At 70.2% G+C, this 57,671-nt stretch carries 27 protein-coding genes and 12 pseudogenes (1 of these 39 running past the window's edge); 24 read left to right on the top strand and 15 right to left on the bottom strand.

The genetic code is table 11. The annotated features are described in order from the left end of the window. From ABZ567_RS18840 to ddaH, 13 genes and pseudogenes are all read left to right on the top strand, one after another. Positions 1-2,545: the 3' portion of an amino acid adenylation domain-containing protein gene (locus tag ABZ567_RS18840; RefSeq protein WP_360791018.1), read on the top strand. It extends 6,746 nt beyond the left edge of the window; 2,545 of the gene's 9,291 nt are visible here — the last part of the coding sequence; its start codon lies beyond the left edge, outside the window; the stop codon is at positions 2,543-2,545. Positions 2,546-2,699: 154 nt separating this feature from the next. Then, entirely contained in the window at positions 2,700-3,797 is a 1,098-nt protein-coding gene (locus ABZ567_RS18835; protein WP_360791015.1) for a TauD/TfdA family dioxygenase, read from the top strand. After that, positions 3,794-6,952, top strand: a complete 3,159-nt coding sequence (locus ABZ567_RS18830) for an amino acid adenylation domain-containing protein (protein WP_360791012.1) — start codon at positions 3,794-3,796, stop codon at positions 6,950-6,952. The genes ABZ567_RS18835 and ABZ567_RS18830 overlap by 4 nt, the downstream gene beginning before the upstream one ends. After that, on the top strand, positions 6,949-13,455 hold the full coding sequence (locus ABZ567_RS18825) for an amino acid adenylation domain-containing protein (RefSeq protein ID WP_360791009.1): 6,507 nt from the start codon (positions 6,949-6,951) through the stop codon (positions 13,453-13,455). Before ABZ567_RS18830 ends, ABZ567_RS18825 begins: the two co-directional genes overlap by 4 nt. Continuing rightward, positions 13,452-15,080, top strand: coding sequence for a cyclic peptide export ABC transporter (locus tag ABZ567_RS18820; RefSeq protein ID WP_360791006.1), 1,629 nt, complete (start codon positions 13,452-13,454; stop codon positions 15,078-15,080). The genes ABZ567_RS18825 and ABZ567_RS18820 overlap by 4 nt, the downstream gene beginning before the upstream one ends. Positions 15,081-15,168: 88 nt before the next feature. Continuing rightward, entirely contained in the window at positions 15,169-15,369 is a 201-nt protein-coding gene (locus ABZ567_RS18815; RefSeq protein ID WP_360791003.1) for an MbtH family NRPS accessory protein, read from the top strand. Between the two features lie 44 nt (positions 15,370-15,413). Beyond that, on the top strand, positions 15,414-16,742 hold the full coding sequence (lat, locus tag ABZ567_RS18810; protein WP_360791000.1) for an L-lysine 6-transaminase: 1,329 nt from the start codon (positions 15,414-15,416) through the stop codon (positions 16,740-16,742). Further along, positions 16,739-17,488 (top strand): alpha/beta fold hydrolase, encoded by a 750-nt coding sequence (locus tag ABZ567_RS18805; RefSeq protein ID WP_360790996.1) that lies wholly within the window; start codon positions 16,739-16,741, stop codon positions 17,486-17,488. The genes lat and ABZ567_RS18805 overlap by 4 nt, the downstream gene beginning before the upstream one ends. 92 nt (positions 17,489-17,580) lie before the next feature. After that, positions 17,581-17,889: pseudogene (locus tag ABZ567_RS18800) on the top strand (FAD-dependent oxidoreductase); the annotation flags it as partial. A 70-nt stretch (positions 17,890-17,959) separates the two neighbouring features. Beyond that, positions 17,960-18,892, top strand: a complete 933-nt coding sequence (locus ABZ567_RS18795) for a trypsin-like peptidase domain-containing protein (RefSeq protein WP_360790993.1) — start codon at positions 17,960-17,962, stop codon at positions 18,890-18,892. A gap of 798 nt (positions 18,893-19,690) precedes the next feature. Next, entirely contained in the window at positions 19,691-20,176 is a 486-nt protein-coding gene (locus ABZ567_RS18790) for a phospholipase (protein ID WP_360790990.1), read from the top strand. A gap of 276 nt (positions 20,177-20,452) precedes the next feature. After that, positions 20,453-20,590 (top strand): annotated as a pseudogene (locus ABZ567_RS18785) (methionyl-tRNA formyltransferase); the annotation flags it as partial. 17 nt (positions 20,591-20,607) lie between these two features. Continuing rightward, the gene (gene ddaH, locus ABZ567_RS18780) at positions 20,608-21,423 is read left to right on the top strand and encodes a dimethylargininase (protein ID WP_360790987.1); all 816 of its coding nucleotides are present in this window, start codon (positions 20,608-20,610) and stop codon (positions 21,421-21,423) included. Between the two features lie 49 nt (positions 21,424-21,472). On the opposite strand, the pseudogene ABZ567_RS18775 reads toward ddaH, so the two are convergent. The 3 genes and pseudogenes from ABZ567_RS18775 to ABZ567_RS18765 all read right to left on the bottom strand — a co-directional run. Further along, positions 21,473-21,728 (bottom strand): annotated as a pseudogene (locus ABZ567_RS18775) (ABC transporter ATP-binding protein); the annotation flags it as partial. A 12-nt stretch (positions 21,729-21,740) separates the two neighbouring features. After that, positions 21,741-21,854, bottom strand: coding sequence for a twin-arginine translocase TatA/TatE family subunit (locus ABZ567_RS18770; protein ID WP_360791680.1), 114 nt, complete (start codon positions 21,852-21,854; stop codon positions 21,741-21,743). Between the two features lie 95 nt (positions 21,855-21,949). Continuing rightward, positions 21,950-22,525: a TerD family protein gene (locus tag ABZ567_RS18765; RefSeq protein WP_360790984.1), complete on the bottom strand. Its 576-nt coding sequence runs from the start codon at positions 22,523-22,525 to the stop codon at positions 21,950-21,952. 265 nt (positions 22,526-22,790) lie between these two features. On the opposite strand from ABZ567_RS18765, the gene ABZ567_RS18760 reads away from it, so the two are divergent. Further along, positions 22,791-23,195 carry a BlaI/MecI/CopY family transcriptional regulator gene (locus ABZ567_RS18760; RefSeq protein ID WP_360790981.1) on the top strand — a complete coding sequence of 135 codons (405 nt, stop codon included), beginning with the start codon at positions 22,791-22,793 and terminating at the stop codon, positions 23,193-23,195. A gap of 4 nt (positions 23,196-23,199) precedes the next feature. Further along, positions 23,200-24,128 (top strand): annotated as a pseudogene (locus ABZ567_RS18755) (M56 family metallopeptidase). A gap of 46 nt (positions 24,129-24,174) precedes the next feature. On the opposite strand, the pseudogene ABZ567_RS18750 reads toward ABZ567_RS18755, so the two are convergent. Both ABZ567_RS18750 and ABZ567_RS18745 read right to left on the bottom strand, forming a co-directional pair. Further along, positions 24,175-24,436, bottom strand: a pseudogene (locus ABZ567_RS18750) (GlsB/YeaQ/YmgE family stress response membrane protein). Positions 24,437-24,463: 27 nt separating this feature from the next. Then, complete coding sequence (locus ABZ567_RS18745) at positions 24,464-24,919, bottom strand: TerB family tellurite resistance protein (RefSeq protein WP_360790979.1); 456 nt, start codon at positions 24,917-24,919, stop codon at positions 24,464-24,466. Between the two features lie 539 nt (positions 24,920-25,458). Between ABZ567_RS18745 and ABZ567_RS18740 the strand changes: the two are divergent. Further along, positions 25,459-25,707, top strand: a pseudogene (locus ABZ567_RS18740) (CNNM domain-containing protein); the annotation flags it as partial. A gap of 338 nt (positions 25,708-26,045) precedes the next feature. On the opposite strand, the gene ABZ567_RS18735 reads toward ABZ567_RS18740, so the two are convergent. Next, positions 26,046-33,107, bottom strand: a complete 7,062-nt coding sequence (locus tag ABZ567_RS18735) for a ricin-type beta-trefoil lectin domain protein (RefSeq protein ID WP_360790976.1) — start codon at positions 33,105-33,107, stop codon at positions 26,046-26,048. A 578-nt stretch (positions 33,108-33,685) separates the two neighbouring features. Between ABZ567_RS18735 and ABZ567_RS18730 the strand changes: the two genes are divergently transcribed. Then, positions 33,686-37,813, top strand: coding sequence for a ricin-type beta-trefoil lectin domain protein (locus tag ABZ567_RS18730; protein WP_360790973.1), 4,128 nt, complete (start codon positions 33,686-33,688; stop codon positions 37,811-37,813). A 456-nt stretch (positions 37,814-38,269) separates the two neighbouring features. On the opposite strand, the gene ABZ567_RS18725 is transcribed toward ABZ567_RS18730, so the two are convergent. From ABZ567_RS18725 to ABZ567_RS18715, 3 genes are all read right to left on the bottom strand, one after another. Then, positions 38,270-39,472, bottom strand: coding sequence for a DUF6545 domain-containing protein (locus ABZ567_RS18725; protein ID WP_360790970.1), 1,203 nt, complete (start codon positions 39,470-39,472; stop codon positions 38,270-38,272). A gap of 13 nt (positions 39,473-39,485) precedes the next feature. Continuing rightward, complete coding sequence (locus ABZ567_RS18720) at positions 39,486-40,016, bottom strand: toxin-antitoxin system, toxin component (RefSeq protein WP_360790968.1); 531 nt, start codon at positions 40,014-40,016, stop codon at positions 39,486-39,488. A gap of 93 nt (positions 40,017-40,109) precedes the next feature. Beyond that, positions 40,110-40,781, bottom strand: a complete 672-nt coding sequence (locus ABZ567_RS18715; protein WP_360790966.1) for a hypothetical protein — start codon at positions 40,779-40,781, stop codon at positions 40,110-40,112. Between the two features lie 312 nt (positions 40,782-41,093). Between ABZ567_RS18715 and ABZ567_RS18710 the strand changes: the two genes are divergently transcribed. Then, a complete protein-coding gene (locus ABZ567_RS18710; protein WP_360790963.1) occupies positions 41,094-41,225 on the top strand; it encodes a hypothetical protein in 132 nt (43 codons plus the stop codon). Between the two features lie 529 nt (positions 41,226-41,754). After that, positions 41,755-42,585 (top strand): annotated as a pseudogene (locus tag ABZ567_RS18705) (glycosyltransferase family 2 protein); the annotation flags it as partial. 969 nt (positions 42,586-43,554) lie between these two features. On the opposite strand, the gene ABZ567_RS18700 reads toward ABZ567_RS18705, so the two are convergent. From ABZ567_RS18700 to ABZ567_RS18690, 3 genes and pseudogenes are all read right to left on the bottom strand, one after another. Further along, positions 43,555-45,660, bottom strand: a complete 2,106-nt coding sequence (locus ABZ567_RS18700) for a SpoIIE family protein phosphatase (protein WP_360790960.1) — start codon at positions 45,658-45,660, stop codon at positions 43,555-43,557. Between the two features lie 287 nt (positions 45,661-45,947). Beyond that, a pseudogene (locus tag ABZ567_RS18695) lies at positions 45,948-46,122 on the bottom strand (SPFH/Band 7/PHB domain protein); the annotation flags it as partial. Between the two features lie 3 nt (positions 46,123-46,125). Further along, positions 46,126-46,435 (bottom strand): annotated as a pseudogene (locus ABZ567_RS18690) (NfeD family protein); the annotation flags it as partial. Positions 46,436-46,737: 302 nt separating this feature from the next. On the opposite strand from ABZ567_RS18690, the gene ABZ567_RS18685 reads away from it, so the two are divergent. From ABZ567_RS18685 to ABZ567_RS18670, 4 genes and pseudogenes are all read left to right on the top strand, one after another. Then, the gene (locus tag ABZ567_RS18685) at positions 46,738-47,505 is read left to right on the top strand and encodes a hypothetical protein (RefSeq protein WP_360790957.1); all 768 of its coding nucleotides are present in this window, start codon (positions 46,738-46,740) and stop codon (positions 47,503-47,505) included. 14 nt (positions 47,506-47,519) lie between these two features. After that, positions 47,520-48,152: a class F sortase gene (locus tag ABZ567_RS18680; protein ID WP_360790954.1), complete on the top strand. Its 633-nt coding sequence runs from the start codon at positions 47,520-47,522 to the stop codon at positions 48,150-48,152. 153 nt (positions 48,153-48,305) lie between these two features. Further along, the gene (locus ABZ567_RS18675; protein ID WP_360790951.1) at positions 48,306-49,160 is read left to right on the top strand and encodes a DUF4394 domain-containing protein; all 855 of its coding nucleotides are present in this window, start codon (positions 48,306-48,308) and stop codon (positions 49,158-49,160) included. Between the two features lie 250 nt (positions 49,161-49,410). Beyond that, positions 49,411-49,612 (top strand): annotated as a pseudogene (locus ABZ567_RS18670) (IS5/IS1182 family transposase); the annotation flags it as partial. A gap of 114 nt (positions 49,613-49,726) precedes the next feature. Here the strand turns inward: ABZ567_RS18670 and ABZ567_RS18665 are convergent. Then, positions 49,727-50,443, bottom strand: a pseudogene (locus ABZ567_RS18665) (substrate-binding domain-containing protein); the annotation flags it as partial. On the opposite strand from ABZ567_RS18665, the pseudogene ABZ567_RS18660 reads away from it, so the two are divergent. Beyond that, positions 50,433-50,924 (top strand): annotated as a pseudogene (locus tag ABZ567_RS18660) (AbfB domain-containing protein); the annotation flags it as partial. The pseudogenes ABZ567_RS18665 and ABZ567_RS18660 sit on opposite strands and share 11 nt — an antisense overlap. Positions 50,925-51,229: 305 nt before the next feature. Here the strand turns inward: ABZ567_RS18660 and ABZ567_RS18655 are convergent. Beyond that, on the bottom strand, positions 51,230-53,725 hold the full coding sequence (locus tag ABZ567_RS18655) for an alpha-amylase family glycosyl hydrolase (RefSeq protein WP_360790948.1): 2,496 nt from the start codon (positions 53,723-53,725) through the stop codon (positions 51,230-51,232). 495 nt (positions 53,726-54,220) lie between these two features. After that, positions 54,221-57,361 carry a pullulanase-type alpha-1,6-glucosidase gene (gene pulA / locus ABZ567_RS18650; protein WP_360790945.1) on the bottom strand — a complete coding sequence of 1,047 codons (3,141 nt, stop codon included), beginning with the start codon at positions 57,359-57,361 and terminating at the stop codon, positions 54,221-54,223. Positions 57,362-57,671: the final 310 nt, after the last annotated feature.

Raw genomic sequence — 57,671 nt, 5'->3', positions numbered from 1 at the left:
GGCCGAGCAGCGGCTGCGCGAGCTGGCCGACGAACTGCAAACCCGGCTCGACACCGCACGCGGCCCGCTCCTGCGGGCGCACCTGACCGACCTGGGTCCGACGGTCCCGCAACGGCTGCTGCTCGTCGCCCACCACCTGGTCATGGACGCGGTCTCCTGGCGGATCGTCCTGGAGGACCTGGAGTTCGCGCTCGACGCCGTACGGAACGGCCGTGCCCCCGCGCTCCAGCCCGAAGGCACCACGCACCGGCAGTGGACCGCCGAGCTGCGCCGCCGGGCCCTCGACCCGCAGATCCTCGGCCGGGTCCGCGCGGACCTCGTCGAACTCGCCGAACTCACCGGCCCCTCTGGGCCGGGGACGGCCGGCGCCGCACCCGGGACCGAGGGTGCCTCGTGCCGGGCCCGCCGGGAGCTGACAGCCGAGCAGACCGAGGAGCTCCAGCGGGCCCTCGTGTATCGGCTCGGCGGCACCCTCGAAGAGGGGCTCATCACTGCGGCGGCCCGAGCCCAGTCCCGGGTGGCCGGGCTCGCCACGGTCGTCGTGGAGCTGGAGAGCCACGGTCGCGAGGGCCTGCACCCGGACATCGACCTGTCGCGCACGGTCGGCTGGTTCACCACCCTGGCCCCCTTCCCCGTGGCCGTCGCCCAGGACGGCCCGCTCGGAACCCTGTGGGATGTCCGCGGCCGGCTGCGGGAGCTGGTGTACCGCGGCATCGACCACGGCGTGGTCCGGCACATGGCCCACGACGAGGAGCTGGCACGACGCCTGGAGGCGATGCCCGAACCCCACCTCAGCTTCAACTACCTGGGCCGGGTCAGCACCCTCTCCGACCCGGATGCCTCGCTCGAACTCCGCCAGCCCGGCTTCGGCCAGGTCCGCGACCCGCAGGGGACACGTCCGTCCGCGATCCTGGTGGAGAGCCTCGTCACCGACGGCCGCCTCGCCGTCGAGGTCGAGCACACCGGGCAGGCCGCTGCCGACGCGCTCGTGGACGCCGTCCTGGACGAGCTGCGCTCGCTGACCGCGGAGCCGGACGTGCCCGCGCTCACCTCCGGGCTGCGACACGGCACCGCCCCGGTCCACGTCGTACGCGACTGGGCCGCACGCTGGGGCGACCTGACGGCGGTGTGGCCGCTCACGCCGACGCAGGAGGGCATGCTCTTCCGCAGCCTGGCCGAGGACAGTTCGGCGGGCAGCGGGGTCTACGTGGAGCAGCTCGTCTGCGTGCTCGAAGGCGACTTGGACCAGGAGGCGTTCGCGCGTGCCTGGCAGGCTGCCGTCGACCGGCACGCCGTGCTGCGCGGCGTGTGCGTGTGGCAGGACGTGCCGCGTCCGCTCCTGGTGGTGCCCGCCTCCCGTGAACTGCCCGTAGCCTTGCTGGACTTCACGGCGGACGGCACGTACACGGAAGGAGGTGTGGACACCGGGGGCCCGTGCGGTTCGGCAGACCCGGAGGCACGGCTCGACGCCTTCGTGCACGAGGACCGGCACGCCGGCTTCGACCTGCGCGAGGGTCCGCTCGTACGGCTCGCCGTGATCCGGCTCGCGGACGGCCGCTGGGCCTTCGTGTGGACCAATCACCACGTGCTGTTCGACGGCTGGTCGCTGCCCATCCTCCTGGGCGAGGTGCTCGAGCACTACACCGCGAGCCGCAAGGGAGAGACCCAGAGGCTCGACCGCGCCCCCGACTTCGGCTCCTTCGCCCGGTGGGTGGCACGTCAGGACCCGGACGCTTCAAGGGATTTCTGGACCCGTGCCCTGGCCGGCTTCACCCCGACGCCGCTCGCCCCGCAGGCGGACGCTCCCGCGATCCACCGGGACCACGTGGTGCGGCTGTCGGCCGCCGACACCGCGCGGCTGCGGGAGACCGCAGGGCGCTTCGGCGTCACTCTCGGCGGCGCGGTGCACGCGGCGTGGGCACTCACCCTCGCCGCCGAGACCGACACCGACGACGTGGTGTTCGGCAGTGTCGGCTCAGGGCGGCCCACGGAGCTCGAGGACGTGGACCGCATGGTCGGGATGTTCATCAACACCGTTCCGCTACGTACCCGGCTGCCCGCCGCCCTGCCGGTCGGAACCTGGGCCAGGGACGTGCAGCAGTCCCTGAACCAGGCCCAGGACCACATTCACACGCCCCTCGCCCGGATCGCCGTCTGGAGCGGGCGGACCAGCTCGGCCGGGCTCTTCGACACCTCCGTGATCGTGGCCAACTTCCCCTTCGCCGACCTGGGCGAGGGACTTCCCGGCCTGGCCGTGGCGCGTTCCGAAGCACTGGAGCAGACCGAACTTCCCGTCACCGTCTCCGCCGCCCCCGAAGGGGACCGGCTCGTCATCGCGCTGAACCACGACACCGTCCGCGTACCCACCGACCGGGCCGCCGGCATCGCCGACCGACTCTGTCTCGCTCTGACGGCACTCGCGGACGGCACCGCGACCGTCGGCGAGATCCGTGCCGGGCTGCGGGAACGGGCCCGGAGCGAGCGTGCCGCGAGCCGCGCCCGCCGGGCCGCGCGCCTCGGCCCGTCCGCCCGCTCGCGCGGCTGAGCCCGCCCTCAACCCGTATCGATTCTTCGCGCCACCCCGGGGCGCTCCCACCCGCCACCGGATCGGTGGCAACGGTTCCGTGTGGCTGGTCCGACTCCACCTGCCCGGATGCCGAGCAAGCCCTCGCGGGCCACCGACAACTTTCGGAGAAGACATGTCCCTGCGTACGTCCCGCATGCCTCGAGAGCCGCTCAGGCGGCGGTCCCTGACCGACGCGTCGGCCGTCACCTTCGGCTCCCTGGAGCCCGTGGCGCTGCCCGTCCTCGCCACGCCGCAGCGTCCCGGCGTCCCGCTGACCATGTGGGTGCGGAGCAACGGGGACCTCGTGCGCGAGCAGCTGCACCAGCACGGCGCGGTGCTCTTCAGAGGCTTCGACGAGGGCGCCGACGCACTGCGCCCGGTGGTGGAGGCCGTCGGAGGGGACGACGCCCTCGCCTACCAGGACGGCGCCACGCCGCGCAGCGAGCTGGGCGACGGCATCTACTCCTCCACCGAGTACCCCGCCGATCAGACCATCGAGATGCACAACGAGTCCTGCTACAGCTGGAGTTGGCCGCGTATACTCGGCTTCGCCTGCGCGCTGCCCTCGGAGACCGGCGGGCAGACCCCGCTGGCCGACTCCCGCAAGGTGCTGCGGCGGTTGCCCGCCGACCTGGTCGCCCGTCTGGAGCGGCACGGGGTGAGCTACGTGCGCAACTACTCGCCGAGCGTCGGCATCCCGTGGCGGGACGCGCTGGGTTGTGACGAGAGCGGCCTGGACGCGTACGCCGAGCGCACCAGGGTGCGGGTGGAGCGCATCGCGGAAGACCACCTGCGCACCGAGGCCGTGCGACCCGCCGTCGTGCGGCACCCCGACACCGGCGAGTGGGTCTGGTTCAACCAGGCCACCAGCTTCCACTTGAGCACCATCGGAAACGAGTTAGCCACGGAACTGCTCGGTCAGGTGGGGCCGGCACGGGTGCCCAAGACCAGCAGGGCCGGCGACGGCAGCGAGTTCACCCAGGCCGAACTCGACGCGATCCGCAGCGCTTTCGCCGAGGAGTCGACGGCCTTCGACTGGCAGCTCGGCGACGTGCTGGTCGTCGACAACCTGCTGGCGTCGCACGGCAGAGCGCCCTTCACCGGAAAGCGGGAGATCCGCGTGGCCATGGCTGCCGCTGCGGACTGGCAGGACGTGGAGGCCCGGCCCGCACAGGCCGCCACCCACGCGCAGGACAGCACCATCACACAGACGAACGGGGAGAGACGGTGAACACGGCTACCTCCACAGCGGCCGCATCGACGGCGTCCGCTCCCGCGACGGAGACCTTCCGCGCGGGACCGCACCAGCATGACGCCACCCAGGACGACACGGTGACGACACTCGTGCTCGAAGCCCCGGCCACGGTGCCGGGAGCACTGCTCGCCGTCGCGGTCGAGACCGTCACGCGGCGGCACGAGGTGCTGCGCACCGAGCTCGTGCCGTCCCCGGCGGGCGGATCGCCCACTCAGCGCGTCTTTGCCGGCCCGCTGCCCGAAGGTCTGGAGGGCATGGAGAAGCCCTGGACCGCCACCCCGACCACCGACGGCCACGTCGAACTCACTGCGTCGGCCCGGATCCTGGACGCGGAGGGTCTGGTGCTGCTCGCGGCCGAGCTGGAACGCGAGCTGGACCGCGGGCCGGCCGATGCGGGCGGTCCGGTCGCGGGACCGGACGAGGAGGCTCCCCTCCAGTACGCCGATGTCGCCGAGTGGCTGCACGACGTGCTGGCCGAGCCCGACGCGGTGGGTGCCCGCGCGAGCCAGGAGAAGGCGCACAGCGGATTCGACGACGCCGACGAGACGGTGGCGCGGGTGCGGTCGCTGGCCCCCGCACAGTCGGCGGCGAGCGCCGGTGCCACGGCGGATGTGGTACGGAAGGTCGCACTCGCGGGCCCGTACGAGGCTGCCGACACCGAGGCCGTGCTTCTCGCCGCGTGGCTGGTGGTCCTGCACCGGTTCGGCGGTGCGCAGGCACTCGCCGTCCGGGTGAGCACCGGACTGCGCGAGGTCCCGCAACTCGCTGCTTCTCTCGCACCGTTGACCACCTGGCCTGCGGTCAGGCTGGAATTCGACGCGGCACGGACTCTCGACGACGTGGTGTCCGAGGTGCGGGCGGCGCGAGCCGCGCAGCGCGAGGGTGTCGAACTGATCAGCGATCTGTCCGCGGTGAGTGCGCCGCTCGCCTTCTCGTACCTGGAGGTGCCGGAGCGTGTGGGCGGCTGGTCCGTCCTGTCGCTCTCGGCGCGGGGCACCGGGCCAGGGTTCCGCCTCGCTGCCATGCGTCGCGGCGACCTGATCGAACTCCGCCTCGACGGCTCCTACCAGGCGGGGCTCGGCACGGAAGTGACGGGCCGGATCCTGGATGCCCTCGCCGCGGTCCTGGAGCAGGGAATGCGGGAGCCCACGACGCGGATCGGCCAGGTGGGTCTCGGTGACCCCGCCGCGCCGCCGACCGCACCCGCGACCGCCACGGCCGTCGGCTGGGGGGACGCCACCCTGACCGAACTGATCGCCCGCGCCGCCGAGCGTGCTCCGGAGGCGACCGCGGTGCGCTGCGCGGAGCGGGAGCTGTCGTACAGGCAATTCCTCTCCAAAGCCGACCGCCTGGCGGGAAGGCTCGGCACGGATCCTGAAGGCATCGTCGCGGTCGTCGTGCCGGACCCGGTCGGCCGTCTGGTCGCCCAGCTGGCCGCGCTGCGCGCCGGAGCCGCCTATCTGGTGATCGACCCGGACGACCCGGCCGAACGGATCGCCGCCCTGCTGGCCGACGCTTCCGCCCGTGTCTGCGTGGTCACGGCGGACACGGCGCCCCTGCTGGAAGGCAGTGGCACCAGCCTGGTCCTCGTCACGGAGGAGGGCGACGGCGAGCAGGACGGAGGGGACGGCCCCGCATCCGGTCAGGCCGGACAGGGCCACGAGGACGGTGCGTCCTGCGGCCCGGACGACCTCGCCTACCTGCTCTTCACGTCCGGCTCCACGGGCCGCCCCAAGCCCGTCGCCGTCACCCACCGCAACGTGGTCAACTACCTCGGCTGGCTGGCCGACGCCGGCCTGATCGGGCCGGACACGGTGCTGCCCGCGACCGCCGCGCCGGTCTTCGACGCCTCCGTCAAGCAGTTGTGGGGGCCACTGGTCCTCGGCGGCACGGTCGTGCTGCCGCCAGCCGGAGAGCGGCCCGCCGAGACCCTTGCCGCGGCACTCACCGGCACAGGGGCGGGCGCCGCTGTCACCACCGTCAACACCGTCCCCCGGCTGTGGGACGAGACGCTGCGGACCCTGGAGGCCGCCGACGACGCGACCGGCCCGCGCGAGCGGAGCCTGGACGTGCTGCTCGGTGGCGAGGCCCTGACCGCCGACCTGGTGGAGCGCACCCACCGGCTTCTGCCGGGAGCGCGTCTGTGGAACCTGTACGGGCCCTCCGAGACCACCGCCAACGCCAGCGCGGGGATCGTCACCGGCGACCGCATCAGCCTCGGCGGCCCCGTCGGCGCCACCACACTCCACGTACTGGACGAGGCGATGACACCCGTGCCGCACGGCGTGATCGGCGAGCTGTACGTCGGCGGCGCCGGGGTCGCTCGTGGATACGCGGGCCGGGGCGGGCTGACCGCCGAGCGGTTCGTGCCCGACCCGTTCTCCGGCACGAGCGGCGCCCGCCTCTACCGCACGGGCGACCTCGTCCGCATCGGCACCGACGGCCTGCCGGAGTTCTGCGGGCGGGCCGACGGTCAGCTGAAGGTGCGCGGCTACCGCGTCGAGCCCGGCGAGATCGAGGCCGTCCTGCTGCGGCACCCCGCTGTGTCCGCCGCCGTCGTCGACGCGCGCGACGACCGCCTGGCCGCCTGGCTGGTGCCGGGCTCGGACGGGCCGCCCACAGTGGCGGAGCTGCGCGAGCACTGCGCCGTCCTGCCCTCGTACCTGGTCCCGGCGATATTCGTCGCCCTGGATCGGATACCGCTGACGGCGCAGGGCAAGACCGACCGGCGCATGCTGCCGGACCCGGCGGACGGGCACCTGGAGCAGGGCGGCGAGTTCACCGCCCCGCGCACCCCGGTGGAGATGGTCGTCGCCGAGATCTGGCGCACGGTCCTCGGCGCCACCCGGGTAGGGGCCCACGACAGCTTCTTCGCGCTGGGCGGCGACTCGATCCGCGCCATGCACACCGTCGCCCGCATTCGCGAACTGATGGGAGCCGAAATCCCCCTGGGGGAGCTGCTCGGCGCGCCCACCGTCGCGGATCAGGCGAATCTGCTGCTCGCACACGACCGGGACGGCTCGGTCCGCGACTTCGCCGAGGCGTTCGCCGCCCTCGACGACACGGCCGACGAGGCCGACGCGGCCACCACCGCCGGCTCCACTGACGACGCCACCGAGGAACAGATATGAGCGATTCCGAACGTCTCGAACGAGCTCGGCGCGCCCTGGCGGCCCGCCGCCCTCAGCAGCAGTCCGAAACCTCCCGTGTGCCCCGGCGGCCGGACCCCGCACAGGTCGTCCTCTCGGAGAGCCAGCTCCAGCTGCGGACGGCACACGCCCTCGACCCCACCGGCAGCGCCTACACGGTGCCGGCCGCCCTCGACATCGAAGGCCCCCTGGACGCCGACGCGCTGTCCCGGGCCTTCGACTGGATGCTCGCCCGGCACGAAGGGCTGCGCCTGGTCACCGATGACGTACGTGGCAAGGTGCACGCCCGGCTGCTGTCCGAGGTACCCCCGCTGCGCCGCGTCGACCTGACGGGCACTCATGACGCCGACGTAGCCGCCGCCGAGCGGCGCCGGGACGAGCTGACCGAGTCCGAGTTGCGTACCCCCTTCGACCTGGACGGCGGCGGTCCGCTGGCGCGCGGCCTGCTGATCGCTCTGGCACCCGACCGCCACCGCCTCGTCGTCGCCTTCCACCACCTCGTCGTCGACGGCCTGTCGGTGAGCGTCCTCATCCAGGAACTCACCGCCGCCTACGAGGCGCTCCGCGTCGGCGGCACTCCGCCGGCCGCGCCCGACGGCCCCTCGTACACCGACTATGCCTGGTGGGAGCGGCACGGCGGGGACGCACCCGCCCGGGAGGCGTCGCTGGCCTACTGGCGGACTCAGCTCGAGGGCGCTCCGCGCGGCCTGAGCCTGCCCTTCGACCATCCGCGCCCGGACACCCCCGGTCATCTGGGCCGCCACCTGGTGCGCAGCACCGGGCCCGTTCTGCGCGTCCGCGTCGAGAAGTTCGCCGCGGGCTGCGGTGTGTCCGTCTTCGCCGTCCTGTACGGCGCCTGGCGTGCGATGCTGCACCGTGCCGCACTCACCGACGACCTGGTGATCGGTGTCCCGGTGGCCAACCGGGTACGACCCGAACTCCGCGGCACCGTCGGTCCCTTCATCAACACGCTGCCGCTGCGTAGCCGGCTGCGGGACGGCGCGACGCTGCGCGAACTGGCCCAGGAGTCGGCGAGCGCGATCGCGGACTCCCTCGATCACCAGCACGTGCTCACCACGGAGGTGACCGCGGCGGTCGGCGGCAGCACCGGATCCCCGCTGTTCGGCGCGATGTTCGCCTACCTCGGCGAGGACCGCTCCCGGCTGCGCCTGGGCGCGGCAGCCATGACGCCGGTGACCACCGAGACCGCCTCCTCCAAGACCGACGTCACGCTCAGCGTGGTCAGCCGCGGCGACGACTTCGAGTTGATGCTGGAGTACGACACCGAGGTGCTGCGCGAGTCCACCGCGGCCTCCCTGCTCGGCGCCTACATACGGCTGCTCACCGAGGGGCTCGCCGCCCCCGACCGCGACGTGCGGCTGCTGCCCGTCGCCGAACCCGGCGCACTGTCAGGGCCACTGACCGAGCCCGTGGTCGAGCACGCCCTCGACCGGGCGTTCCTGCGCTCGGCTGCCCGCCATCCCGAGCGCACCGCCCTGCACTGGCAGGGCGAGGTCATCACGTACGCGTCGCTGGCGGACCGTGTCGAAACTCTGGCGCGGCACCTGGTGGCGAACGGTGTGCGGCCGGGCGAGCGCGTGCCGCTGTACCTGGAGCGCGGGCCCGCCCAAGTGGTGGCGATCCTCGCGGTCCTGCGGGCGGGCGCTGCCTACGTTCCGCTCGACCTGCGCAACCCCGCGGACCGCATCCGGCACGTCCTGGACGACAGCGGCGGCCGCATCGTGGTCTGCGGCGAGCAGGGCGCGGCCGGCCTCGGCGATGGCCTGCGGCAGGTTTCCGTCGACGAGCACGGCCGCCCCCGCACCGACCTGGACACCACCGGGACCGAGCTGCCCGAGCGGCACCCCGGGGATGTCGCCTACGTGATCTACACCTCGGGATCCACCGGCAGCCCCAAGGGCGTCGAGGTCGCCGACTCCCAGGTCGTGCGGCTGTTCTCGTCGACCGCGCGGCGCTTCGGCTTCGGTGCCGACGACGTGTGGAGCTTCTTCCACTCGTACGCCTTCGACGTGTCCGTCTGGGAGCTGTGGGGCGCGCTGCTGCACGGCGGCAAGCTGGCCCTGGTGCCGGACGACACCGCCAGGTCACCGCAGGACCTACTCGCCTTCGTGGAGCGGCTCGGCGTCACCGTGTTCAGCCAGACGCCGACGGCGTTCAAGGGTGTGGTGGCCGCCGACACCGCCGAGGGCTCCACCCGCGAACTCGCCCTGCGGCACATCGTCTTCGGCGGCGAGCGGCTGGACGTGAACACCCTGCGGCCCTGGATCGAGGCACGCGGCGACCGCGCCCCCGTCCTGGTGAACATGTACGGCATCACCGAGACCACCGTGCACTCCACGTTCCGCGTCATCACCGCCGACGACCTGGGTGACCGCACCGGCAGCCCCATCGGTGTGCCGATCGACGACCTGTCCCTGTACGTCCTCGACGAGGGCCTCAACCCAGTTCCCCCCGGCCTGGTCGGCGAACTCCATGTCGGAGGGGCGGGTGTCACCCTCGGTTACTCCGGCAGCGGGGGGCGCACCGCCCAGCGGTTCGTGCCCGACCCGTTCTCCGGCACCCCGGGCTCTCGTCTGTACCGCAGCGGGGACCTGGCCAGGGTCACGGAGGGCGGCGAGTTCGAGTACTGGGGCCGCGCCGACGCCCAGGTGAAGATCCGCGGCTTCCGGATCGAACTGGGCGAGGTGGAAGTCGCCCTCGCCGCCCACCCGGGCGTCACGGCCGCGGTCGCCGACGTACGCGGCGAACAGCTCGTGGTGTGGCTGGTGCCGGCCGCGGGCCGGGAGCTGCCCTCGGTGCCCGAACTGCGCGAGCACGCAGCCGGACTCCTTCCGACCTACATGGTGCCCGCTGTCTTCACCGCGCTGGACAAGGTGCCCCTGACCGTCAACGGCAAGGCGGACCGGCGCGCGCTGCCCGACCCGGCGCAGGCCAGGCTCGACGCCGGGACCGAGTACACGGCGCCGCGCATCCCGCTGGAGGAGACCGTCGCCGGTGTGTGGGCCGACGTCCTCGACGTCTCGCGGGTGGGCGTGCATGACAACTTCTTCGTGCTGGGCGGCGACTCGATCCGCGCGGTGGAGATCACCGGCGCACTGCGCGCCCTCGGCCACGAGACCCGCGTGCACTCCGTGTTCCGACACCAGACCGTCGCCGAGTTCGCGGCCCACCTCGCGGAGGGAAGGTCCGAGTCCTTCGACCGGGCCGAGCCGTTCGAGATGATCAGCGCCGACGACCACGCCGCGCTGCCCGCCGACGCGGAGGACGCCTACCCGCTGACCGCCACCCAGGCGGGCATGCTCTACCACCTGCATCTGCACCCGGAAGCGGGCATCTACCACAACACCGTCAGCGTGCGGATGCGCGGCCGCCTCGACGCGGAACTGCTGCGCCGGGCCATCGCCGACACCATGGCCCGGCATCCCATCCTTCGCACCAGCATCTCCATGGACGGCTACTCCGAACCGCTGCAGATCGTGCACCGTGACGTGGAGCCGCGTATGGCCTGCTTCGACCTGTCGGGCCTCGACGCGGACGGACAGCTCGCTGAGATCGACGCGTTCGTCGCCCGCGAGCGCGTCGAGCACCTCGAACTGGAGTCCGCCCCACTGCAGCGGCTCGCCGTCCACCTGGTCGGCGACGGCGAGTTCCAGCTGACGGTCAGTGAGAACCACGCCATTCTCGACGGCTGGAGCTGGACCTCCACCCTCGCGGAGATCCTCAGCCGCCAGAGCGCGCTCCTGGACGCTGCCCCGGACTACGACAGCCGTTGGCCAGAACTTCCTCTGGCCTACGCCGACTTCGTGAAGACGGAACGTGCTGCGGCCGGTGGAACGGACACCGCCGCGGTGTGGCGGGAGCGGCTCGCCGACGCCGAGCCGCGGGCCATCGAGGACCTGCGCCCGGTCGGCACGCCCCAGGTGCGCCGCATCGAGGTCGACATCGATGCGGAGACCTCCCAGAGTCTGGCTCAGCTCGCCAAGGAGGAGGGCCTGCCCCTCAAGAGCCTCGCCGTGGGCGTGCACTTCAAGGTGCTCTCCGAGATCCTCGCCGTGACCGACCCGGTCACCGGCATGGTGATGCACGGCCGCCCCGACCTGCCCGGCGCCAAGGACCTGCGCGGCCTGTTCATCAACATGCTGCCGACCTCGGTGACGGTGCCCGGCGGCAGCTGGCGCGACCTCGCGCGGCGCGCGTTCGACGAGGAGCGCTCCCTCCTGGAGCACCGGCACACTCCGCTGATCAGCGTGCAGCAGGCACTCGGCAACGACCCCCTGTTCGACGTGGGCGTGAACTTCGTGCGCTTCCACGCGCTCGGCGAGGTCCTCGACACCGGCGTCGTCGAGCTCGTCGGCCACCATCCGGCATCCGCCGAGGACACCAACTACGCGGTGATGGCGACCTACTCGGTGCACCCGCCCGCGAACGAGCTGGGCCTGATCCTCGCCTACGACAGCGACCGGGTCTCCGACGAGCGGGCCGCCGACCTGGCGGTGATGTACGCGCAGGCGCTGCGCCGCTTCGCCGCGGACGCCGACGCCTCGCACGACGCGGCGAGCCTGCTGCCGTACGACGCCGAGGCCACGGCCCGCAGGGCCGACGGCGGCGCGCTCGACGTGCCGGCCGGAACGCTGGACGAGGCCATCGCCGCCGTCGCCCGTGCACGCCCCGGCGCGGTGGCGGTCACCGGCCCCGGTGGTGCCCTCACCTACCGCGAACTGATCGAGCGGGCCACGGCAGCAGCCGCCGGACTCGCCGCCGACGGCGTGCGCCGCGGCGATCTGGTCGCGGTGGTCGCCCGGCGCGGCGTCGACCTCGTCACCGGACTGCTGGCCGCGATGGCGGCGGGCGCCGCGTACGTGCCCGTCGATCCGGAGCTGCCCCTTGAGCGGATCGCTCACCTGATCCGCGACTCGGGCTGCCGGACCGCGCTGGCGGCGCACCTCACCGACGACGACGCCCCGGTGCTCGCGCTCCTCGCCGAGGAGAACGTCACCGTGCGCACCGTCGCCGACGCCGCCGCCACCACAGGCGCCGCTCCGCAGCGGGCTGACGGCGACGATCTCGCCTACCTGATCTACACCTCCGGGTCCACCGGCACCCCCAAGGGCGTCGGCGTCACCCACCGCAACGTCCTCGCCTACCTGCGGGCCTCCGCCACCGTGGTCGAGCCCACCGGGGAGGACGTGATCGCGGTCCGTTCCACCTTCACCTTCGACCTGTCGGTCTGGGAGCTGTTCGCGGGCCTGGTGGCCGGCGCCCGCATCGACCTCGTGCCGGGCGACGTGGCGGCCGACGCGCAGCAGCTCCACGCACACCTGCGTGCCCAGGGCGTCACCATGCTCGCCACCACGCCGACGATCGCGCAGGAGCTGGCCGCGGTGGACGGAACCCCCGACACGAATGGCGCCCCGATCGGAGTGCGGGCGCTGCTCCTCGCCGGCGAGGAGGTGGTGCCGGCCCGGTTCGCCGACTGGTTCGAGGGACCTTCCGCACGCGACTGCCGGGTCCTGAACTGGTACGGGCCAACCGAGGCCACCGTCCTGATGACCGTCGCCGAACTCACCGTCGAGGTCACCCGCAGGCAGCGCGCGCCCATCGGCGGCCCGGTGCCCGGCTCCACGATTTGGGTCCTTGACGAGCAGATGCGGCCGGTGCCGCCCGGCGCCGCCGGCGAGCTGTTCATCGGCGGCGCCCAAGTGGCGCGGGGCTACTGGCAGCGCCCCGGTCTCACCGCCGAGCGCTTCGTGCCGGACCCGTTCTCCGGCGTGCCAGGGGCGCGTCTCTACAGGACCGGCGACCGCGCCCGTCACCGGGCCGACGGTCAGCTGGAGTTCCTCGGCCGTTTCGACAACCAGATCAAACTCCGCGGCCACCGCATCGAACTCGGCGAGGTCGAGTCCGTGCTGCTCGACCACCCGGGCGTGGCCGACTGCATCGTCGTGGTGCACGGCGCCGCGGGAGCCTCGCCCCGCCTGGTCGCCTACGTGGTGCCCGAGGGGCCGGGGCTCGATCGCACGGAGCTGCGCACCCGGGCGGCCGGACGGCTGCCGAGGTACGCGCTGCCCGCGGCGATCCGCGTGATCGAACAGATCCCGCAGACCGCCAGCGGCAAGCTGGACCGGCGCCGCCTGCCCGCTCCCACGGCCGACGACTTCCTGGGCACGTCGGGCAGCACGCAGTCGGCCAGGGACGACACCGAACGGGAGCTGCTCGCGCTCTGGCACGAGCTGCTCGGCCTGGAGGGTCTCGGCATCCGCGACCACTTCTACGAGGCCGGCGGCCACTCGCTGCTCGCCACCCGGCTGCTGCTGCGCATCCGACGCCAGTTCGGGGTGTCGCTGCGGGTGCAGCAGGCCATGGCGGACTTCACCGTGGCGGGTCTTGCCGACCTGATCAGGGAGGCGTCGCCGGAGCAGGCCACGACCCCCGCCACCTCGACCCCGGAAGAAGGGCGGCGATGAAGTTCCTCGCACTCCTCGTGAGCCGTTCACGGGCGACGGTGATCGCGGCGCTGGTCGCGGGACTGGTGTCCGGCGCCGCCACCGTGGGCCTGATCGCTGTGCTCCAGCGGGTCCTGGAGCGGCTCGACGACCCGGGTGTGCGGTTGATCGCCGCCTTCGCCGCGGCGGCGCTCACGGTCCTGCTCGCCGGGGCGGTCTCCTCCGTCCTGCTGATCCGGCTGGCGCAACGCTCCATCCAGGAACTGCGGATGGAGCTGTGCCGCCGGATCCTGGACAGCGGGATGCGGCGGATCGAGAGCATCGGGCCCGCCCGGCTCCAGTCCGCCCTCACCGACGACGTACAAGTGATCACCGGCGCGGTCAGCAGCGTGCCCCTGCTGTCGATGAACGGCGCGATCGTGATCGGCGCCTTCGTCTACATCGGGGTGCTCTCGCTCAAGATGCTGCTCGGCATGGTTGTTGTGCTCGCCGTCGGCCTGGTGCTCTACCAGCTCCCGGTGCGCCGGGCAGGTGCCCATCTGCGCCGTGCCCGCGAGCACCAGGACGTCATGCACGCCCACTTGGAAAGTGTCACCCGCGGCGCCAAGGAGCTGAAGCTGGACCGCGAGCGCCGCTCCGCGGTCCTCGACGGCGGGGTCGGTGCCACCGGCAGGCTCCTGGTGCGGGATACCACCCGGGGCGTTTCCCTGTACACCGTCGCGGGCTCCTGGGGGCAGTTGCTCTTTCTCGCCTGCATCGGCATCATGCTGTTCGCCGGTCCCCGCTTCGACATCCCTGCGGACGACCTGACCGGATTCACCCTGGCCGTCATCTACATCAACACGCCGCTGGTCACCGTGCTCAACCTGATCCCGGCGATCGGCCGGGCAGGAACGGCGCTGCGCTCGCTCAACGCCCTCGACCTGGGCGACGAGAGCGGCCTGCGGGTACCCGAACCGAGTGGTGGCGAGCGGGCCGCCGGTGCGGAAGTGCGGCTGCGCGGCACGGTCTTCCACTACGACTCCGGCTCCGACGACACCGACTTCAGGGTCGGCCCGATCGACGCCGACTTCGCACCGGGCACCATCACCTGCCTGGTCGGCGGCAACGGCAGCGGCAAGACCACGCTGGCCAAGATGATCTGCGGGCTCTACCCGCCCAGCGGCGGCGAGATCAGCCTCAACGGCACGCCGGTGGTGGGGGACCGGGTCGGGGAGCTGCGGCAGAGCGTCGCCGGGGTCTTCTCCGACGTCCACCTCTTCCGCACCCTGCCGGCCCACCCGGACGCCGACGGCGAGGCCAACCGTCTGCTCGCCCAGCTCGGCATGGCGGGCAAGGTGACCGTGCGCGACGGGGAGTTCTCCACCACCGCGCTCTCCACCGGCCAGCGCAAACGCCTCGCGCTGGTCTGCGCCCTGCTCTCCGAGCGGCCCGTGCTGCTCTTCGACGAGTGGGCCGCCGACCAGGACCCGGAGTTCCGGGAGTTCTTCTACACCGAAGTCCTGCCCGCCCTGCGCAAGCAGGGCAAGACAGTCATCGCCATCACCCACGACGACCGGTTCTTCGACATCGCCGACCAGATTCTCAAGCTCGACCGGGGCAAGATCGTCGACCCGGCGGCCGTGGCGGCACCCGCCGCCTCCTGAACCCCCACAGCACCTCCCGCAGAACCTCTCACCACCGTGCGACCAGCACCTGTCCGACCCATGTCCGTACATCTTGAGGAGCACAACCATGTCCGAGGCAACCCTCTACGACGTCGTCCGCAACGACGAGGAGCAGTACTCCCTGTGGGACGCCGAGCGTGAACTCCCCGCCGGCTGGCACCGGGAGGGAACCCGCGGCACCCGTGAGGAGTGCGTCGCGCACATCGACCGGATCTGGACGGACATCCGCCCGCTCAGCGTCCGCGAGCGCCACGCCCAGCACGCATGACATCCCGGCCTGCCACCCGACCCCGCACCCTTGAGGAGAGCCCCGTGAGCCAATCCACGCTCGACTTTCTCCGCACCCATGTCACCGGCGACTTCGCCGACATCCTCGTGGACGTCCGTGCCAGCAACGGCTGCTGGCTGGTGGACGAGCGGGACGGTTCCCGCTACCTCGACATGTCGATGTTCTACGCGTCGGCTCCACTGGGCCACAACCATCCCGGTCTGCACGGCGATTCGGAGCTCGACGAGGCCCTGCTCGCCGCCTCCCGCATGAAGCCGGCCAACCCTGACTTCGGCACTGGCGAGCAGATCAGGTTCGTCACCGCGTTCATGAAGGCCCTCGCCGCAGACGACATGCCGTACGTCTTCTTCATCGACGGCGGCGCGCTCGCCGTTGAGAACGCCCTGAAGGTCGCCTTCGACTGGAAGACCCAGCACAACGCGGCGCGCGGCATCGCGGTGCGCGGATCGCGCGCCCTGCACCTGCAGCACGCCTTCCACGGCCGCACCGGCTACACCATGTCGCTGACCAATACCGACCCGTCCAAGACCCGGGACTTCCCGGTCTTCGACTGGCCGCGCATCCCGAGCCCGGCCGTGAACGACATGGACCGCTGGGACGAGCCGGACCTCCTTGACGAGGAGTTGCAGGCGCTGGCCGCCGCCGGGGCCGCCTTCCGCCGCTACCCCGACGAGATCGCCTGCTTCGTCTTCGAGCCCATCCAGGGCGAGGGGGGCGACCGTCATCTGCGCCCGCAGTTCCTGACCGCCATGGCCGAGCTGTGCCGCACCCACGACGCGCTCTTCGTCGCGGACGAGGTGCAGTCCGGCTTCGGCCTCACCGGGGACCGCTGGGCCTGCGACACCCTGGGCCTGCGGCCCGACCTGATCGCCTTCGGCAAGAAGACCCAGGTGTGCGGCGTCCTCGGCGGCCGGCGTGTCCTGGAGGTCGAGAACAACGCCTTCCGCGCATCGAGCCGCCTCAGCTCCACCTGGGGCGGCAACCTGACCGACATGGTCAGGGCCACCCGGATCCTGGAAGTCGTCGAGCGCGAGGGGCTCTTCACCGCATCCCGCACCACCGGCGCGTATCTCCTCAAGGGGTTGCGCGAACTCGCCGCCGACATTCCGGAACTCGTCAGCGCCCCGCGCGGTCGCGGCCTGATGTGCGCCATCACCCTGCCGGACCAGGAGGTGCGCAACCGGGTCCTCGCGCGGGCCTTCGACAAGCACGGGGTGATCTTCCTCGGGTCCGGTGAGCGTGAACTGCGTCTGCGGCCACCGCTGTCGGTAACGGAGGTCGAACTCGCCACCGCCCTCGAGGCGTTGCGCGATGTACTCAAGGAAGAGTCCGCAGCTGAGGAGCGATCATGAACCGAATAACCCGGCCGCACCCGCGCCCCTGGGCATCCCGTCGCCTGATCTGCCTCAGCTTCGCGGGTGGCGGCACCGTCGGATTCCGTCCCTGGGCCCGGCAGCTGCCGGTCGACATCGAGCTGCGCGCCCTGTGCTACCCGGGACGTGAATCCCGCTTCGGCGACCCGATCATCGGCGGCTGGCAGGGCCTGGTCGACGACTGCGTGACGGCTCTCCAGAACGAGGTGCGCGGACCCTACGTGCTTTATGGGCACAGCATGGGTGCGTTGGTCGCCTACGAGGCTGCCCGCGCGCTCCAGGCCCGGGGCGCTGTAGGGCCGGAGAGCCTGGTCCTTTCCGGGCACATCGCCCCGCAGCACTGGACCGGCACCCGCTCGGCCGCCCTGGCCGCCGCTCCGGACGAGGACCTGGCGTCCTGGCTCGAGGCCACGGGTGGCGCCCCGCGCGCCGTGCTCGCCGACCCGGATCTGCGGTCCCTTGCCGTCGATCTGCTGCGCATGGACATGGCTGCCTACTCCTCCTACCGGTACGAGCCGGGGGAACGGCTGCGTGCCGCCATCCACCTCTTGGTGGGGGAGGCCGAGCTGAGCCCGCTGCATGAGGGCTGGGCGGACCTGACGGACGGGCTGTACTCGCAGGAGGTCCTGCCCGGCGGGCACTTCTTCACGCCGCGTGTTTGGGGCGCGCTGCCACGCCATATGCCCGTCTTCGCCTCCGGCACTGCCGCAGGGCTGGCCAGCTGATGAGGGTGGGAGAGCCGGCACCGGAGCTCCCACCCGCCGCGGAAGTGGTGGTCGTCGGCGGTGGCGTCGTGGGCAGCAGCATCGCCTTCCACCTCACGGAGGCCATGTCCGTCCGAGCCCCACGGCTCCTTGATGCGGACATCGCGACGGGTTGGGCCGGACTCGACGAAGTCACCCCCGACCACAACGCTCTCATCGGCGCTCTCATCGGCGAGGCTCCGGGGACGGGGCGATTCCTGTACACGACCGGTTTCTCCGGTCACGGCTTCCTCCAGGGACCGGCGGCGGGCGAAGTAGTCCGCGATCTCTACCTGGGGCGCCGGCCGTTCGTCGACGTCTCGGGACTGTCGGCCGAGCGGTTCGTCCACGACACGCCACGAAGGGAACTCAATTGTGTCTGAGGATCACAGCAGTGCCCGGCCCCGGACGGGCCCCGGGCGAAGAACTCGCCTGAGAGCTCTGCTGGCTTCCTTGGCCGTCGCCGCCTCCGGGCTCGTGTTCGGCTCGTCGGCCCAGGCGTCGGCACCCGGCGAGCCCGACGTCGTCAGCCGTGCCGCTGTGATCGACGTACCCGGCGCGGAGGGCGGCACCGCCGCGCAGAAGCAGCAGGCCTTGCTCGACCACTGGACGCCGGAGCGGGTGCGCCGCGCCATCGGCGAGGAGAAGGGCGGACCGAAGGAGGCGGCCACCGGCGAGGGCACCGATCCGCGCATCACCGCCCTCGTGGACGGGCCGTACTCCACCGCCGTCGGCAAGCTCGTCTTCGAGCATGCCGACGGGAGGCCGGACCACTGCACCGCGACTGCCGTCAACAGCCATTCCGAGCTCCTCGTGCTGACGGCCGCTCACTGCCTCCACGAAGGGCCAGGCGGCACGTGGACGAAGAACGTCGTCTTCATTCCGGCGCGCCATGACGGCGACGAGCCGTTCGGCAAATTCACGGCCTGGAACGTCGCCACGTCGTCACTGTGGAGCAGCGGCACCAAGCCGGACTGGGAGCACGACTACGGCTTGGTCATCACCAACGACAACGCCAAGGGCCAGACGGTGGTCGAGGCGGTGGGCGGATACCAGATCGTGCCTGACGCCCGCACCGGCGAGAAGGTGTCGATCATGGGCTACTCAGGCCCGCCCTACGACGGAGAACACCAGGAGTTCTGCGAGGACTTGATCGAACCCACCGCGCCACCACTGAACATGTGGCAGGTGGAGTGCGCCAACATGACGCCGGGTTCCAGTGGTTCGCCCTGGCTGCTCGATTACGACTACACCACCGGATCCGGATACATCGGCGGTCTCAACAGCATCTCTGACACCCAGGGCTTCATGGCATCCCCGCGCTTCGACGCCAGGACGGGTGAGTTCGTCGCACTCGTGGAGCAGATAGCCGCCGCCCGACCTTGATTCCACGGCACACCTGGAGGTGCGACGCCATGGACGAGAGTGGATTCCGGTTGCCGTCCACCAACCCCGACGGCGGCTGGGCGCGAGCGCATACCCCGCTGCCCGCGCCCGCGCTCGACCTCAGGGCCCCGCCACCTGCGGTGAGCCGGCCTATCACCACGGTCGAGCTGCGCACCCAACGGCTCGGTTCGCTCCCGGCCGGGCGGGAGCGGGACAGCCGCGCCGGCCTGCGGCTGCTGCTGTCCGGGGTCCTGGGGGCCGCCGAGCCGGAATGCGTCGTGATCGACGACGGACCGTGCCCGTACTGCGGTGTCGTCCATGGCTGCACAGCAGCCGCAGTGGGCGGCCAAGAAACTCCCGTGCACTTCGCGTCCGTCGTGCACGGCGACCTCGCAGTCCACGCGGTGGCGGAGACCCCGGTAGGCCTTGGCCTCGCGGTTCCTGCGGGGCATGGCCGCGAGGCGCTGCTACGGGCCCGCAAGCCGGCCCGGCTGGCGGCGGGCGCCGGGTCTGTCGCCCGCGGTCCATGCGCAGAGCCGCGAACGGCCGGTGTGGCACGGGTTGTTCGGTACGTCGACACGCCCTGGCGGCCGGAGTGTGTCGTGTCTGTCGTGTGGCAAGAACACAACTGTCCTTGAGTATCCCGAACTCGCCTATTTCCCAGGAGAGTTCACAACTCCCACTCCTTGCCCGTGCGGTCGCCGATCAGTGGCCCCGCTGAAACCTGCGGCGCCGTCCATCCCGTACGGCCCGCATGCACATCACGACTGTCCGTGTCACTCCCACAGGAGGAACCTCATGCGTCGTCGACTCTCCGCTCTCGCTGTGAGCGCCGCTTCCCTCACCCTCGCGATCGGAGTTGCTGCCGCACCGGCGTCCGCCGTACCGGCCGACAAAGCGACCGTGCTCAGCAACTGGACCCAGACAAGCGCGAGCAGCTACAACGCCTGGGTCGCGGCCCGTGCCAACCAGGGTGCGTGGAGCGCGTACCAGTTCAATTGGTCCACCGACTACTGCTCCACGTCCCCCGACAACCCCTTCGGCTTCCCCTTCCAGACGTCCTGCGCACGGCACGACTTCGGCTACCGCAACTACAAGGAGGCGGGCACCTTCGACGCGAACAAAGCGCGCGTCGACAACGCCTTCTACGCGGACCTGAAGAGGGTGTGCGCGGCATACAGCAGCGCGAAGAAGACGGCGTGCGATGCGACAGCCTGGACGTACTACCAGGCGGTGGACAAGCTCGGCCGCTCCGCCGCCGTGGACAACGGGCTCGCCGCCTGATCCCTCGCGAACGTAGCGGCACATCACATCCCGCACGCGGGCGGCGGGTGACCCGACTCGGGCCACCCGCCGCCCGCGGAGCGGAGCGCCTGACAGCCGTGCCGCGGTCAGGGCGGCCCGGACCTCCGGCTCGTGTGAGCCCGCCGCGACCCGTGCCCCCGCCACCACAGAGAGAAGCGCTTCCAGGGCGAGACCTCGGCAGCCACCCCGTCGGCGAGCAGGTCGCTACCGCAAGAGGCGGTCGAGTTCACACGCCGCGTCGCGAGCGGGGCCTTCATCGTTGCCGGAGCCGGCGCGCGGACGGGCAGCGACCACGGCCTTGTCGTCACCCGCGCACGCACGGACGACGGCCGCGAGTGGGCCGCCGCCGAGTACTTCACCTCCATGGGCGGCTACCTCACCAGCCGCCCCTGACCACAAGGAATCCCATCATGCGCACCGCCAGGCCCCGGCACTACCTCATGTGCCGGCCCACCTACTTCGACGTGGTCTACTCCATCAACCCCTGGATGGACCCGGCGAAGCCCGTCGACACCCGACTGGCCATCACCCAGTGGGAGAAGCTCCGCGAGGTCTATCTGAGCCTCGGGCACACCGTCGACACGATCGACCCCCTCCCCGGCCTCCCCGACATGGTCTTCGCCGCCAACGGCGCCACGGTGATCGACGGCCGGGCGCTCGTGGCGAGGTTCCGCGACGCCCAGCGCATCGCGGAGGGCCCGGCCTACCACGACTGGCTGCGCGACAACGGATTCCCCGACCTCCGCACCGCTGCCGTGGTCAACGAGGGCGAGGGCGACTACCTGTTGGCCGGCGACTGGCTGCTCGGCGGTACGGGCTTCCGCAGCGATCCGCGCTCGCACGACGAGGCCCAGGAGTTCTTCGGCCGCCCCGTCGTCGGACTGACGCTCGTGGACCCTGACTACTACCATCTCGACACCGCGCTGACGGTGCTCGACGAGCGGACGATCGCGTACTACCCGGCAGCCTTCTCGCCGGGCAGCCTCGCCGTGCTGCGGCGGCTGTTCCCCGACGCCGTCATCGCCACGGCCGAGGACGCGGCGGTCTTCGGGCTCAACGCGACATCGGACGGCCGCAACGTGGTGCTGCCGCACAACGCCACAGGCCTGGCGAGGCAGTTGCGCTCCCGGGGCTTCCACCCCATCGGGGTGGACCTCTCGGAACTCCTCAAGGCTGGCGGCAGCGTCAAGTGCTGCACGCTGGAGCTGCGCACGGCCACCACGTAGCCCTGGCGTGCCCCGGACGGGCCCGGGGCACGCCCAGAATCGACCCTGTTCACGAGCCCTCCTGCAGCTTGAGCAACTCGTAGAACGTGGAGCTGCCACCACGCTGCACAAGCTCGTCGTAGGTGCCGGTCTCGATGATGCGGCCTGCCTCGAGGACGACGCTGCGGTCGGCGAGGCGGGCGTTGGCGAGGCGGTGCGCGATGAAGGGGGTGGCCCCGCCCAGCGGAAAGGTTCTTGAGGCGGGTGAAGATGCGGTGTTCAGCGCGGGCGTCGAGGGCAGCGGTGGGTTCGTCCATGACGAGGATCTGGTACGTGGCCTACTGCTCGGTGGCGGCGCCGTCGGCCTTCATCGCCTTGGTCTCGCTCGTGAGGATGCGTGCCGCCTTGCCTGCGTTGCGGGCGAGCTCGGGGGGCTTCTTGGCGCCGAGCAGGACTACGGCGACGATCAGCGTGATCGCGATCTCGCTGATTCCGAACGCTGCTCTCCGCTTTCTCGCCGAGCTTCTTCAGCGGGCTGGGGCCGGCGTCAGATGTTGACGCCGAAGTCGGCCGCGATGCCGGCGAGCCCGGAGGCGTATCCCTGGCCCACCGCCCTGAACTTCCACTCGGCGCCGTGCCGGTAGAGCTCGCCGAAGACCATGGCGGTCTCGGACGCGGCGTCCTCGGAGAGGTCGTAGCGGGCGAGTTCCGCTCCGCCGGCCTGGTTGACGACGCGGATGAAGGCGTTGCGGACCTGGCCGAAGCTCTGGCCACGGTTGGCCGCGTCATGGATGGAGACGGGGAAGACGATCCTCGTCACGTGGGCCGGGACCGAGGCGAGGTCGACCTTGATGGCCTCGTCGTCGCCGTCGCCCTCGCCGGTGAGGTTGTCACCGGTGTGCTCGACCGAACCGTCAGGGCTGGTCAGGTTGTTGTAGAAGACGAAGTCACGGTCGGAGTCGACCTTGCCGCCCTGGTCGAGCAGCAGGGCGCTGGCGTCCAGGTCGTAGTCGCTGCCGGTCGTCGTGCGCACGTCCCAGCCCAGGCCGACCAGGACTGCCGTCAGTCCCGGCGCTTCCTTGGTCAGCGAGACGTTGCCACCCTTGGCGAGGCTCACACCCATGTCGAATCCCTTCCGCGCCGCGCGTCGGACGCCCGCACCGAACTGTGCAGTATGGGCGCCTGTAAATCTACAATGATGTAGAAGATGCTGGAAGGGAGGACCTTGCCAGGGATATGCCGACGCCGTGTCGGTCGGCCCCTCCAGGCGGTCTCGCACGGACAGCCAAGGCGCCAACACTGCGGAAACGGAGCCGGACGCATGCGTGACGACTCAGTACGATGAACCGCCTCGCACCGGGCAGGCGAGCGGGCGGGAGAGTGATGACATGGCGGACCAGAGCAGGAGCGGGCGTAACCCGTCGGCTCAGCGACGCGGTCAGGGGGAGCTGGAGGCTCAGGTGCTGGCCGCGCTGAGGGACGCTCCCAGCGCGGTGAACGCGGGCTGGGTGCAGGAACGCCTCGGCGGTGACCTCGCCTACACCACCGTGATCACCATCCTCACCCGGCTGCACGCCAAGGGAGCGGTGTCCCGGGAACGTGCCGGCCGCTCATTCGAGTGGACCGCGGTCGCCGACGAGGCCGGTCTCGCGGCCCTGCGCATGAGGAAGGTCCTGGATTCCGAATCGGACCGTGCGGCCGTACTCGCGAGCTTCGTGACCGCCCTCTCTCCGAACGACGAGCAGGTCCTGCGGGACCTGCTGGCCCACGACTCCTGGGAGGGGGAGGACTGAAGCCATGGGGGTCTTCGTCTTCCTGCCACTCGTCCTGCCGCTTACGGCCTGGCCCATCGCCCGCCTCGCCGAACAGCATCTCCATCCCCGGACCGCGACCCGGCTGCTCTCGGCGGTCGCGGGGGTCCTCGCGGTGTGCAGCACGCTGTGCCTGGGGCTGCTCATGATCGTCGGCACGGCGCAGCTGCCCGGGAATCCGCTGCCAGACGGCTGGTCGGACCCCGAGGTACGCGCGGCAGTCCCGTACGACGAGGTGGCCGGCCGGGCGGCCATTCCCGTACTGCTCGCGGTGGTCGCCTCCTGCGGGTGGGCCGCCTGGCGACAGCTGCGCGTGCGCCGGCGGGCCGCGGGGGCACTCGCGGGCCTGCCGCGCGCTCGGTCGTTGTACTGCCCGACCCCACCCCGTACGCGTACGCCCTGGCGGGCCGCCGCGGGCGGGTCGTGGCCAGCACGGGCATGCTCGCCGGGCTGAACTCCGCCGAGCGGCGGGCCCTATTCGCCCACGAGCGGGCCCACCTGGCGGGTCGTCACCACCGCCACCTGCTTACGGTGCATATCGCTGCCCGGGCCAACCCGTTCCTGCGCCCGCTGCGCACCGCGGTCACGTACACCGCGGAGCGCTGGGCGGACGAGGCGGCGGCCACGGTGGTCGGCAACCGCCGCGCCGTTGCCCGGGCCATCGGCAAGGCCGCCCTCATCGCCCCGACCATGCCCGCGGCGCTGCTGCCCTCACTGACGGGCGCCGGTCCCGTGCCTCGACGGGTCGCCGCTCTGATGCGACCGGCCCCGGTGGGCCGTGCCTGGCCGCCGGTCTTCACGGCCGTGGGTTTCGCGGCGTGGAGTGCCGCCGTCGGCACGACGGTGTCGGCGCTGTCCTCGGCGAACTCCGCCGTGACGCTGTTCCTCATCCTTCACGTGGCCACACCGATGTGACCGGCCGGCGGGCCGCACGGCTGCGTGCCCGCCGCGGTCGTACCGGTCAGCTCCGGATCTTGAACCACTCCAGGGCGGTCACACCGACGGCCGCGAGGGCGATCTGCAGGGTCCACTCGATCCAGTCGACTTCCCTGGTGTCCGCCACTCCGAGGCCGGCGGCGAGTGCCGTGCCGGCCAGGGCCGCCACGATGCCACCGCGATCGTCCACAGCATGCCGATGCGCTGCCGTCCGGCAGGGGGAGCCGGCCGGGCGTGCCGATGACGACGCCGATCGCCATCGCGCCGAGGACGCCCGAGATCTCCATGCCGTCGCCCGGCTGTGACTGGTGCTCTCAGAGATCGAACTCGTGGGGCGGCAGATCGAGGGTGAAGCAGGCCTCGCGGACCAAGGCCTGCTCCGTCTTGTCGAAGTCGCCGTCGGCGCCGCCGATGACGATGCCGATCTGGATGACCGCGCGGGCTTCGGCCGGCTTCTTCTTCGCCTTCGCGATCTCCTGGAGCACGCTGACCTTCCCGAAGTCGAAGTCGGCGGTCAGCTTGTTCAGGTTGTCGTCGAAGCGGCGCTGGAGGTCGGTCGCGTCGAAGTTCTGCAACACCTCGTTGGTCGAGATGAGCTGTGCGACCCGGCGGCGCTCGGCGGGGTCGATGGTCCCGTCGGCGGCGGCGACGAGCGCACACATCGCCATGCTCGCGTCCCGGAAGGCGCCGCTCTTCAGGTCGTTCTTCTTCGCCATCAGCTGGGTCTGCATCGTCGATGCGGATTCCTTGAAGCGGTCCCACAGAGCCATCAGTACTCCAGACGTCGACTACTTCTACGTATTTGTAGAACGTAGCAGCGGACGGAGAGGTTCCTGTGGTGCGTACCGGATGTGGCGGTCAGGTTTCCAGAGAGCTGGCGGACGCCCCGGCCGGGAGGGGCCGCCGACGACGCCCACCTGTGGTTCGGATGCCGGCGGCGCCCCGGGTGGGTGGAGGGTGCCGACGGCGGCATAGAGGCCTCCCGGTGAAGTAGGGCCGCGCGACGGCGTGTTCGGGGAGAAAGAGTCCGGAAACAGTCTCCGTTCGACCCTGGACGCCACGGCGGGAGGCTCGATCGTGCAGGCCGGACGCACCCGGCGGCCGACCCTTGAGGGCGCGATCTGTGAGTGGGTGAAGAGTGGACACCAGACCTGGTTCCTTTACAGTGGGTGTAGAAGTACGGGGAGGGGCGTGACTCTCTCCCCACGTCGTTCATGAGAAGGAGCCACGGGCCCGCGATGGAGCCTCCGAGTACCGGCCGTGCCGTATCCTGCCTGCTGACTTTCGGTGAGCGAGCGGGGGTGGCACAGTGACCGAGGTCCTCCTGTTGCTGCTCGCACTCGGGCTCACCCTGGCCTGCGCCGTCTTCGTCGTTGCCGAGTTCTCCCTGACGACTGTCGAGCGTGGTGAGCTGGAGCGGGCCGTCGAAGCGAAGGAGCGCGGCGCCGAGGGCGCGCTGCGTGCCGTCCGCCGGCTGACCGTGCAGCTCTCCGGTGCCCAGTTCGGCATCACCGTCACCTCGCTGGTGATCGGCATGCTCGCGGAGCCGTCCCTCGCGGCTCCAGCTCCGTGGCCATCTGTGCGGCCGACATGCCCTGCGCGACGAGCGGGACGATGTCGCGCTGTTCGCGTGGCAGGAAAAGCGTTTCGGGGTCCAGGAGCGGTGGCTTGTCGATCGCCTCGGTGACATAACCGACGGCGACCGCGGCGGCGGTCTCGTTTGGCTGCCCCTCACTGGTGTATCGAGGCCGGGGGTGGATGACGCGGGGGCTGCGGCTGAGGGAGTCGGGGTGGGTGGTGGACAGGGCGGCGCCCAGTAGCCGGGCGGGGGAAGCCCCCGGCCTCAGATGCGGCCGGGGGCTTCCCCCGTTCAGGTTTGTATCCGTTCTGTCCGGCTCAGTGCTTCCTCGCCTTGTCCATGTACTTCCCGAAGTGGGGATTCATAAGCTCCAGAGCGGGGTCACGGGGCATGATCCTCGGGTCGAAGCGGTCGATGAGATCATCGCCGATGATCAGCCTCTGGAGGTTGAACGTCTGGTCCCTCCATTCCTCCCTGGCCATCCCCATTGCCACTCCCAGGCGCGGGATGGCCTTGGCTCCGGTCGTCATGGCGTCCTGCCTCAGGTACAGGTCCTCACCCTTTTGCTCGACCGTGAAGGTGATGGTCGAACCGCGGTCGTCGAAGTATCCCTCTTCGATCACCTCGAAGGTGAAGCTGGTGTCCGCGGTCGTCACCAGGACCACACCAGGGCCTCCGAGTAGGGTTGGGCTGATGCCGTGGGCACTGGCCCCGGGGTACAGGGTGCAGACATCCCCGCCGACGAATTCGTCGCAACCCTTCACCGGGAATGGGAAGACCTCCCCGGGGTTTTCCTTGAACGCCGCCATGACGGACTCCGGCGAACCCAGGATCGATGCCTGTCCCAGGTAGTTCTTGTACGAGTAGGAGTACGAGAATTTGTAGTTGCTGACCGGCTTGGGGTTGCTTTCGCGGCCCTTCGGCGTCCTGTTGTACGTGCCCTTCTTCCGCGCCTGCTGCGTCATGGCGTCCGCCGCCGCGCGGCAGGAGTCGCGGTTGCAGTTGTCGGAGTAGTCGCCGACCACTCCGTCGGTGTCGCCCTCGACACCGGCGCAGATGCCGTCGCGGCCTCCGCCCGGCGAGCCGTGCAGGCACATGCGGCCGTCGGGGTCGGTGTTGCCGACCGGGTCGTTGTTCGCGTAGGCGTAGCCGTTCCACTGCTGCGGGTCCATCGGTGACAACAGCGGGTCGGGGCTGATGAAGCGGCCCGTCGTCGGCTGGTACAGGCGGACGCCGAGGCTGGTGAGCCCGGTCGTGTCGTCCTTCTGGCCGCCGACGAATCCCTTGTTCCCGGTCCAGGCCGTGGGCGCGGTGCCCCGGACGTTGCCGAAGGCGTCGGTACGGCTGCGGGTGGGTGCCAACGTCGACAGGTCGATGCTCAGGTTGTTCGTGCCGTGGTGGTCGGCGATCTGGACGGTGAACGCCCCGGCCGCGGTTCCCGCACCGGTGCGCACGATGGTCATGCCGCCGGGGATGGGGTAGTAGCGGGTGCCGGTGCGGGCCTGGGTGGCCGTGTTCACCGTCAGCTCGTCATTGCCGAGCGTCAGCGTGGCCGTCGCGGGGTTGCGACGGATCAGCAGCTTGCCGTCCGCGTCGTACAGGTACGTCGTGGTGCTGTTGGGGATGGTCCACTTCTGCCCGGCGGGCACCGTGGCGCCGCAGTCGCCCAGCACCAGGTTCGTGCTGTCGGTGTTGACGTCACCCGGCACTGTGAGGCAGCGGCCGGAGGCGGGGTTGTGGAGAGCGCCGTCGGCGCGGGCGATCCAGGTCTGGTCGGCGCCGCCGTCGCAGTCCTGGAACGTGATCGGCGATCCGGCCGCGGTGCCCATGGACTGGACGCACCGGTTGCCGCTGGAGAGCGTGCTGTTCGCGGTGGAGTACCTCTGTCCCGCGCCTGTGTTGCACGTGTAGATCTGCAGCGGGCTGCCGACCCCGGTCGAACCGCCCTCCGCATCGAGGCACTTGCCGCCGATGCCCTTGATCTGGGCGGCCAGGGTCAGCGAGGCCAGCTTGCCCTCACTGTTCCACGTCAGGCTGCTCGTGCCGGCCCTGCCGGCCCGGTAGGAGGTGGTGGCGCCGTTCTCGTCGTACTGGAACTTGTCGTTGTTGGTGCTCGTACCCGTCTTCGTCGTGGAGAGCAGGAGCCCGTGCGGACCACCCGTGCCGCCGCCGGTGGCGGGAGCGGAGGTCGGGGCGTTCTGTTGCCCGGCGAGACCGAACGTCTGGGTGGTCGTGGTGTCCTTGGTCGTGTCTCCCGCCGGGTCGTGGCGCACCATCTTGGTGCGGTTGCCCGTCAGGTCGTAGGCGTACTCCTGCCAGTAGGGAGCCGGTCCGCCGACGGTGGTCTTCGCCGGGGCGACGGCGCCGCTGGTCGGCGTGGTGTTCGTGCACGTGCCCTGGTCGGCGGTCTGGTGCGTGAGCGGATCGGGCCTCTTGATGCCGCCGGTGTCCGTCCACGCCGTCGTCAGCCGGCCGAGGTGGTCGTAGGCGAAGCACTGACGGTCGGTCTGCGCGGGGGTGTTGTCCGCGATGTTGGTGAGCGAGGTGATTCGGCCGGTCTGGTCGTAGGTGTAGCCGGTCTGCTGCACCGCGCCCGTCGTGGAGGTCTGCTTGTCGATGAACTGGTCCCGGAGCCGCCCGGTGGCCTGGTCGTACACCGTGGTGGAGACGACCTGGGAGGCCCACGGGTTGACGGTGGACCGGATCACGCGACCGAAGGCGTCGTACTCGGTCTGCGTGTCGTAGGTGGTGGCACCGGCGTACTTGTACATCTGGCCGTAGTCGTTGTACGAGTAGGCGATGTCGTCCAGCGGCAGACCGGCGAGCGCCGGCAGGACCGTGCCCTTGGGGTTGCCGGTGAGTGGGTCATAGGTGGTGCTGACGCTGTACGTGAAGGTGCCGGAGGCCAGCCCTGCGTCCGTACCGGGCATGGTTATCGTCGTGCCCGTGATCCGGGCCCCGTCGTCGTAGCCGGTCACGGCGCTTGTGTATGCCTTGCCGGCGGAGCCGCCGACGTAGCGCGTGGAGGTGGCGGGCTTGCCGTTTCCGCCGGCGGCCGTGTCGAACGTCCAGCCGGCCAACTGCTTGGCGGCGCTCACGGTGCCGTCGTACACGCCGGTCTTCCGCCCGAGAAGGTCGTACGTGTAGACGAGCGTCTGGTTCTTGGCGTTGGTGATGGTGGAGAGACGCGAAGCACCGTCGTACGTCTGCGTGGTCGTGCCCGTGTCCGGGTCACTTGCGCTGACCTGGCGGCCCCGCTGGTCATAGGCGTACGACCAGACGTTGCCGACCGCGTCCTTGCGGGTCAGGGGCTGGCCGTCGAGGGTCGAGGTGAGGCGGGTGACGGCCGCGTCCGAGGCCTGCCCGGTGGGAGCGGGCGTGGAGTACTGCCACAACTCGGTAGTGTGGCCCAGGGCGTTCGTGAACACCGATGTCGGCGCGCTGCCCTTCGGCGGCAGGACATCGGTGCGGTCAGCACCCGGATAGCCGGTCGTCGTACGGTGCTGCTCCGTGCCCAGTGACCACGTCGAGACGACGGTCGCCCTGTCGAGGCCGTCGTAGCTGGTACGCGTCTGCGAGGGGATGGAGCTGTCCACGGCGGTGACGAGGACGTCCTTCGGCCCCGAAGCGTCGTTGTACCAGGCCGCGTTGGTCGTCATCGTCCGGTGGTGCGAGTCGAAGCGGGTGTCCGTCACCAGGCGACCGGTGTAGGTCGGGTTCGCCGGGTTGGACTGCTGCTGGCGGACGTGACCGAAGCCGTCCATCAGCTGGATCGATGTGGTTCGGACCGGCGTGGTGCCGTCCACGGTCAGCTTGCCGGTCGTGATCGTGGAGGGTGCGCCCGCCTGGTTGGAGACCCGGTAGCCGAACACCACGTTCGCGTTCGGGTTGGCCTCCGAGGTGCGCCCCGGCGCCCACACCGCGGTGAGCCGGCCCAGCGCGTCGTAGGTGCTGGTCGTCGTCTTCTGGTTGGGGTCGGTCACCTTCAGGGCCAGTCCCCGACGGGTGTCGTAGGTGGTGACCGTGTCCCAGGTGCCCGCAGGCTGGCCGGGGACAGGCGTGGAGACGGTCACCGTGCCGGGCAGTTCGCCGGCGGCGGCCGCGGTGTAGAGGGTGCTGGTGGTGGCGCCGTTCGGGTGCTGCGCGTCCTTGCTGTTCGGGTCGGTCGTGGAGGTGGTGCGGCCGTAGCCGTCGTACGTGCTGGTGGAAGCGGTGACGAAGACCGGGGTGCCGTCGGCGGTGTACCGGTCCAGGATCTCGCTCTTGGTCGCGTCGGCCGTGGCGCCCGCCTGGCCGAACGGGAGCCCGTCGTAGAACGTGCGGGCCCGGGAGACCGTATTCGTGGCGGTGGCGTCCGCGGTACAGGCGTCGGCGCCCGAGACCTTCAGCACTTCGGACACCAGACCGGTGCGCTGGGCGTCCGGTCCGGTCGCGTAGGCGGTGCGGGTGCACTCGTCCGGGACACCGTCCGCCTGCTCCAGAGAGGTCACCGTCCGGTTGTTCCGCGCGGGGTCGGTGACCTGACTGCTGGTGCTCGTCCGCCAGCTACCGTCGGCCAGCTTCACCCGGGTCGTGGCGGTGAGCTTGGTTCCGGTGTATCGGGCGACCAGGGCGGGCAGGCCGGTGCGCGTGCGGGTGGCGGTGACGACCTCGTCGCTGGAAGCGTGCACGGTCTGGGTGACGGCGGCGCCGCCCGCCTGGTCGAAGGCCTCGGTCTGCAGCACCTGGCCGTTGAGCCAGTCCACGTCCGTGACGTCCCGGCCCAGTGCGTCCGTCAGGTGCGCGGAGCGGGCGGTGCCGTCCTTGCGGATGTCACCGTCCATGCCCTGGCGGTAGGTGGTGACGGTCTCCGACTTGGGGCCGTCGTTGCCCGAACCGACCGTGGTCGTCACCTTCGCGAAGCCTCGGAAGTCACCCCAGGTACGCGCCTTGGTCTCGGTCAGCTCGCTGTCGTCACGGTGCCAGGCGGGGGAGCTGTACGTATACGCGGTGATCTTCTGCGGGGTGTCGGTGGCGATGTCGTTCTCGGTCAGGGACTTGACCGTGTAGCGGTGGAACCAGTCGAGCACCGGGTCGGAGTCGGCGACCGAACCAGGCGGGGACCAGCGCACGGGGTAGCAGGCCCGCTTGTTGTCGTCCTCGGCGGCCGGCATCACGTTGTTGATCCGCGAACAGTCGGCGAGGTTGTAGTCGACGTTCAGGACGCCGCCGGTCTCGTTGCGGATCTGCTGGATCCGCGCACGGTTCATGATCGGTGGCGCGGGGACCAGATTCGTGCCGTCCACCCGGTTCGGCAGCATGACGGGCGTGAACGACACCGCCGGGAGGTCCAGGTTCGGCGTGCCGGCCCTTCCGGTGCGCTGGATGGAGTCCAGCCACAGGGCGCGCTGGCTGCCCGCGTCCTTCGGGTCGGGGAAGGAGTGGGCCAGCCGATAGTGGTCCACGTCCTTCCACACGTTTCCGAGGCGTACCTGGGTGGTGATCTCCGTCAGGCGCTTGGTGGAGAAGTACGTGGCGGCGTAATAGACGCACGTGCCGGTGCTCTTGCACTCGTTGTCCACGGGAACGTCGGGCCAGTTGGCCTTGTTGGCGACGGTCCGGTTGGCGGGCTCGCAGGCCGTGCCGGCCGCGACGCAGCGCTCGACGACGGTGAAGTTGACCTTGGCGGCGGGCTGGAGCGTGCCCTTGGCCGCGACCTGGTCGGAGAGCTTCTGCCCGTAGGCGATGCTTGCCAGGGTGGTGGCCCGGGTGTACTGGGTCATCGTGCCGGTGCCGTTGTTCTGGCCGGCGCCACGCTTGTACCAGTTGGTCTCCGGAGCCCACGAGTACGTGGTGAGGTTCCCGTGCGCGTCGACCACGTGGTCGAGGTAGAGGCGCTGCCACATCTGGCACCAGGACCCGGCACCCTTGGCGGCGTCGTAACACGGCTGGCCGCTCTTGGGCGTGTACACCGGCACCGAGGACACGGCGTTCGTGGCCCGGTCGGTCTTGTCACCACCGGGCAGGTGGTTGACGCCGAAGTAGTACGTGGTGCCCGAGGAGTCGGTGACCTTCGCGTACGAGCCGTCCCGGACGCCGTTGGCGGCACCGGAGCCGAACTCGATCTTCGTGCCGTCGTCGTCCTTCAGACGCCACACCCCCGTAGCGGCGTCTGTGGTGGCCGTCGCCGAACCGGCCTTGTCGTCACGTACCAGGGCGCCGGAGCGCGAGCCCAGCGACAACGATGCGTTGAACCCCGCCCAACAGGCGTCGCCCGAGTCGGGGATGCCCGCCTTGTCGCACGGCTTGTAGACGCGCTCGATGAAGCCCGGGTTGAATTCCCAGCCGTCGCCGATCCAGGAGGCCTGGGCGTTCGTGACGGAGGTCTTGCCGTCCACCGAGGAGGAGTTGTAGCCCAGCGAGACTTCGGGGACGGGGCCACCCAGCGTCGGAGGGAGCTGGATGGGATGGTTGTACGTGAGTGCGCCGGAGCTGCTGCCCGAGGCCCAACTCTGCGAGGCGTTGAGCGGGGTGGCCTCGTACGTCCCGCCAGGGCCGGAGGAGTCCGTCTCGGCGGCCAGCAGCATCGGGGCGCCGGCGGAGGTGACCAGGAGGCGGCTTGACTTCGACGGGGCCGTGCCCGCGGCGGGGGCAGGAGCCGGGGCAGCCGCCGTCGGAAGCGTCACGTCGGCGATCAGGCGCCCGGTCGTCTTGTCGTAGCGCGTGGTCAGCGGGGTGCGCACCTGGCAGGACGGCACCTTCGGTGTCGTCAGCGCGCACGCGGGCAGCTTCACCAGGCGGCCGCGAGAGGCGAACTCGCCTCCGGTGGCGGCCTGCAGGCCGGCGAGGTCCAGGCCGACCTGGACGCGGGAAGCCGTGGGGGAGTCGCCGGACGCCTGTGCGGCGAGGTTGAGCAGGACCCCGTTGACCCCGACGGCGCGGGCGGAACGGTCGTCCGCGCGTACCACCGTGACCTTGCCGTCGAAGCCCCGCGATGCTGCCCCTGCCTTGGCGGTGACGCCCTTCGGGGACACCCACACCGGCAGGCGGCCGGCCTGGACCGGAGCCGTGCCGACGGCGCCCGTCAGGTCGGCGCTGCCGGCGACCGGAGCGGCGAACGGGATCCTGGGCTGCGCCGCGGAAGGCGTGGGCACCGGGTAACGGGGCTTGACCGTCTGGGTCTTGCCGGCATCGGTCGCCTTCACCGGCTTGGTGCCGGGGAGCGGGCGGTGCGGCGGCTTCCAGATCTTCGAGAAGTCCGCTTCGGCAACCTCGGTTCCGACCTGCGCCGCTTGCACCGACGGTGCGCCGAGCAGTGAGGCCGCGAGCGCCACGATGACCGGACCGGCCACCCGTGAGCGGAACGTGCACGTTCTTCGGCGCACGCCGTGGACTGACATGAGGATGTCCTCCATCGTTGAACAGCAGAGAGCGAAGGTCCCGGCCGTGCGGGCCGGGACCTTCTTTCAAAAAGGTATGGAGAGTGGGGAGCTGGGCCCGCGGAAGGAAGCAGAGGGAGGTCCCGGATCCAGTTGAATGCCGGTCTGAACGGGGGAAGTTAGCAGCAAACGATCGTTGAGTCACTGTCAACGACAGTTTATGGACAGGTGGGAAAGGTCACGCGGCGGCCAATTGGGCACAAGCTCGCACAGGAAGGGCGGAATTAGTTCCTCCGCCTGTTGATCCGCTGTGTGCTCGACTGCCACAGTGCCCCGACCCTGACCTGTCTGATCAGGGACTCGACACGTCTAGGGGAGCGGGCACTCGCATGTCCAATGCACGAAGAACCGGCTTGCGGACGCCGGTCACCGCCAGTCTGGCGGTGGGGGTCTCGACGGTTCTGCTACTGGCGGCGCCGTACATCGCTGAGGCCGCACCGGTGCCTCTGCCCGACGCGCGGGCCACGCCGGGAGCATCGACGGGCCCTGTGGCGCCCCGCGCCACGGTCAAGCCGACCAAGCCCACCGCACCGTCAGGAATGCCCGCTCGCACGGGGGTCGAGCAGGCATGGGAGCTGGCAGCGAAGACCGGCAAGGACGTGCCGGTCCCGGAGCTGACGACGGAGTACACGACCACGGTCGCCACCCCGAAGGGCAAGCTACGCTCCGAGAGCCACGTCCTGCCCCAGCGCACCAAGGGCGCCGAGGGCCGCTGGCAGACACTGGACGACACGCTGACCGTCCGTGCGGACGGCGCCGTGACGCCGAAGGCTGCGAGTTCGGGCCTGGTCATCTCCGGCGGCGGCACGGGTCCGCTGGCGACGATGACGACCGCGGATGGAAAGAAGCTGTCGGTGTCCTCGCCGTTCCCGGGCGCGCTGCCCAAGCCCGTACTGCGGGGCAACGACGCGCTGTTCGAGAACGTGGCCCCCGACACCGACCTCCAGGTGAGCGCCACCAAGTACGGCGGCTACACCACGGTGGTCGTGCTGCGTACGCCGGCAGCGGCCGCCAACCCGGCCGTGCGTAACCTGGTGTTCCCGACGGAGACCAGCGGTCTGACGCTGGCCAAGGACAAGGACGGCAGCCTCACCGCCGCCGCAGGCAAGGACACGGTGTTCCGGGCCCCGGCTCCGCTGATGTGGTCGGCCGGCGAGGCCCGCACGCCCGGTGCGCGCGGGTCTCGTTACGCCGACTTCGAGGCCGCGGAGGGCCGCAGCAGTGCCGATGGACCAGGCGCCGCTGCTTCCGTGGCCCGGATTCCGGTGACGGGCGCGAAGGTGACCGGGTCCGCCAAGCGTGCCACGGGTGAGATCGCCCTGGCCCCCAGCGCCGAACTGCTCGATGGTGCCGACACCAAGTACCCCATCTACGTCGACCCCTCGTGGTCCGTGGACAGTCGGGGCAAGCAGCACCACGCGTGGGTCCAGCAGGCGTACGACGCGGGCAACTACGACCGCACCGGTTCCAGTGACCGGGACCGTCCGGGCGTGGGCTACCAGGGCTGGGAGACCAGCAAGGGTATCGAGCGCGCGCTGTACGAGTTCGATCTGAGCGGGTACGCGGGCGCAACCATCAACTACGCCAACCTCCGCCTGGAGCAGTACATTTCGGCGGACTGGTCGTGCACGAACAAGTACCCGGTGCACCTCTACCGGGCCGGCGCGTTCAACTCCACGATCAAGTGGAGCAACCACCAGATCCGCGAGTGGATCCAGAACCAGTCCGTCGGCGGCAACGGCAACAGCGGGGACTGCTACGGCAATATCCCCGTGGACTTCAACATCACCAACGCCATGCGGGACGGCATCCGTGACACCGGTACCCCGCTGGCTTTCGCCCTGACCGGCCAGGAGGGCACCGGCGACAAGATCGCCTTCAAGCGGTTCGCGTACACCGCCGTCCTCAGCGCCGAGTACGATTTCCCGCCGCGCGTTCCGGAGAACCAGCACACCGTTCCCGCTCCACGCCGCGTGGTCTCGGGCGATACCCAGGCCTGCGGTGACATCTCCGCTGACCAGTTCGGGTGGATCACCACCCCCACGGTCACGATCACCTCGAAGGTCAGCAGCCACAACCAGGGCCAGCTCACCGAGTACGTGAACGTGTGGGAGCACAACACGGGCGCGACCGTGAACCAGGGCTGGTCCGGATTCGTCAGCACCGGCACCGACGCCACGTACAGCACCCCGTTCGACGCGGTGAAGGACGGTCACAACTACGGCTGGGCGGTCCAGGGCGACGATGGCCTGCTGCGCGGCCCCGCCACCACCTCCTGCCACTTCGCGGTCGACCTGACCCCGCCGGTCCTGGAGTTCGGTCAGTTCACCAACCCCGCCACCCAGTTCCCGCCGGCCGGCAACGGCCAGATCACCAACCTGCGCCTGGGTGACACGGGCTCCCTGCCCATTGTCGCGTCCGACCCGAGCCCGGGCGCTGGCCTGCGCAGCTCCGGACTGGCCTGTGTCCAGTGGGGCTTCGACGCGCAGCTCGTCGGTGCCCAGCAGCAGTGCGGCAGCCCGCTCAGCGTGAGCTCCCTCAGCGTCAAGCCCACGCACTGGGGTACCAACATCGTCTACGCGCGGGTCCTGGACGAGGCCGGCAACGCCTCGCAGACCCAGTCGTACGCCTTCTACGTGCCGTGGAAGGACGGTGCGGTCGCCTTCGGTGACACCACCGGTGACGCCCGCTCCGACATCCTCGTCCCGGACACCGCGGGCAACCTGATCACGCACGGCCGTGCCTCCGACGGCACCAGCCGCAGCATGATCCCCAGCGGCACCGCGGCCACCGCGCTACAGGCTCCCGAGACCTCCTCCGGCCGGACGTGGAAGGACTACCGCGCCGTTCACCGCGGCTCGCTCGACCCCGGCCGCAATGTGGACGACCTGTTCGTCCACCAGGAGCCGCCCACCCCCGGCGCGTTGGGCGGAGCGCAGCTCTTCGCCTACGACAACACCCTCTCCGACCCGGGCCGTTTCTCGCTGGGCACGAAGACCACGGTCGCGAAGCCGGAGTGCTCCACCACTCACACCACTGCCTGCACCGGATACCACAACGTGCCGACCTGGGAGTACTCCAGCCAGATCACCCCGACCGGCCCGGCCCGCACCACGCGTACCCCCAGCCGCCAGGTCACCGACGCCACCGGCCTGCTGTCCGTGGAGTCCGGCAACCTGTGGTTCTATCCGGTCAAGTCCAACCAGACTCTCGCCGCACCCACCCTGGTCGACGCGAGCGGCAGCTGGGACGACAAGGACCTGATGGTCCCCGGCAACGCCCTGAACATCGGTGCCACCACGGACATCGCCCCGGCGCTGTGGGTGCGCAACCGCACCAACGGTGACATCTTCCAGTACAAGCTGACCACCGCCACCCGCGCGGTTGACGGGTACGTCGTGGTCGCGGGCGTGGCGGCGCAGCCGGCCACCCGCATCGGATACGGGATCAAGGGCACGGACTACCCGCGTGTGGGTTCCGAGGGAGACGTGACCGGCGACGACATCCCGGACTTCTGGGCGGTCGGCACCGACGGCACCCTGCACGCCTGGGCCGGCACCGCCGCCGGCGGCGCGGTCAACGGCTACAGCGGCTACCACGTCCGTGGCGACGCCCAGGCCCCGACCGCCCAGTGGCGTCTGGAAGGCGACACCAAGGCCATCCCGGCCAAGAACGGCAGCGGCGTGTCGAACGACGCCACCGCCACGGCGATCACCTACGCCACCGAGACCGTGGACGGCCGTTCACGCAAGGTCGCGGTCTTTGATGACGTGGCGAGGTCGGTCATCACCGGGCCGGCCAAGGCGGTCGACACCCGGCAGTCGTTCACCATCTCCACCTGGGCTCGTATGAGTGCCGCCGACGGCGTGATCGTCAGCCAGGACGCTGCTCACGCCAGCGCGTTCATGCTCTGGGCCGACGCCGGCCACTGGCGCTTCGCCATCGCGCGCGGTGACGACGACGGCTGGCCGTACGACTACAACTCCACTGTCACCCCGGCCAACACGTTCAAGAAAGGCATCTGGACCCACCTGACGGCCACCTACAACGCCACGACGGGGGCCATGAGCCTCTACGTGAACGGCACCCTGGCCTCCAGCGGCTACCACCGGGCCGCCACGAGCCCCGCTCCCAGCGGTTCCCTGGTCCTGGGCCGGTACAAGTACGTCAGCAAGCCCAGTAACTACCTCAACGGCGCCATCGCCGGACTGTCCGTCTTCCAGAACTACGTACCGCCGGCCACGACCACGGACCTGCCGATCCGGTACGCCGCGTCGCCCGACTTCTGTGTGGACACACCGGAGGGCGCCAACGGCAACGGCAACCAGCCGCAGCTGTGGGGCTGCAACGGCTCCGACCCGCAGAAGTTCAGTGTCAACGCCAACGGCACCCTGACCCAGAAGGGTCAGTGCGTCGCTGTCCGGGGCAACCAGACCGCGCACGGCACCGACCTGATCTTCTGGCAGTGCCTGGGCGAGGGCGGCCAGCAGTGGCTGCCCCGCGCCGACGGCAGCATCTTCAACCCGCAGTCGGAGGCCTGCTTCGACCTGCCGCAGGCGAAGCGGGACTGGAGTACGAAGTTCATGATCTGGGGGTGCAACGGCACTACCGCCCAGCGCTGGAGCATCCCGACGCTCCGGACCCCGGACCTGCCGGTCGCTCCGTAACACCCGCACCACCTGATCCATCGCCGCCGCTCCCTGGGCACGGGCCAGGAGCTCTCTGCGGAGCGGGCGGCCCCTGCTCATGCGGAAAAGGCTGAACAACAAGGAAACGTGCCGGGTCTTCGGGATCAATCCGAAGATCGGGCAGACGCTGGCGCAACGGACCGAATTCGTCCGACGGCAACAAGGCGGCACCATCGATTGAGCGGTGGTGCCGCCTCTCGTGTCCTTGCGGTACCTGTGCAAGGCCGCCCTCATCTACATCGCCGCCCTGCGGCGTGGATGAGGTTGTGTACCCCGCTATTTGGGCTCGGCTCCGTGCCGGATTTGCCGGGAGGAGATCGCGGGCCGCGCCGCCCCAGTCCAGTCGGATCTTCAGCGTCGAGTGGTAATTCCCGTCGATCACCTAATTCGGCCTCACCTCACGGTGAGGGGCGGTCTGGCCGACGGGCTGCCGCCTCAGTCCGTGGTCGAAGGCGACAGAACGGCGACCGAGCCGAGGGCCCGGGAGATGCCGACCAGGAGATCCCGGTACTCGGCCTCGGCCGCACGCAGCGCCCGAACCGCCATCACGCCGTCCGCTCTGTCCGCCGGCAGGCCGCGGGCGCGGGCGTCGGCCGCAGCCGTGAACATGGCAGCCAGCCCAATGGCGACGCTCTCGGCCTCCGTCCCGCCGCCCCGGCGTGCCTCGGCGTAGGCGTGCGCACGCACGTCGTCCGAGCAGTGCGCCCCGAGCTCCAGCATCCGGTCGTGTATGTCGGTCATCCGGTCCGTAAGGCGCCGGCCGGGGCCGGCGGTCCAGGGAGTGGGGAACCGCATCCCGCCACGATGAGGGCCGCCCCGACTTATCGTCCGCCGCAGGGGGCCCAGGGCGCGCAGAGTCCGCAGAGGCCCGAGCACCTGTGCGGCGAGCCAGGGTCCGACGATGGGGATGAGGAAGCCGACCGCGACGAGCAGGGTGCCGAGGCAGGCGAAGGACATGGCCGCCCGGTTGAGCGGTTCCCAGTCCCGCTCGCTCCAGGCGGCAACGACCGCGGCCAGCTTGGCCGTACCATAGGTGACGTTGGTAAGGAAACCGACGGCCAGGACGGTGAGCCCGATACGCAGCAAGCGCCCGGCCGGTGTCCTCCGCTCGGGGCACTCCCTGCGGATGTCGCCCGCCCATTTCCAGCACGCGGCGGCCGCCGCTGCGGCAGCGGCGGTGACGGCGAACAGGCAGAGCAGCACCATCTCGCGCATAAAGGGTGTGTTGGCGTAATACGTCTCGAAGTCACGCTGTCGCTCGACCGGCGCCTCGCCCCAGACGAAACAACCGATGAGCAGGATAGTCACGGCTCCATGGCCCCAGATCCAACGCCTGACCCGGCGGCGAGTGCGATGAAGGACTTCCACGTCCTCACGCCAGTTCTCCATGAGGACCCGGCAGGCGCACGCGTAGGCGGAGAGGATGCAGTAGACCAACACCGCCGAGAAGTTGCTGACGCCGGTCATCTCGTTGACGAACGAGATTGTCGGGGGCGCCGAGAAGAAGAACGCCGCGGCCTGCAGGAAGATCACGGCGTTGACGCTGCGGACCACGGGGCTGTGCCGACGCCTCACCAACGAGGGAAGTTTGACGACCAGCACGATGCCGAGCGCGGCCGCCGGGACGTAGAGATTCACGACTTCTCGCCTGTCATCCTCTGAGCGAAGCCCAGATGCGGTCGGCCACTCCGCCGAAGGGTGTCGTGCCAGGCCTGCGCTCCAGAAAAGGCCTGACCCGGTCGGCCAGCATCCGGCCGAACTTCTCCGCACGCCGCTCCTCTTCGAGGTCTGGCTCCGTACGGGCGGCGACGTAGGTGACTGCGTCGGCAAGGCTCCAGCGGTCGCCCAGCATGCGGGCCGCGGCCATCGCAGCGGACGCGCTTCCATGACCGCAGTGCCCCTCCTTGAGGTGCCATAGCTCATGCCCAAGGATCACGGCCTGGTGCAAGGGGGAGGTGTTCGCCTCGAGGACGATCAGGTCGTAGTCGCCCATGTCCAGCCACAGGCCTGTCACCGTGCCGGGCGGGAACTCCTCGAGCATCAGACGCACTTCGCGCCCGCTGCTTCGTGCGGCACCCGCGCAGATCGCCTTCAGTAGCTCCATGGGCTGCTCGGGAACCGGTTCCGGCAGACCCCTGAGCAGCGCGTCGCGATACCGCTTCATCTCGCGCGAGAACCGCACTCCGTGCCACCCGTCCCTCGTCCCGGATGCACAGCCCCCATGCATCGTTACTTGTGCGTTACCGCTGGTGAGTCGTGGCGTCCGCCGTCGCGATCAGTCGACGTCATTGTGCACCAACGCTGTCTCAAGAGCGGCGCGGGCCTCCCGGGCGCGCTCTTCCCGGGAGCGCCGTGCGACGGATTCGATCAGGGCGATCAGGGGTTGGGCGGTGTCGTCCGGTACGTCGGCCAGGGCCCGGGCGGCGTACGCGACGACGCCGAGTGCGGGATCCACCTCGCTCGCGGGCCCCGCGGTTTGCAGGCGTCGCAGGTCCTCGTCTTGGCGCTCCACGGTCCGCTCCAACAGGTCCTTGTGGATCTGCTGCAGGGCGCGGTTCAGCGCCTCGGCCGGCTCAGCGACCAGAAACTCGATCTTCTCTCCGAAGAAACCCGCGATCCCGGCGGCGTGGTCGAGGTTCGGAGCACGTCCGGTCTTGATCATCTTGTCGAGCCACTGCGCGCTCGTTCCTGCGCCGGCCGCGATCTCCGCCAGGGAGTAGGCCCGCCTGCTGCCGTCCGCGGCCGCACGTAGCCGCGTCGAGCGCAGGAAAAGGATCCGCTCGACCACACGCCGGTGGCGTGCCTCGACCACGTCCACCTCCGGTCCAGGCTCAGCGGGGCGCTCACCACGCAGCAGCTTCCGCACGTCCGCCACCGCCACCCCGGAGGCGTACGAGAGTCCGCCCTCCCCCTCTACCCGCAACACGTCGTCGCGGTTCAATCCCATGCGGTCCAACAGTGAGTCGATCCGACACACCGTGCCCATCAGGTCCTGAGCAGGCCCATCACTCACAAGAACTCCCGCGGTCATCGGACGAGGTACTGCAAGGCTAGCAACCACCGTTGATCCGTCTTTCTCGGAAGGCCGACATGGACGGCTCCGGTCGCATTCGTTCGGCCTCCTCACTGACGCTCGTCCCCGTTCCGCGCCGCGCCAAGCCCCCCTGTCACGTCGGTACCTTGGGGCGTTCGGATGGAAGTGAGGAGCGCCGGTGCAGGTTTCCATGCTCAGTCTCTGGGGGCCGGGGCCTTCGGGGCGGTGATCGGGTGGATCGCGTACCGGACGCTGTGGCGTGCGAACGGCGGGTCCAGGATCGCCGATCTCGTGACGATCATCGCGGCGTTGGGCGGTGCCGCGGTCGTCAACAACCAGTTCGCGGAGGAGGAGTGACGGACGGCGGCCCGGTCGGCGGTCAGACGGTGGAGCACGGGCGGAGCCCGGCGAAGCAGTACGCCGTGTAGGCAAGTCCCAGGACGTTGCCTTTCGCAGCAGAGCCATCCGGACGCCGTGCAGGGCCGCTCCCACCTGCTGCCCCGCGAGCAGCGACTCCCAAAGGGTTCGGCGAACTCGCTGGCGAGTGCCTGGTCCACGGTGGTCTCGGTGCCGTTGACAACGGAGGCGTGGCGTTCGGTGAAGGTGTCGACGAAGCCCAGCCACGAAACGGGGTCGTGGTCGGCAGTGTGACACGGTCAGACGAGCTGAGAACGCTTCAGGAATGCCGAAGCGGCTCAGGAGAATTCACGGGATGTCGCACAGGAACGTCTTGAGCTCTTCGGCCCGGTGGCGCCGGTGCAGGGAGCCGATCACCTTGCCGGTGGCCACCTCCAGAGCGGCGAACAGAGTGATGGTGCCGACGCGGACGTAGTCGTGCGTCGGTGCATCGGTCGGCGACGACGATGACTTCGTCCGCGGGCCTGGTCTGGGCCGCGAGCGACTCGAGAGGTGCCCGGGCCCGCCGCCCCATCGCCGGGCGGGTTCCGTAGCCGAAGGATCCCGATGCCTCCCGCCCCTGCCGACGCCCACATCCACAACACGTCACGACCGCACCGCTCGGATCAGCACAGCCCACGGCGCGAAGGTCATCGAATCGGTCGGGAACACGCAGGCCAAGGCCGGTGCGCTCAACCAGGTCCTGGGCGAACTGCTGCCACGGCTGTCCGACGACGACGCCGTCATGATCATGGACTCCGACACCTCGCTGTCCCCCGAGTTCATCGCCCGGGCAGCCCGCCGCCTGCACGAGCAGGAACCCGGCCTCCCACCCATCGGCGGCGTGGGCGCCATCTTCTTCGGCTACCCCCTGCGCCGACTGGTCTGCCACCTCCAGAACAACGAGTACGTGCGCTACGCACGCGAACTGCACCGCCGCCGCGGCCGCGCCGATGTCCTGACCGGCACAGCCTCCCTCTACCCGGTCAAGGCTCTGCGCCACGTCCACCGAGGCCGCACCGAACACATCCTGCCAAGGGGGGACGCCGTCTACGACGTGCAGTCGCTGACGGAGGACAACGAACTGACCCTCGCGCTCAAACACCTGGGATACCGCTGTGTGTCCCCGTGCGCCTGCGTCGTGGGCACCGAACTCATGCCCACCTGGTCCCGGCTCTACTACCAGCGGCTGCGGTGGCAGCGCGGCGCCCTGGACAACCTCAGGGCCTACGGCCTCACCCGTGTCACGCTGCCTTACCTCTGCCGGCAGGCGCTCACCTATCTGAGCGTGGCCTTCGTCCCCTTCTTCCTCACCGTCCTGCTCTACTACACCGCCACCAAGGGATTCCCCGGATGGCCCTGGTTCTGGCTCGCGGTCACTGCCGTCGCGGCCTTCGAACGCGTCTGGGCAGCCAAACGCGGCGGCTGGAAGGCCCTGCTGCTCGCCGTCGCGATCGTGCCGGAAGTTCTGTTCGACCAATTCCTCAACGTGATCTACGCCAAAGCGCTCATCGACATCCTGACCCGCACCGACGCCACCTGGGAACAAACACGCGGCCGCAAGAAACGCCTCCGGAAGTTGTTGATCACCACCTGCGGTCTGGTCCTCATGACGGCCGGCGTCGTGGGCCTGGCCTTCGTCTGCATCGCGCTCGGCATCGCCTGGCACCTGATCGCTGTCTTCGTGCTCTGCGGTGTCGCCGCAGCCGTCATCCGCCTCAGCCGCCTCTACCCCCTCGGACTGCTGCTGTCCCTGCCCAGCGGAGAACCGAAGCACGAGGAGATCCCACCCTGGCGTCAGCCAGGGGTGCAGGCATCGGCAACGACCGGTTCCCGCAGCCACCGTTTGACCGGCCACCGCCACCGCCACCGCTGTCGACCCGAACAACCATGCGCCAGCCCGAACCGCACCGCCCACCGCGCAGCAGTTCTCCTCGGCGGCCCGACGCGACGCCGGGCAGGCCAGCGATTCGGCACCGCGAGGCGAGCGTACACACGGGAAGCCGTCGGTGTCGGTCTCCGGGAAGGGCGACCCCAGCCCGCGCCCGGCCGTGGACGTGCGATGTGGCGATGGGGCAGGCACGGGAGGCTTCGTCATCCGCGAGGGCAACGAGCCCGTGCTCTTTCGCCGTCCGATCACCGGCTGGACAGTGACCACCTCCCAACTTCCGTGCACAGATCTGCGCTGGCGCTTGATCGCGTCGTCCTGAGCGCCGTACCCGGCCTCCTCACGTTGCTCACCGGGAGCGTCCCTGAACCCGATCGTGTGTGGTGTCGGCCCCTGCACAGGTCAGGGCGCCTCCCCCAGCAGTTGCTCGGCCCAAATGGTCTTGCCCGCCGGGGTGTATCGGCTGCCCCAGCGATGAGTCAGCTGCGCCACCAGGAACAGACCACGGCCGCCCTCGTCCGTCAGGCGGGCCCGCCGCAGATGTGGCTGTGTCTGGCTGGGGTCGGAGACCTCACAGATCAGGCGGTGATCCCGAATCAGCCGCAACCCCACCGGGCCGCCCGCATAGCGGATGGCGTTGGTGACCAGCTCGCTGACGATCAGCTCAGTGGCGAACGCCAGATCCTCCAGTCCCCAGGAGGTCAGTTGGCCGGTGACGCGACTGCGCGCGCTTCCGACGATGCTGGGGTCGGCGGGCAGTTGCCAGGTGGCAGTGGCGTCTTCCGGCAGTTGTCGCACCCGGGTCACCAGTAGCGCCAGGTCGTCGTCAAGGGGTTCCTGCAGCAGTTTCTCCACGATCCGGCCACCGATTTCCGTGACCGGGCGCCCGTTCCCGGCGCCGTCACCGGTACCCTCCCGCACCAGTGCCAGCCCACGCCCCGTGCAGTGCGGATCTCGTGCCAATGCTCCGGTGTAGAAGGACAGCAGGTCACCGGGGCGCAGCTGAAGTTCGGCAGATTCGAAGGGCTCCGCGCCTTTGCCCAGGGGCAGCCCCGGCTGCAAGGGCACGAGGTCGGCCTCACCGCCGTCCCGCGAAGCGAGCAACGGCCCCGGATGTCCCGCACTGGCCAGAACACAGTGGCAGTTGACCGGATCGTAGACGGCGTACAAGCACGTCGCACCGTTCACGCTGCCGGCTGCCGGGGCGGCAGTGCCTCGATGCTCCTCGTCCTCGGCGAAGCGAACCACCAGGTCGTTCAAGTGGGACAGCAGCTCGTCGGGACTGAGGTCGAGGTCCGACAAGGTCTGCACCGCCGCCCGCAGCTGCCCCATCGCCGCCGTGGCGTTCATGCCTTGCCCGCCCGCGTTGCCCACGACGAAGGCCACTCGACTGGAGGACAGGGCGATCACGTCGTACCAGCTCCCGCCAACACCCGTCGCAGCGCGCGCGGGCATGTGGGCGCCGAAGGTGTTGGCAGCTTCGACGTCCATCACCGGCCTTGGCAGAAGACCTCGTTGCAGCGCCTCCGAGGTACGGCGCTCAAGGGTGTAGCGCCGGGCGTTGTCGAGACTCAGCGACGCCCGGGTGCCGATTTCGTCCGCCAACGTCACATCCACCGGATCGAAGGGGGTTCGTTCCCCGGTGCGCCAAAGCCCCACCGCCCCCAGCACCAGTCCCCGCGCCAGGAGCGGCAGCACCATCAGGGAGGTGGCCTTCGGGGGCAGCATCAGCGCGGTCCTTTCCGCGTCACCTTCCAGCGCTGCCCGGGCCAGGTCCAGATCCGGCAGGACACCGGGCGTGCCTTTGCGCAGGTGTTCGACTTCTTCGTCGCCGATCCGGAAGGTTGCGCCGGCCGCGTGGATCTCTCGCGGCCAGCATCCGTCGGCCGCCGCCACGGCGACTCGCAGCATGGGCGTGCGGGGAGCGAGGAACGTCGGTTCTTCGCCGAGCAGTACGCCCTCGGTCAAGTCCACCGCCCCCAGGTCGGCAAACGCCGGCACGAGTACGTCCAGCAGCTGCTCGGCGTTACGTGTGATGTCGAGGGAGCCGCCGATGCGGGTTGCGGCTTCGTGGAGCAGCTCCAGCCGCTCAAGCGCTCGCGGATCGGCCCCCAGCACCTGCTCCGTGGTGGGCTGAGGCCGCCGTACGGTCTGAGGCCCGGAGTCCGGGGGCTCCGCCGCGAGCAGCCGCATGAGGAAACGGCCCTCGGATCCACTCGCGAGTACCGACACCGCCGTCACCGCCGAGAAAGGCGCGCCGTGGACACTGCGCAGGTCGGCCCGCGCGCTCAGCACGATCCCGCCCAGAGCTCCGGAGGCGAGCTCCGCCCACACGGACGGATCGTCGAAGAAGGACGAGACTTCCGTGCTGCGGATCTCGTCGATGGAGCCGTCGAACAGCCGTAGCGCGGGGGGCGTGCAGGTGAGCACAGCTCCCCGGGCATCCAACACCAGGACGGCTGGTTCGCCGGCCAGGACGTCGGCGGCGGGTGGGTGCTCGTCGTGCACGGTGCATCACTCCAGCATGGTGAACGGCGCCGCTACGTCCACTGAACCACTCAACTCGCCGCTTCGCTTGTTCGCCAGGAGAGCCGGGCGTTCCCAGCGAGGTCGCTCGGTAGCGTCTCTCCTGGCGTGAGTGCTGAGGCTGCTCACGGGTGTCGGCCAGGGCGCGTGGGCTGTCCTCGGCCTCCGCTGCGTCAGCGAGGGCCTCGGCTGCGGCTTCCGCGGCCTGCGCGGCGTCGTTCGGCGGCCTGCGCAGGCCGCCGTGTCCTCCGACGACGTCTCGCGTGTGGCCGGTCGACGTAAGGGATGACCAGGTTGAGGCCCGGCCTCAGCGTGCGCCGGTAGCGGCCGAGACGCTCGATGTTACGCGCGCGCATGCGGAACGATGCGTACCGCCCGCACCACGGTGAAGACCGCGATAAGCGCGATGATCGCGCCGGCTATGAGCAAGCCCGAGACTTCCATCGCTCACTCCCGGGGGTAGACGACGGCGGTGGCGCCATGGATTTCCATGACGTCGACTGACACCCCCGGAGGAATCACCAGCATTTCGTCGTAGGCGCGGGCTGTCCATTCCCCACCGTCGATGCGGACCCGGCCGTCCCCGCCCCCTCCGAGACGACGGAGGCGGGCCTGCCCGCCAGGGCGTCCACGCCGAGTCGCTCAGCCTGGGGCTGGGACAGGTGGCGCGCCATGACGGGGCGTACGAGGACAGACTGACCACGGCGAGGACGGTGAACACCAAGAACTGTAGGGGAAGCGCAAGTCCCAACGCGGCGCGCTCCACAAAGGCTCAGACAGCAGTGCGCGCTTTCAGTAACGCGGCATGTGCATAGGGCAGCATTTGCGCTGCTTTTAACCTTCTTAGCTCGATCTACGCCATCGCAGTCGGGACCTCGCTCGTGTCGCCTGGACGGACGCCACGGCGGAGGGGTGCCATCGCCCGGGCGAGCGACCGCCCGTACGGACGGTGGCTTCCCTCGGATGCCCGCCTGCGGTGGCCCGGTGTGGCCGAAGAGCCGACGCTCGTCACAGCACGCGTCCGATCGGATGCGTGAAGTGAGTGACTGGAGAAGAGCAATGAACAAGTCGACTGCCGCGACGCTGACCGCCGCCCTCGTCGTGATAGCCACTGGCGCCGCTCTCGCCCCGGCAGCCCTCGCCGCAGACGGGGCAGAGGGCAAGACCCTCCACGCGACGCTGGCGCCGGTGCCGACCAACAAGGTCACCGGCTCCGGCACGGCCATGGTGCATCTGAACGGCCACCAGGCCACCGTCACCATCAAGACCCAGGGCCTGCTCGCAGACGCCCCGCACGCCCAGCACTTCCACATTGGCGCCAAGGGCCAGTGCCCGCCCGCGTCGGCGGCCACGAAGCACAACGGCCTGCTGAGCATGAACACGACTGACGGCCTGCCGTTCTACGGCAAGATCGGCGCCTCCCTCACCACCACCGGCGACACCGGAGCCTCCCACTCCGCTCTCGCGGTCGACCGCTTCCCCAAGGGCTCCTCCTACACCTACCACCGCACCATCACGGTCGACGAGGAGACCGCCAAGAGCCTGCGCTCGAACAACGCGGTCGTCGTCGTCCACGGCATCGACTACAACGGCAACGGCAAGTACGACGACGTCCTCGGCGCCAGCGACCTCGACCCCAAGCTGCCCTCCGAGGCGACCAACCCCGCCCTGTGCGGACCGCTGAAGACGGCTCCCGCCGGAGCGGTCGCCGGCGGCATGGGTGGCACGCAGGACTCCGACACCGTCGCGCTGACCGCCGCCGCCGGGCTGCTCACCGCTGCCGCGGGAACGATGTACCTGCGTCGGCGTCACAGCCGCCAGAGCTGACCGGCAGGTCCTGGATGCCGAGCCTCCGGCTCACTGGCCGCCGCGGTCTCCACACCGCGGCGGCCACCGCCTTCACCCTCGCCGCCCTCGCCCTGCTCCTCACCGCCCTCATCGGTCCCGAACCCCCACCGCGCCCGCCGACCGCCGCCCTCCAAGCACCCGCCACGTCCGCCCCACCGGGCCGACCACACCCCCCGGCCACGGCTCTGCCGCACTCCCCGCCCACCCGTATCCACATCCCCAAGCTCAAGACGAAGACCCACGTCGAGCACGTGGGCCTCGCCGCAGACGGCACCCTTGCCATGCCCGCCGATCCCGACCACGCCGGCTGGTACACCGGCTCCGCGGCCCCGGGAGAGAACGGCAACGCGATCCTGGTCGGACACCTGGACTCCTCCAGCGGCCCCGCCGCCTTCTACGGTCTCGGTGCCCTGCGCCCAGGCGACCGGATCACCGTGCAGCGCCGCGACGGCCGGCCCGCCCACTTCACCGTCGCCACCATGGCCGTCTACGCCAAGGACGCCTTTCCGTCCCAGCGTGTCTACGCCCCCACCCCACAACCGCACCTCACCCTCATCACCTGCGCCGGCTGGGACGACGACCGCCGGACCTACCGGTCCAACCTCGTCATCACCGCCCACCCCTGACCCACTACTCCGTGCTGGTCGATCGGTTGCTCCGTTGGCTGGGACACGACCGCGATCACCATCCGTAGTCGCTTTACCAACCTTTTTGTCTGTTTGTCTGATTGCATTGATGCCGCCTCCCGGCGGCGTCCTGGATCGTCTCGGAGACGAATGATGCGCAAAGCAGTAATCGCCTGCACGCTCGCCGCCTCGGTGCTGGCAGCCGTCCCCTCCGCCGTCGCAGCGGACACCCGCGGCGGCTGGGGAGGGAACGGCAAGGGCCTGACGTCCGTGGGCCTCACCGAGGACCAGCACCTGGTGGGCTTCCGGGTGCACGACCCCTCCGACCTGTGGCACCTGGGCCGCATCAGCGGTCTGCGGTCCGACACCAAGCTGGTCGGAATCGACTTCCGTGTCCAGAACGGCAAGCTGTACGGCGTCGGCGACCGAGGAGGCATCTACACCCTCGACAAGAACGCTCGGGCCGTGAAGGTCTCCCGGCTCACCGTGGCGCTCGCCGGCAGGTACTTCGGTGTCGACTTCAACCCCGCGGCCAACCGGCTGCGCGTCATCAGCGACACGGGCCAGAACCTGCGTCACAACATCGACGACCCCGCCGCGCCGCTCACCACCACCGTCGACGGCAGGCTCACCAACCCCACCATGCCGCCGTCGACGGCGCTCGGAGTGACAGGCGCCGCCTACACGAACAACGACCTCGACACCACGACGGCGACCACGCTGTTCGACATCGACACGGCCAACGACCGTGTCTCCCTGCAGTCGCCGGCCAACGCCGGCACACTCGCCCCCACCGGCAGCCTCGGTGTCGACGCCGGGCCGTCGGCGGGCTTCGACATCTACTACTCCCCCCGCAAGGGCACGAACGACGGGTTCGCAGCTCTCAAGACCGGCGGCAGCCACCGCTTCTACAAGGTGGACGTCCTCACCGGACAGGCCCAGCTCATCGGCACGTTCCCCGCATCCCGCCGGGTCACCGACATCGCCCTTCCCCTCGACCAGAACTGACCACAACCCGCCGAGCGGCCCGAGCCCTGTCGCCCCGGCGGCAGGGTCCCGGTCAGAACAACGGGCGGCGCAGGTGGGGCAGGCCTCGGCCGGTGAGCATGTCGACGACGGCAGCGGCTGTCGGGCGGCCCTCCGGCTGGGGAGCAGGCAGGGAATCAGTTGCGGCCTGTACTCGAGGAACAGCCATGGCCGGAGGGGGTGCCTCAACGTCGTGTGCAAATCCGGCCAGGTGGGCGGGCGGAATGCAGCCGAGCGTCTCGACGACGCCGGCCTGCTCGACCAGACCCGGGCGGTCCTGGACTCCGCCCACGTAAGGGCGAAAAGGAGGGGGGAACTCATCGGTCCGAGCCCTGTGGACCGTGGCAAGGGTGGGCTCCAAGATGCACGTCCTGTCGGACCCGAACGGACTGCCCCTCGTTGTCGGCGTATCGGCCGCCAACACCCACGACAGCCAGGCCCTGACCGCTGTTGCGACCCTGCCGAAGGCCCGAGAGGGGCCGGGAGCAGGGCTGTCCGGGTTGCACTGGTCGAGCAGGCGCTGGGAAGCGGGCTGCGGGGCGGGACTGTCAGGGCCGGGTGGATTCGCGGACGATGAGCCGGTAGCCCGGGCGGGGCCGCCGGGGTCCGGCGATGGGCGTGCCCGCGAGCCGTTCGACGAGGCTGTCGACGGCCAGCCGGGCGATCGTCGCCTTGTCAGGGGCGATGGTGGTCAGCGTGATCGTCCCGTAGCGGCTCTCCTCGATGTCGTCGAAGCCGACGACGGCGATGTCGGCCGGGATGCGCAGCCCGCGGGAAGTGATGGTGCGCATCGCGCCGATGGCGATGAGGTCGTTGTAGGCGAAGACGGCGTCGGGCCGCTCACCGCGGTCGAGGAGGGACGCCATGGCCGTGGCGCCGTCCTGGCGGCCGTAGCCGTCGGTGACCACGACCAGGGACTCGTCCGGCGTGATGCCCGACGCGGTGAGCTCCTCCCGCCAGCCGCGCAGGCGCAGGCGCAGGTGCGCGGGCTGGCGCTCCCGTCCGGTGCGTGAGCCGAGGAAGGCGATCCGGCGGTGCCCGCTCTCCACGAGGTGGCGGACCGCCTCGCGGGAGGCAGCCACATTGTCGATGGCGATGTGGTCATAGGGGGCCTGGTACTCCCGCTCGCCCAGCAGGACCAGCGGCGCGGTCTCGGTGCGCGACGTCAGGTCCTCGGTCTCCAGGTGGATGGGGCTGAGGATCAAGCCATCGATGACATGGGAGCGAAAACCCTGGCTGACCAGGAGTTCCTTCTCCCGCAACCCCCCGCCGCCGGTGCCCCTGCCGGTCGACCAGAGCAGATCGCTGCGGGTCACCATGCCGGGACACATCGACAAGTATCTGCGCCACCAGGACGCACAGGCCTTCACCGCGGTCGTCGACGCGAACAGCTCCGCGCTGCTGAAGAACGACGCCACCTGGCGAATCGTCCCGGGCCTTGCGGGCACCGGCTGCTACTCCTTCGAGTCGCGCAACTACCCCGGCCAGTACTTGCGCCACCGCGACTTCCGCGTGTACAAGGAGGCGGGCGACGGCTCGGCGCTGTTCAAGGCCGACGCCACGTTCTGTGCGGTGGCCGGCAACGGAGGCGTACGCCTGTCGGCTTACAACTTCGCCGGCCAATACCTGCGCCACATCAACTCCGAAGGGTGGCTCGCGACCCCGGGCGGCTCGCACGCCTGGGACAACCCGGCTTCCTTCACGGAGGACACCACATGGGCGGTGGAAGCACCCTGGGTCCCCTGATCGGGACCGCCTGAGGTCGACAAGCCTCCGCGGCGCCCCGGGCGCACGTCGCCTGGGGCGCCGCGGCACTCCGCCTCCCTGTGCCTGTTCTTGTCCAAACCGACCGGATGCGATGGTGAGCGCCGCTGCGGTGACGGCTGCCGTGCGTGCGCGGCGCACGGGGAATCTCTCGGCAGGACGTCCGGCCGGATCGTGTACGGAGGGCGGGCGGGAAGCGCGGGGTCGTCCCGAGGCCCGCTGGGTTTCCGGGAGGGCCCGTGTGCCGCCGCCCCGGGCGGCGGCACACAGGCACGGGGCTCGGGCGGTCAGGGCTTCTTGAAGACGGTGACGGCGAGTCCGTCGGCGGTGGTGCTGGTGGAGTCGGTGGCGCCGTTGGTGTCGAGGACCTTCTTCCACGTACCGGCGGGCAGGGCCACGTTCACGGGGCCGTTCGTCGGGTTGTAGACCACGACGGTGTCGTGGCTGGTGGGGGCGCCGGCGTGGGGACTGATCGCCGAGGTGACGACGGAGCCGTTGATGGTGGTGGCCATCTGGGCCTTCACCGCATCCCAGGTGCCCAGGCGCAGGGCGGGGGTGTTCTTGCGGAGCGCGATGGCGTCCTTGTAGTAGCGGAAGGTGGCGGCGTTGAGGGTCTTCTCGCTCCACTGGATGGCGTTGACGTTGTCGCCGGACTCGTAGGAGTTCTTGGCGGCTTCGTAGTCGCCTCCTACGACCTTGGAGTGGAGGAACTCATCGCCCTCGTGGAAGAAGGGGATGCCCTGGGAGGTGAGGACCATGCCGACGGCGAAGCGGTTCATCTGCCCGGCGCGGCCGGTGGTGCCGCCGGTGACGCCGGCGTAGGTGATCTTGTCCCAGATGTTGAGGTCGTCGTGGGCGGAGACGTAGTTGATCGTCTGCTCGGGGTCGTGGGCGAACGCGGGGTCCCAGGGGTTGGACAGGGGGCTGGTGCTCTTCGTGGCGAGCGGGGAGCCGCGCGTGCCCAGGGCGATCGCGGAGGCGTTGGAGGAGGAGCCGCCCATGTAGCCGAGGAGCTGGTCGCGGGTGCCGCCCTTGACGGCGTCGCGGTAGGCGCCGTTGGAGACGCCCACGTGGCCGCCGGCGAGAGCGGGCGTCGTGCCGTAGCGGACCTTCTGTGCCTGCTGCGGGTCGTCGACCCCGCCGCTCCAGGGCTCGCCGTGGATTTGGAGCGTGCGGTCGGGGAAGGTGGCCTGCAGGTGCTTCGCCCACTGGTCGACGTTCTTGTACTGGTGGACGCCGATGAGGTCGAAGCGGAAGCCGTCGATGTTGTAGGTGTCGACCCAGTACTCCAGCGAGTCGAGGATCATGCGGCTGACCATCGGGTTGCCGTCGTCGATGGAGTTGCCGGTGCCGGAGAGCTCGGTCTGGTGGTAGTACTTGCCGGTGATGTTCTGGAAGACATCCTTGTTCGCGGTGTGGTTGTAGACCACGTCCATGAGCACACGGATGCCGTTCTTGTGGAACTCGTTCACCATGGTCTGGAACTCGCGCACCCGCTCCTCGGGCGCGGTGAACTGGGAGAACTGCTCCTCGGGGACGTTGAAGTTGAGCGGGTCGTAGCCCCAGTTGGGCACGGTGCTGTTGAAGTCGAACGCCGGGAGCAGCTGGACGTGGGTGACGCCGAGTTCCTTGAGGTGGTCGATGCCCGTCCTGGCGCCGTTGTGCGTGGTGCCGGTCTGGGTGAGGCCGGCGAACTTGCCCCGCTTGGCGCTGTCCACCCCTGAGCTGGCGTCGATGGTGAAGTTGCGGACGTTCATCTCGTAGATGACGGCGTCCTCACGTTTGGTGATCGAGGGCCGGGGGGCCCAGCCGCCGGTGGGCTGGATGGACTCCACGTCCATGACGATGCCCTCGGTGCTGCCGGGTTTCACCATGCGGGCGTAGGGGTCGCGCACGGGGTTGTTCCGGACGCGGAACTGGTAGGGCTGGTTCTTCCAGTTGCCGGGCACCACGGCCTGGTAGACGTCCGTGTAGCCGTTGACGTCCGCGGGCTGGAGGGTGTGGGTCTGGCCGCCGACCGTGACGCTGACCTGGGAGCTGTCGGGGGACCAGATCCGGAAGGTGGTTCCGGTGGGCTCGTAGAGGGCGCCGAGCGTGTCGCTGATGGCCGGGGCGTGCGGCTGCTCGGTGCGTACGTCCAGCACGTGGGTGGTGCTGTTGTAGGAGAAGTCGACGGCGGAGCCGGTCCGGGGGACGGTGAAGCCGATGTCGGCGCCGGTGGGGCTGCCGCCCTGGCCGTAGCTCTCGGTCCAGGACTGGCCGATGGCGGCCTTGACCGTCCAGGTGCCGGCGGGGATGGCGGTGGTGGACCAGGTGTAGGTGCCGTCGCCGTTGGTGTCCTTGAGCCATGAGGTCAGGCAGTCGGGAGCCCAGTCGGCCGCGCAGCCGAGTTCGGACTGGAAGGAGCCCCCGGCGGTGACGATCTTGTGGTTGATGTCGTCGGCGACCCAGTGGGTGACGGGGTCGTAGACGAAGGTGACGTTCTTGCCGCCGGCGGGCACCCGCAGGGGGATGTCGGGGCCGTAGTACTGGGCGTTGGCGCCGTAGTTGTCGGTCCAGCTGTTGTTGAGGGCCGCCTTGTAGGCGTGGGAGCCGGCCGGGAGGCTGAGAATCTTGGACCAGGCCCCGGATCCGTCGGTCCGTGCGGCGAGCTGGGCCTGGGTGCAGCTGGGGGCCCAGTCTCCGGCGCAGCCGATCTCGCTGTTGAAGGTGCCGGGGACGGAGACGGCGGTGGGGGGCGCCTCGGCCCGGGCGACGTTGGACAGGGTGGGCACGATGGCCATGGCCATGGCGGTAGCGGCTAGGACCGCTGACGAGGTTCGTGCTCTGTGGCGCCAGGTGCGGCGTGCGGGGGTGCCGTGCAAGGGGGCCTCCTCGGGAGGGGGATCACCCGTCTGGGCGGCGGAGACGCCGGCGCGGGTGGGGAGGGAAGGCGGCGCTGGTCTCGTCACCAGCGGCGCGGCTCTGCGGCAGGCGTTCGCCTGCCGGCACGGACAGCGCGTCGTTCGGAATACCGACGATTGCTAATCTGTGTGTAACTCCAGTTAATAACCTGGCGACTTGGGGACGTCAATGGGTCGCGCAGGATCCGCGAAGACTGTTGTGCAGGCGGTTGCGGCCGTACGTGCTGCTGTTCACGACCTGGGTCAGGCCCCACGGGGCGGAGGTCCCCGTGATCCCGGGCGCGACAGCAGGCGACCTCCCGGGGCGGGAAGCAGGTGTAGCCCGGCAGGTCAGCGTGTGTGGGCTGTCCTGCCGGGCTTCCCGGGTAGGCGGTGTCAGTGCTGGATGAAGACGGCGACGGTGTGGGCGGGGACGGTGAACGTACCCGTGGCCCGGTCGAAGGCCGCGTCCTTGACAACGGGGTCGGCGCCGCTGCTCTGGACGGGGTGCAGAGCCTGTCGCGTGCCGACGAGGTCCTTCATCGTCTGGGTCTGGGCCGTGGGTGTGGCGTTGTAGACGACCGTGACGGACCGGTAGGTTTCCAGGCCGCGTCCGTCGATGTGCTGGGTGATGACGCCGGGCTTCTCCGCGGTCGTACCCGACAGCGGGAAGGTCAGGCGCTTCTGGATGACCTCGGCGGAGGCGAGGGAGAACAGCGGCGTGGACTGCTTGATGCGCAGGTATTGCTGGAACCGGGATGTGGCGGCGCCGATCTCGGTGCAGCCCGGGCGCAGCTTCGGGTCGGCCAGCAGTGGCTTCGCGAGCGGCCACTGGGCGTTGTTGGACTCGGCGAGGGGCAGGCCTCGGCCGAAGCCGTTGCCCTCTCGGCAGTCCCACTGGATGGAGTTGAACCAGTCGCCGCTGTCGTAGGAGTTGTGGTCCAGGGACTTGGAGCGGAGCAGGTCGGTGCCGCCCTGGGCCATGGAGGGGCTCTGGGAAAGGGTGCTGGTGGCGAGCGCGAGGGCCTGCAGGCGGGCGCGGGCCGCAGGGGTGGTCGTGGGGGCGAGCTTGTAGGCGAGGGCGTCGAAAAGGGCCAGGTTGTCGTGTGCCTCGACGTAGTTGACGGCCTCCGCCGGTGAGGCGGTGTAGCCGGCGGGCTGGCCGTTGTAGTCGATCTGGGCGCCGGTGCGGCGGGTGCCGTCGCTGGTGGTGAACGCGTACCGGGCAAGGTTGCCGGTCAGGCCGATCTTGACCAGGTCCATGTCGTGCAGCAGGCGGGCCTTCTGCTGCTCGGGCGTGCCGTTGACGTCGGCTCCGTTGGGCGCGGTGAACAGGCCGCTGGCGAAGCCCTGCCGGCGGGGGTCGGCGTCGGAGATGCCGCCGCCGCGTGCGCCGTCCCGGAGCCGGTCGTTGAAGGTGCCGATGCCGGTGCCGGCCATGTTCTCCTGGGTGGCCTGGGTGAAGCGGGCGTCGTTCGCGACGATGCCGTAGTCCCAGCCCTCGCCGTACAGCAGGCTGGCCTTGCCGTTGACGCCGTCCCGGCCGTGGGTGAGCTTGGCCAGGGAGGACTTGACGTCGAGCATGGTCTGCTTGGGGTCGAGTCCCATGAGGTCGAAGCGGAAGCCGTCGACGCGGTACTGCTTGGCCCAGGTGGTGACGGAGTCGACGACGAGCTTGTTCATCATCGCGTTCTCGGGGGCGGTGTCGGCGCAGCAGCTGTCGCGGGTGACGGTGCCGGTGGCGTCGAGGCGCTGGTAGTAGCCGGGGACGATCTTGTCGAGGACGGATGCGGCGTCCTGTCCGGCGGCGGCGGTGTGGTTGTAGACGACGTCCATGACGACGCTGAGTCCGGCGTCGTGGAGGGCCTTGACCATCCGGCGGAACTGGACGATGCGGTCCGCGCCGTCGGGGGTGGTGGCGTAGGCGCCCTCGGGGACGGTGAAGTGGTAGGGGTTGTAGCCCCAGTTGTAGGCGTCGCGGGCCTGGGTCGAGGCGACGCACGCCTGCTGCTCGGGCGAGTCCGGCGCCATGGCGTCCATGTCGCACGCCGGGGCGGCCTGGTCTCCGCGGACCTCGGGAGTGCCGGCGAAGTCGAAGGCGGGCAGCAACTGGACGGTGGTGACACCGGCGGCCTTGAGGTCCTTCAGGTGCTTCATACCCAGCGACCCGGGCTCGGTGAAAGCCAGGTAGGTGCCGCGCTTGTCCGCGGGGACACTGTCGTCGGCGGCGGAGAAGTCACGAATGTGGATCTCCTGGATCTGCTGCTTCTCCATGGGCAGCGCCTTCGGAGGGCGCGACTTCTCCCAGCCCGTGGGGGCGGTCGCGCGGTCGTCGAGGTCGACGATCTGGCTGCGCTGGGAGTTAGCCGAGAGCGACAGCGAGTACGGGTCGGTGACGGCGTTGACGACGGTCTTCTGCGTTGCCGGGGTCCACACCGTGACCTGGTAGCGGTAGTAGAGGCCCTTCCAGTCCTGCCCGCCGAGCACGGACCACACGCCTGTGGCGCGGTCGAGCGTCAGCGGCACCACCCGGGCCTTGGCCGAGGCCGGAGTGTCGTAGAGCTCGACGGAGACGGCCTGCGCGGTGGGTGCCCACAGCGAGAGGGCGGGGCGGTTGTCATGGAAGACAGGGCCGAGAGCGGCCTTCTCGGCCTCGGCCGCGTACAGGGAGTCCAGGACGCCGGCGGTCTGCAGACCGGTGGCGTTGACGAGCTGCCCGTCGGGGGTGATGGCCGCGATCGCGCTCTGGCCCTTGACGAGGTCACGGGCCTTCGTGGCCCAGGCGGCGGGGACACGGAGCGCGCCGAGCCTCGCCAGGTGCGGGTACTTCTCCTTCAGGGCTTGCGGCAGGCCCGTGGGGTCGTACCGCAGTGGGATGCTGGTACCGCCGCTGATGCCGGTGCCTCCGGCGGCGAGGCCGCCGTCCGGGGCGGTCGCGAGCTGGTACGTGGTGCCGGACGGGTGGGCGGTGGTGTCCCAGGCGATGAGGTCGGGGGTCAGCCAGTGACCGGCGCGGGGTGCGAGGCTCGGCTTGGGCTTGCCCGGGTAGACGCTCAGGGTCTTGGAGGCGGTGCTGTAGCCGAAGGTGGTCTCGGCCCGGTCGGCGGCCACGGTGAAGGTGGTGCTGTCGCCGGCCGTCTGGGCTGGCAGGCCGAGGGCGGGCTGCGCGGTGTAGGTGCCGGCGGGGAGCCTGGTGGTGGTGAAGGTGGCGATGCCGTCACCGTCGGGGTCGGTCAGCCAGGACGCCAGGCAGTCGGCGTCGTCGTCGCTCGCGCAGCCGAGTTCGCTCTGGAAGGTGCCGAGCGCGGTGGCCAGTCTGGTGCTGAGGGTGTCGGTGATCCAGTGGGTGACCGGGTCGTAGACGAAGGTGACCTCGGCGCCGTCGGCGGGCACGGTCAGCGGGATGTTCGCGCCGCCCGGGATGGCGTTGAGGCCGTAGTTGACGGCCCAACTCCGGTCGAGGGCGGCCTTGTACTGATAGGTCCCGGCGGCCAGACGGGCGGTCAGCGCCCAGGTGCCGTCGGGGCGTAGCCGCATCTGGGCTTCGTCGCAGTCGGGGGCCCAGTCTCCGCCGCAGCCGAGCTGGTTGTCGAAGTCGGAGGCGACCGCGACGGTGGTGGGCTGCGGGGTGTCGGTGTCGGCGGCGAGTGCCGGTATCGCGGCCGTGCCGGCGACGAGACTCAGGGCCAGGACGGCTGACCTTCTGGTCGCGCGGGCGCGGCCGCGCGCGGCGGGGGTAAGTTACCGCAATGAAAACCAAGGGATGTTGCGGGCGGGGGTGTGTGAGGGTGAGTCTGCTGAGGGCGTAGCGGGCAGGCCGGTGCGGGGGCGGCAGAACGAGCGCGGG

The organism is Streptomyces sp. NPDC016459 (genome assembly GCF_040632845.1).
Taxonomy (GTDB): Bacteria; Actinomycetota; Actinomycetes; order Streptomycetales; family Streptomycetaceae; genus Streptomyces.
Note: the sequence above shows the minus strand (reverse complement) of the source record. Positions and strands in the feature narration are given on the sequence as shown.

Bases quoted from the DNA above. Each gene is read 5' to 3' on its own strand.
- ABZ567_RS18835 (WP_360791015.1), top strand. From the start codon at position 2,700: ATGTCCCTGCGTACGTCCCGCATGCCTCGAGAGCCGCTCAGGCGGCGG.
- ABZ567_RS18825 (WP_360791009.1), top strand. From the start codon at position 6,949: ATGAGCGATTCCGAACGTCTCGAACGAGCTCGGCGCGCCCTGGCGGCC.
- ABZ567_RS18820 (WP_360791006.1), top strand. From the start codon at position 13,452: ATGAAGTTCCTCGCACTCCTCGTGAGCCGTTCACGGGCGACGGTGATC.
- ABZ567_RS18815 (WP_360791003.1), top strand. From the start codon at position 15,169: ATGTCCGAGGCAACCCTCTACGACGTCGTCCGCAACGACGAGGAGCAG.
- ABZ567_RS18805 (WP_360790996.1), top strand. From the start codon at position 16,739: ATGAACCGAATAACCCGGCCGCACCCGCGCCCCTGGGCATCCCGTCGC.
- ABZ567_RS18790 (WP_360790990.1), top strand. From the start codon at position 19,691: ATGCGTCGTCGACTCTCCGCTCTCGCTGTGAGCGCCGCTTCCCTCACC.
- ddaH (WP_360790987.1), top strand. From the start codon at position 20,608: ATGCGCACCGCCAGGCCCCGGCACTACCTCATGTGCCGGCCCACCTAC.
- ABZ567_RS18765 (WP_360790984.1), bottom strand. From the start codon at position 22,525: ATGGGTGTGAGCCTCGCCAAGGGTGGCAACGTCTCGCTGACCAAGGAA.
- ABZ567_RS18760 (WP_360790981.1), top strand. From the start codon at position 22,791: ATGGCGGACCAGAGCAGGAGCGGGCGTAACCCGTCGGCTCAGCGACGC.
- ABZ567_RS18745 (WP_360790979.1), bottom strand. From the start codon at position 24,919: ATGGCTCTGTGGGACCGCTTCAAGGAATCCGCATCGACGATGCAGACC.
- ABZ567_RS18735 (WP_360790976.1), bottom strand. From the start codon at position 33,107: ATGTCAGTCCACGGCGTGCGCCGAAGAACGTGCACGTTCCGCTCACGG.
- ABZ567_RS18730 (WP_360790973.1), top strand. From the start codon at position 33,686: ATGCCCGCTCGCACGGGGGTCGAGCAGGCATGGGAGCTGGCAGCGAAG.
- ABZ567_RS18715 (WP_360790966.1), bottom strand. From the start codon at position 40,781: ATGGGATTGAACCGCGACGACGTGTTGCGGGTAGAGGGGGAGGGCGGA.
- ABZ567_RS18685 (WP_360790957.1), top strand. From the start codon at position 46,738: ATGAACAAGTCGACTGCCGCGACGCTGACCGCCGCCCTCGTCGTGATA.
- ABZ567_RS18680 (WP_360790954.1), top strand. From the start codon at position 47,520: ATGCCGAGCCTCCGGCTCACTGGCCGCCGCGGTCTCCACACCGCGGCG.
- ABZ567_RS18675 (WP_360790951.1), top strand. From the start codon at position 48,306: ATGCGCAAAGCAGTAATCGCCTGCACGCTCGCCGCCTCGGTGCTGGCA.
- ABZ567_RS18655 (WP_360790948.1), bottom strand. From the start codon at position 53,725: ATGGCCATCGTGCCCACCCTGTCCAACGTCGCCCGGGCCGAGGCGCCC.
- pulA (WP_360790945.1), bottom strand. From the start codon at position 57,361: ATGCGGCTACGCCCCGACGGCACCTGGGCGCTGACCGCCCGTCTGGCC.